This window comes from Duganella zoogloeoides, from assembly GCF_034479515.1.
GTDB lineage: Bacteria > Pseudomonadota > Gammaproteobacteria > Burkholderiales > Burkholderiaceae_D > Rugamonas > Rugamonas zoogloeoides.
Window position 1 is genome coordinate 1 of record NZ_CP140152.1, and the last position, 57,671, is coordinate 57,671.

General features: G+C 60.4%; 40 protein-coding genes, 4 tRNA genes and 6 rRNA genes (1 of these 50 running past the window's edge). 40 read left to right on the forward strand and 10 right to left on the reverse strand.

Features of this window, described 5'->3' with window-relative positions:
• Nucleotides 1-363: 363 nt before the first annotated feature.
• The 5 genes from SR858_RS00005 to rrf (SR858_RS00025) all read left to right on the forward strand — a co-directional run bounded on the left by SR858_RS00005 (nt 364) and on the right by rrf (SR858_RS00025) (nt 5,507).
• Nucleotides 364-1,892, forward strand: a 16S ribosomal RNA gene (locus SR858_RS00005).
• A 64-nt stretch (nt 1,893-1,956) separates the two neighbouring features.
• Nucleotides 1,957-2,033, forward strand: a tRNA-Ile gene (locus tag SR858_RS00010).
• A 35-nt stretch (nt 2,034-2,068) separates the two neighbouring features.
• Nucleotides 2,069-2,144: transfer RNA gene (locus SR858_RS00015), tRNA-Ala, on the forward strand.
• 230 nt (nt 2,145-2,374) lie between these two features.
• Nucleotides 2,375-5,247: ribosomal RNA gene (locus tag SR858_RS00020) — 23S ribosomal RNA — on the forward strand.
• Between the two features lie 147 nt (nt 5,248-5,394).
• A 5S ribosomal RNA gene (rrf, locus tag SR858_RS00025) occupies nt 5,395-5,507 on the forward strand.
• Together the 16S, 23S and 5S rRNA genes with 2 tRNA genes alongside form the textbook arrangement of a ribosomal RNA operon.
• A gap of 53 nt (nt 5,508-5,560) precedes the next feature.
• Here the strand turns inward: rrf (SR858_RS00025) and rtcR are convergent.
• Nucleotides 5,561-7,111 (reverse strand): RNA repair transcriptional activator RtcR, encoded by a 1,551-nt coding sequence (rtcR, locus tag SR858_RS00030; protein ID WP_019924964.1) that lies wholly within the window; start codon nt 7,109-7,111, stop codon nt 5,561-5,563.
• 32 nt (nt 7,112-7,143) lie between these two features.
• Between rtcR and SR858_RS00035 the strand changes: the two genes are divergently transcribed.
• The 3 genes from SR858_RS00035 to rtcA are packed head-to-tail and all read left to right on the forward strand — an operon-like array spanning nt 7,144 to nt 9,588.
• On the forward strand, nt 7,144-7,344 hold the full coding sequence (locus tag SR858_RS00035; protein WP_154820170.1) for a hypothetical protein: 201 nt from the start codon (nt 7,144-7,146) through the stop codon (nt 7,342-7,344).
• Nucleotides 7,301-8,536: an RtcB family protein gene (locus SR858_RS00040; RefSeq protein WP_026637865.1), complete on the forward strand. Its 1,236-nt coding sequence runs from the start codon at nt 7,301-7,303 to the stop codon at nt 8,534-8,536. The genes SR858_RS00035 and SR858_RS00040 overlap by 44 nt, the downstream gene beginning before the upstream one ends.
• Before the next feature lie 2 nt (nt 8,537-8,538).
• Entirely contained in the window at nt 8,539-9,588 is a 1,050-nt protein-coding gene (rtcA, locus tag SR858_RS00045; protein ID WP_019924962.1) for an RNA 3'-terminal phosphate cyclase, read from the forward strand.
• Nucleotides 9,589-9,643: 55 nt separating this feature from the next.
• Here the strand turns inward: rtcA and SR858_RS00050 are convergent, their stop codons facing one another.
• Entirely contained in the window at nt 9,644-10,165 is a 522-nt protein-coding gene (locus SR858_RS00050) for an outer membrane beta-barrel protein (RefSeq protein WP_019924961.1), read from the reverse strand.
• An 80-nt stretch (nt 10,166-10,245) separates the two neighbouring features.
• The gene (locus SR858_RS00055; RefSeq protein WP_026637864.1) at nt 10,246-11,142 is read right to left on the reverse strand and encodes an AraC family transcriptional regulator; all 897 of its coding nucleotides are present in this window, start codon (nt 11,140-11,142) and stop codon (nt 10,246-10,248) included.
• Between the two features lie 186 nt (nt 11,143-11,328).
• On the opposite strand from SR858_RS00055, the gene SR858_RS00060 reads away from it, so the two are divergent.
• Nucleotides 11,329-11,607 carry an SDR family NAD(P)-dependent oxidoreductase gene (locus tag SR858_RS00060; protein ID WP_019924959.1) on the forward strand — a complete coding sequence of 93 codons (279 nt, stop codon included), beginning with the start codon at nt 11,329-11,331 and terminating at the stop codon, nt 11,605-11,607.
• A gap of 2 nt (nt 11,608-11,609) precedes the next feature.
• Here SR858_RS00060 and SR858_RS00065 read toward each other — a convergent pair whose 3' ends face one another.
• The gene (locus SR858_RS00065; protein WP_026637863.1) at nt 11,610-12,218 is read right to left on the reverse strand and encodes a TetR/AcrR family transcriptional regulator; all 609 of its coding nucleotides are present in this window, start codon (nt 12,216-12,218) and stop codon (nt 11,610-11,612) included.
• 72 nt (nt 12,219-12,290) lie between these two features.
• Between SR858_RS00065 and SR858_RS00070 the strand changes: the two genes are divergently transcribed.
• The 6 genes from SR858_RS00070 (at nt 12,291) to rrf (SR858_RS00095) (ending at nt 18,963) form a co-directional block, all read left to right on the forward strand.
• Complete coding sequence (locus SR858_RS00070) at nt 12,291-13,493, forward strand: YbfB/YjiJ family MFS transporter (RefSeq protein WP_019924956.1); 1,203 nt, start codon at nt 12,291-12,293, stop codon at nt 13,491-13,493.
• A 358-nt stretch (nt 13,494-13,851) separates the two neighbouring features.
• Nucleotides 13,852-15,380: ribosomal RNA gene (locus SR858_RS00075) — 16S ribosomal RNA — on the forward strand.
• A gap of 63 nt (nt 15,381-15,443) precedes the next feature.
• Nucleotides 15,444-15,520, forward strand: a tRNA-Ile gene (locus tag SR858_RS00080).
• A gap of 11 nt (nt 15,521-15,531) precedes the next feature.
• Nucleotides 15,532-15,607 (forward strand) — tRNA-Ala (locus SR858_RS00085).
• A 220-nt stretch (nt 15,608-15,827) separates the two neighbouring features.
• Nucleotides 15,828-18,700: ribosomal RNA gene (locus SR858_RS00090) — 23S ribosomal RNA — on the forward strand.
• Between the two features lie 150 nt (nt 18,701-18,850).
• Nucleotides 18,851-18,963, forward strand: a 5S ribosomal RNA gene (gene rrf, locus SR858_RS00095).
• 126 nt (nt 18,964-19,089) lie between these two features.
• Here the strand turns inward: rrf (SR858_RS00095) and SR858_RS00100 are convergent.
• A complete protein-coding gene (locus SR858_RS00100; protein ID WP_026637593.1) occupies nt 19,090-19,635 on the reverse strand; it encodes an acyloxyacyl hydrolase in 546 nt (181 codons plus the stop codon).
• Nucleotides 19,636-19,766: 131 nt separating this feature from the next.
• On the opposite strand from SR858_RS00100, the gene SR858_RS00105 reads away from it, so the two are divergent.
• The gene (locus SR858_RS00105; RefSeq protein WP_084670123.1) at nt 19,767-20,654 is read left to right on the forward strand and encodes an NAD(P)-dependent oxidoreductase; all 888 of its coding nucleotides are present in this window, start codon (nt 19,767-19,769) and stop codon (nt 20,652-20,654) included.
• Nucleotides 20,655-20,805: 151 nt separating this feature from the next.
• Here the strand turns inward: SR858_RS00105 and SR858_RS00110 are convergent, their stop codons facing one another.
• Nucleotides 20,806-22,002, reverse strand: coding sequence for a M20 aminoacylase family protein (locus tag SR858_RS00110; RefSeq protein ID WP_019923561.1), 1,197 nt, complete (start codon nt 22,000-22,002; stop codon nt 20,806-20,808).
• Nucleotides 22,003-22,163: 161 nt separating this feature from the next.
• On the opposite strand from SR858_RS00110, the gene SR858_RS00115 reads away from it, so the two are divergent.
• The 4 genes from SR858_RS00115 to SR858_RS00130 all read left to right on the forward strand — a co-directional run bounded on the left by SR858_RS00115 (nt 22,164) and on the right by SR858_RS00130 (nt 28,967).
• The gene (locus SR858_RS00115) at nt 22,164-24,242 is read left to right on the forward strand and encodes a molybdopterin-containing oxidoreductase family protein (protein ID WP_019923562.1); all 2,079 of its coding nucleotides are present in this window, start codon (nt 22,164-22,166) and stop codon (nt 24,240-24,242) included.
• A gap of 9 nt (nt 24,243-24,251) precedes the next feature.
• Entirely contained in the window at nt 24,252-25,379 is a 1,128-nt protein-coding gene (locus tag SR858_RS00120; RefSeq protein WP_019923563.1) for an aminopeptidase, read from the forward strand.
• 211 nt (nt 25,380-25,590) lie between these two features.
• Nucleotides 25,591-27,294, forward strand: a complete 1,704-nt coding sequence (locus tag SR858_RS00125; protein ID WP_019923564.1) for a long-chain-fatty-acid--CoA ligase — start codon at nt 25,591-25,593, stop codon at nt 27,292-27,294.
• Between the two features lie 2 nt (nt 27,295-27,296).
• Entirely contained in the window at nt 27,297-28,967 is a 1,671-nt protein-coding gene (locus SR858_RS00130; RefSeq protein ID WP_019923565.1) for a long-chain-fatty-acid--CoA ligase, read from the forward strand.
• A gap of 36 nt (nt 28,968-29,003) precedes the next feature.
• Here the strand turns inward: SR858_RS00130 and SR858_RS00135 are convergent, their stop codons facing one another.
• Nucleotides 29,004-30,629, reverse strand: a complete 1,626-nt coding sequence (locus SR858_RS00135) for an alkaline phosphatase D family protein (protein WP_019923566.1) — start codon at nt 30,627-30,629, stop codon at nt 29,004-29,006.
• Between the two features lie 147 nt (nt 30,630-30,776).
• The gene (locus tag SR858_RS00140) at nt 30,777-31,232 is read right to left on the reverse strand and encodes an acyl-CoA thioesterase (RefSeq protein WP_019923567.1); all 456 of its coding nucleotides are present in this window, start codon (nt 31,230-31,232) and stop codon (nt 30,777-30,779) included.
• Nucleotides 31,233-31,315: 83 nt separating this feature from the next.
• On the opposite strand from SR858_RS00140, the gene SR858_RS00145 reads away from it, so the two are divergent.
• Entirely contained in the window at nt 31,316-33,145 is a 1,830-nt protein-coding gene (locus SR858_RS00145; protein WP_019923568.1) for an ABCB family ABC transporter ATP-binding protein/permease, read from the forward strand.
• Between the two features lie 54 nt (nt 33,146-33,199).
• On the opposite strand, the gene SR858_RS00150 is transcribed toward SR858_RS00145, so the two are convergent.
• Entirely contained in the window at nt 33,200-34,456 is a 1,257-nt protein-coding gene (locus SR858_RS00150) for a dicarboxylate/amino acid:cation symporter (RefSeq protein WP_040378054.1), read from the reverse strand.
• Between the two features lie 261 nt (nt 34,457-34,717).
• Here SR858_RS00150 and SR858_RS00155 point away from each other — a divergent pair, with 261 nt between their 5' ends.
• The 9 genes from SR858_RS00155 (at nt 34,718) to SR858_RS00195 (ending at nt 43,855) form a co-directional block, all read left to right on the forward strand.
• Nucleotides 34,718-35,443, forward strand: a complete 726-nt coding sequence (locus tag SR858_RS00155) for an amino acid ABC transporter ATP-binding protein (RefSeq protein WP_019923570.1) — start codon at nt 34,718-34,720, stop codon at nt 35,441-35,443.
• Nucleotides 35,444-35,489: 46 nt separating this feature from the next.
• Nucleotides 35,490-36,410 carry an amino acid ABC transporter substrate-binding protein gene (locus SR858_RS00160; protein ID WP_019923571.1) on the forward strand — a complete coding sequence of 307 codons (921 nt, stop codon included), beginning with the start codon at nt 35,490-35,492 and terminating at the stop codon, nt 36,408-36,410.
• A gap of 20 nt (nt 36,411-36,430) precedes the next feature.
• Entirely contained in the window at nt 36,431-37,162 is a 732-nt protein-coding gene (locus SR858_RS00165) for an amino acid ABC transporter permease (protein ID WP_019923572.1), read from the forward strand.
• Nucleotides 37,162-37,917, forward strand: a complete 756-nt coding sequence (locus SR858_RS00170; RefSeq protein WP_019923573.1) for an amino acid ABC transporter permease — start codon at nt 37,162-37,164, stop codon at nt 37,915-37,917. Before SR858_RS00165 ends, SR858_RS00170 begins: the two co-directional genes overlap by 1 nt.
• 48 nt (nt 37,918-37,965) lie before the next feature.
• A complete protein-coding gene (locus SR858_RS00175; protein ID WP_019923574.1) occupies nt 37,966-39,411 on the forward strand; it encodes an amidohydrolase family protein in 1,446 nt (481 codons plus the stop codon).
• Nucleotides 39,412-39,572: 161 nt separating this feature from the next.
• Complete coding sequence (gene pyrC / locus SR858_RS00180; RefSeq protein ID WP_019923575.1) at nt 39,573-40,625, forward strand: dihydroorotase; 1,053 nt, start codon at nt 39,573-39,575, stop codon at nt 40,623-40,625.
• Nucleotides 40,626-40,628: 3 nt separating this feature from the next.
• Nucleotides 40,629-41,417 (forward strand): DUF3025 domain-containing protein, encoded by a 789-nt coding sequence (locus SR858_RS00185; protein WP_019923576.1) that lies wholly within the window; start codon nt 40,629-40,631, stop codon nt 41,415-41,417.
• Between the two features lie 156 nt (nt 41,418-41,573).
• A complete protein-coding gene (locus SR858_RS00190; protein ID WP_019923577.1) occupies nt 41,574-42,569 on the forward strand; it encodes a Gfo/Idh/MocA family protein in 996 nt (331 codons plus the stop codon).
• A gap of 68 nt (nt 42,570-42,637) precedes the next feature.
• Nucleotides 42,638-43,855, forward strand: a complete 1,218-nt coding sequence (locus SR858_RS00195; protein WP_019923578.1) for an MFS transporter — start codon at nt 42,638-42,640, stop codon at nt 43,853-43,855.
• Nucleotides 43,856-44,122: 267 nt separating this feature from the next.
• On the opposite strand, the gene recG is transcribed toward SR858_RS00195, so the two are convergent.
• Nucleotides 44,123-46,189, reverse strand: coding sequence for an ATP-dependent DNA helicase RecG (gene recG, locus SR858_RS00200; protein ID WP_019923580.1), 2,067 nt, complete (start codon nt 46,187-46,189; stop codon nt 44,123-44,125).
• Between the two features lie 134 nt (nt 46,190-46,323).
• Here recG and queA point away from each other — a divergent pair, with 134 nt between their 5' ends.
• The 10 genes from queA to SR858_RS00250 all read left to right on the forward strand — a co-directional run.
• Entirely contained in the window at nt 46,324-47,349 is a 1,026-nt protein-coding gene (gene queA, locus SR858_RS00205) for a tRNA preQ1(34) S-adenosylmethionine ribosyltransferase-isomerase QueA (protein ID WP_019923581.1), read from the forward strand.
• 14 nt (nt 47,350-47,363) lie between these two features.
• Nucleotides 47,364-48,503, forward strand: coding sequence for a tRNA guanosine(34) transglycosylase Tgt (gene tgt / locus SR858_RS00210; protein ID WP_019923582.1), 1,140 nt, complete (start codon nt 47,364-47,366; stop codon nt 48,501-48,503).
• Nucleotides 48,504-48,630: 127 nt separating this feature from the next.
• Nucleotides 48,631-48,966 carry a preprotein translocase subunit YajC gene (yajC, locus tag SR858_RS00215; protein ID WP_019923583.1) on the forward strand — a complete coding sequence of 112 codons (336 nt, stop codon included), beginning with the start codon at nt 48,631-48,633 and terminating at the stop codon, nt 48,964-48,966.
• A gap of 81 nt (nt 48,967-49,047) precedes the next feature.
• A complete protein-coding gene (gene secD / locus SR858_RS00220) occupies nt 49,048-50,910 on the forward strand; it encodes a protein translocase subunit SecD (protein WP_019923584.1) in 1,863 nt (620 codons plus the stop codon).
• Nucleotides 50,911-50,925: 15 nt separating this feature from the next.
• Nucleotides 50,926-51,948: a protein translocase subunit SecF gene (gene secF, locus SR858_RS00225; protein WP_019923585.1), complete on the forward strand. Its 1,023-nt coding sequence runs from the start codon at nt 50,926-50,928 to the stop codon at nt 51,946-51,948.
• A 194-nt stretch (nt 51,949-52,142) separates the two neighbouring features.
• Entirely contained in the window at nt 52,143-52,835 is a 693-nt protein-coding gene (locus SR858_RS00230; RefSeq protein WP_019923586.1) for a gluconate 2-dehydrogenase subunit 3 family protein, read from the forward strand.
• A 9-nt stretch (nt 52,836-52,844) separates the two neighbouring features.
• Nucleotides 52,845-54,623, forward strand: a complete 1,779-nt coding sequence (locus tag SR858_RS00235) for a GMC family oxidoreductase (protein WP_019923587.1) — start codon at nt 52,845-52,847, stop codon at nt 54,621-54,623.
• Nucleotides 54,624-54,631: 8 nt separating this feature from the next.
• Nucleotides 54,632-56,008 carry a cytochrome c gene (locus SR858_RS00240; RefSeq protein WP_019923588.1) on the forward strand — a complete coding sequence of 459 codons (1,377 nt, stop codon included), beginning with the start codon at nt 54,632-54,634 and terminating at the stop codon, nt 56,006-56,008.
• Nucleotides 56,009-56,185: 177 nt separating this feature from the next.
• Nucleotides 56,186-57,574: an ethanolamine permease gene (gene eat, locus SR858_RS00245; RefSeq protein WP_019923589.1), complete on the forward strand. Its 1,389-nt coding sequence runs from the start codon at nt 56,186-56,188 to the stop codon at nt 57,572-57,574.
• A 46-nt stretch (nt 57,575-57,620) separates the two neighbouring features.
• Nucleotides 57,621-57,671 carry the start of an ethanolamine ammonia-lyase subunit EutB gene (locus SR858_RS00250; protein WP_019923590.1) on the forward strand. Its footprint extends 1,341 nt past the window's final position, so the window shows 51 of its 1,392 coding nt (coding positions 1-51); it begins with the start codon at nt 57,621-57,623; its stop codon lies off the right edge, out of view.

Here is a 57,671-nt window from a genome sequence, read left to right on the forward strand (position 1 = left end):
ATAATTCGCCCCCTCGCAGAACAACACATGCAAATGTCGAGTGAAGCGAGAATAGAGAAGAAAAAGAAGTGCTTGACGAAATATTCGAAACGCTTCATAATCTTGCCTCTTCGCTGATGAACAAAACGCTTCTTCGGCAACGCAGTACCGCAACACCAGATACAGTTCTTTAAAAATTAACAGTCGATAAGTGTGGACGTTTGATGACAGTGCACACGGAGCTAGTCTCCGTGATACTTAACATATCAAATGTTCACAAGAAGTAATGAAATAGGCGCTATGAAAATAGTGGCCTGTCAGTATTTTGAGTGAGCGACCCCTTAGCAATAAGGGTGACACGAAAGTGTCAAATAAACAGAGATTAAACTGAAGAGTTTGATCCTGGCTCAGATTGAACGCTGGCGGCATGCCTTACACATGCAAGTCGAACGGCAGCGCGGGGCAACCTGGCGGCGAGTGGCGAACGGGTGAGTAATATATCGGAACGTACCCTGGAGTGGGGGATAACGTAGCGAAAGTTACGCTAATACCGCATACGATCTAAGGATGAAAGTGGGGGATCGCAAGACCTCATGCTCCTGGAGCGGCCGATATCTGATTAGCTAGTTGGTAGGGTAAAAGCCTACCAAGGCATCGATCAGTAGCTGGTCTGAGAGGACGACCAGCCACACTGGAACTGAGACACGGTCCAGACTCCTACGGGAGGCAGCAGTGGGGAATTTTGGACAATGGGCGCAAGCCTGATCCAGCAATGCCGCGTGAGTGAAGAAGGCCTTCGGGTTGTAAAGCTCTTTTGTCAGGGAAGAAACGGGTTTTTCTAATACAGAGATCTAATGACGGTACCTGAAGAATAAGCACCGGCTAACTACGTGCCAGCAGCCGCGGTAATACGTAGGGTGCAAGCGTTAATCGGAATTACTGGGCGTAAAGCGTGCGCAGGCGGTTTTGTAAGACTGTCGTGAAATCCCCGGGCTCAACCTGGGAATGGCGATGGTGACTGCAAGGCTAGAGTTTGGCAGAGGGGGGTAGAATTCCACGTGTAGCAGTGAAATGCGTAGATATGTGGAGGAACACCGATGGCGAAGGCAGCCCCCTGGGTCAAAACTGACGCTCATGCACGAAAGCGTGGGGAGCAAACAGGATTAGATACCCTGGTAGTCCACGCCCTAAACGATGTCTACTAGTTGTCGGGTTTTAATTAACTTGGTAACGCAGCTAACGCGTGAAGTAGACCGCCTGGGGAGTACGGTCGCAAGATTAAAACTCAAAGGAATTGACGGGGACCCGCACAAGCGGTGGATGATGTGGATTAATTCGATGCAACGCGAAAAACCTTACCTACCCTTGACATGGCAGAAACCTCCGAGAGATTGGAGGGTGCTCGAAAGAGAATCTGCACACAGGTGCTGCATGGCTGTCGTCAGCTCGTGTCGTGAGATGTTGGGTTAAGTCCCGCAACGAGCGCAACCCTTGTCATTAGTTGCTACGAAAGAGCACTCTAATGAGACTGCCGGTGACAAACCGGAGGAAGGTGGGGATGACGTCAAGTCCTCATGGCCCTTATGGGTAGGGCTTCACACGTCATACAATGGTACATACAGAGGGCCGCCAACCCGCGAGGGGGAGCTAATCCCAGAAAGTGTATCGTAGTCCGGATTGTAGTCTGCAACTCGACTGCATGAAGTTGGAATCGCTAGTAATCGCGGATCAGCATGTCGCGGTGAATACGTTCCCGGGTCTTGTACACACCGCCCGTCACACCATGGGAGCGGGTTTTACCAGAAGTAGGTAGCTTAACCGTAAGGAGGGCGCTTACCACGGTAGGATTCGTGACTGGGGTGAAGTCGTAACAAGGTAGCCGTATCGGAAGGTGCGGCTGGATCACCTCCTTTCTAGAGTAGCACTCATCATCAAGCGTTCACACTTATCGACTGTCAATCAAGAAGAACAGCATTTGGGGCTGTAGCTCAGCTGGTTAGAGCACCGTGTTGATAACGCGGGGGTCGTTGGTTCGAGTCCAACCAGCCCTACCAGCTTTTACTAGCTAGTAATACCGTTGTATATCTCAGGGGGATTAGCTCAGCTGGGAGAGCACCTGCTTTGCAAGCAGGGGGTCGTCGGTTCGATCCCGTCATCCTCCACCAAGAGTTCAAATGTAAGCGACGCAGACTGCGTATGTTTAGATTTGGTCTTTTAGAGACCAAGTGCTGTATGTTCTTTAACAATCTGGAAGAAGTAAGTAGATTTTTATGTGTCGTGTTACGGTAAAACGTAATGCGATGGGTAATGATTGTATGTATCAACAAACGCAACAACGTAGTACTTCTTATTCCTATAAACGCTCCTTGTTTAGTCGCAGGGGCTAACGTTATAGGGACAAGTGAATAAGTGCACATGGTGGATGCCTTGGCGATTACAGGCGATGAAGGACGTAGTAGCTTGCGATAAGCTGCGGGGAGCTAGCAAACAAGCTTTGATCCGCAGATTTCCGAATGGGGAAACCCACCCTTTTAGGGTATTGCATACTGAATACATAGGTATGCAAGGCGAACGCGGCGAACTGAAACATCTAAGTAGCTGCAGGAAAATAAATCAACCGAGATTCCCAAAGTAGTGGCGAGCGAAATGGGAAGAGCCTGTACGTGATAGTCGATTGAATAGTGGAACGCTCTGGAAATGGCGGCCATAGCGGGTGATAGCCCCGTACACGAAATTCAAACGGTGGTACTAAGCGTACGACAAGTAGGGCGGGACACGAGAAATCCTGTCTGAATATGGGGGGACCATCCTCCAAGGCTAAATACTCGTAATCGACCGATAGTGAACCAGTACCGTGAGGGAAAGGCGAAAAGAACCCCGGGAGGGGAGTGAAATAGATCCTGAAACCGTGTGCATACAAACAGTAGGAGCGGACTTGTTCTGTGACTGCGTACCTTTTGTATAATGGGTCAGCGACTTACATTCAGTGGCAAGGTTAACCATATAGGGAAGCCGTAGAGAAATCGAGTCCGAACAGGGCGATAGTCGCTGGGTGTAGACCCGAAACCAAGTGATCTACTCATGGCCAGGATGAAGGTGCGGTAACACGCACTGGAGGTCCGAACCCACTAATGTTGAAAAATTAGGGGATGAGCTGTGGGTAGGGGTGAAAGGCTAAACAAACTTGGAAATAGCTGGTTCTCTCCGAAAACTATTTAGGTAGTGCCTCAAGTATCACCATCGGGGGTAGAGCACTGTTATGGCTAGGGGGTCATCGCGACTTACCAAACCATTGCAAACTCCGAATACCGATGAGTGCGAGCTTGGGAGACAGACGTCGGGTGCTAACGTCCGGCGTCAAGAGGGAAACAACCCAGACCGCCAGCTAAGGTCCCAAAGATTGGCTAAGTGGAAAACGAAGTGGGAAGGCTAAAACAGTCAGGATGTTGGCTTAGAAGCAGCCATCATTTAAAGAAAGCGTAATAGCTCACTGATCGAGTCGTCCTGCGCGGAAGATGTAACGGGGCTAAGCCAGTCACCGAAGCTGCGGATATGCGTAAGCATATGGTAGGAGAGCGTTCTGTAAGCCTGCGAAGGTGTCTTGTAAAGGATGCTGGAGGTATCAGAAGTGCGAATGCTGACATGAGTAGCGATAATGGGGGTGAAAAGCCCCCACGCCGTAAGCCCAAGGTTTCCTGTTCAACGTTCATCGGAGCAGGGTGAGTCGGCCCCTAAGGCGAGGCAGAGATGCGTAGCTGATGGGAAGCAGGTTAATATTCCTGCACCGTCGTATGATGCGATGGGGGGACGGATCGCGGAAGGTTGTCTGCCTGTTGGAATAGGCAGTTTCTGGTTCATAGAAGGCGCTTAGGCAAATCCGGGCGCGTAATTCAAGGGACTGGGACGAAGAACTTCGGTTCTGTAGCAATCGGAAGTGGTTCCAAGAAAAGCCTCTAAGCTTCAGTCATACGAGACCGTACCGCAAACCGACACAGGTGGGCGAGATGAGTATTCTAAGGCGCTTGAGAGAACTCGGGAGAAGGAACTCGGCAAATTGGTACCGTAACTTCGGGAAAAGGTACGCCCCGGTAGCTTGGTCACTTTACTGTGATAGGGCGAAAGGGTTGCAATAAACTGGTGGCTGCGACTGTTTAATAAAAACACAGCACTCTGCAAACACGAAAGTGGACGTATAGGGTGTGACGCCTGCCCGGTGCTGGAAGATTAAATGATGGGGTGCAAGCTCTTGATTGAAGTCCCAGTAAACGGCGGCCGTAACTATAACGGTCCTAAGGTAGCGAAATTCCTTGTCGGGTAAGTTCCGACCTGCACGAATGGCGTAACGATGGCCACACTGTCTCCTCCCGAGACTCAGCGAAGTTGAAGTGTTTGTGATGATGCAATCTACCCGCGGCTAGACGGAAAGACCCCATGAACCTTTACTGTAGCTTTGCATTGGACTTTGAATCAATCTGTGTAGGATAGGTGGGAGGCTTTGAAGCGGGAACGCCAGTTTTCGTGGAGCCAACCTTGAAATACCACCCTGGTTCATTTGAGGTTCTAACCTTGGCCCGTTATCCGGGTCGGGGACAGTGCATGGTAGGCAGTTTGACTGGGGCGGTCTCCTCCTAAAGTGTAACGGAGGAGTTCGAAGGTACGCTAGTTACGGTCGGACATCGTGACGATAGTGCAATGGCATAAGCGTGCTTAACTGCGAGACTGACAAGTCGAGCAGGTACGAAAGTAGGACATAGTGATCCGGTGGTTCTGTATGGAAGGGCCATCGCTCAACGGATAAAAGGTACTCTGGGGATAACAGGCTGATTCCTCCCAAGAGTTCATATCGACGGGGGAGTTTGGCACCTCGATGTCGGCTCATCACATCCTGGGGCTGTAGCCGGTCCCAAGGGTATGGCTGTTCGCCATTTAAAGTGGTACGTGAGCTGGGTTTAAAACGTCGTGAGACAGTTTGGTCCCTATCTGCCGTGGGCGTTGGAAATTTGAAGGGGGCTGCTCCTAGTACGAGAGGACCGGAGTGGACGAACCTCTGGTGTACCGGTTGTCACGCCAGTGGCATTGCCGGGTAGCTAAGTTCGGAAGAGATAACCGCTGAAAGCATCTAAGCGGGAAACTTGCCTTGAGATGAGATTTCCCAGAGCCTTGAGCTCTTTGAAGGGTCGTTCGAGACCAGGACGTTGATAGGCTGGGTGTGGAAGTGCAGTAATGCATTAAGCTAACCAGTACTAATTGCCCGTACGGCTTGTCCCTATAACCTTAGCAGGTTGTAGTGAATAAGAAGTGCGTTGGAACGTTCGTTGATACAGAACTTCATTACCCAGGTGAGCATGACTCACCAACTACTTACCAATTCCAGATTCTGGGCAACGTCACCGACGCGGCCCGTACAGTTCAATGCCTGATGACCATAGCAAATCGGTCCCACCCCTTCCCATCCCGAACAGGACCGTGAAACGATTTTGCGCCGATGATAGTGCTGCAACCAGTGTGAAAGTAGGTTATCGTCAGGCTAGTTATAGAGAAAAACCCCCTTCCGGTGATCCGGTTGGGGGTTTTTTGCATTTCAGAGCTCATCCCAATGCAGGTCAAACCTGGCTAGGTATTTCTTCAGGCGATCGGCATCGTTAGGCTTGGCCTTGGCATCGCGTGATACCGCGTATAACTTGCGGCCGGCATCCGACAGCGATTTCGATTGCCGGCAGACGGCGATCACCGCTTCCAGCTGCATGCTGTCGAACAAATCCAGTCCGGTCAACAACTCTGGCTGCACGCTGTGTCGCCATAGCCGTTTCAGGCGCGCGATTTCATCCATCACTTGTGCGTCGGTGATACGGCCGGCATCTGACAGCGTGGCCAGCCTAGTGACCGAAGCTGCCAGGTCGCGGAAGTTACCATTCCATACTGCCTCGCCGGACATGGCAAACCGCATGTAGCGGGTGCGCGCTTCCTTGTTGAAGCTGACTTTCTCGCCGCTTTCCATGGCAAACAGCGCCAACTGGAAATCAACATTGGGTTCGATATCCTCGGGCCGCTCGGCCAACTGTGGCAGCGAATAGGTCCACAAGTTGATACGCGCATATAAATCTTCGCGGAAGCGGCCGGCCAGCACCTCGGCGCCCAGGTCGCGGTTGGTGCCGGCGATCAACTGGAAGTCGCTGGCCACTTCCTCGTCACTGCCCACCGGCAGAAAGCGCTTCTCTTCCAGAGCCTTGAGCAGCATGGCTTGCTCGTTCAGGCCCAGCTCTCCTATTTCATCGAGGAACAGCAAGCCCTGGTGAGCGCTGCGCAGCAACCCCGGCCGATTGCTGGCGGCTCCCGTAAAAGCCCCCTTGATATGGCCGAACAAGGTAGACGCCGCGCCGTCGCCGTGCACGGTGGCGCAGTTCAGCTCGACAAACTTGCCGTCAAGCTGATGGCGATTCTTTTTCAGTTCGAATACGCGCCGCGCCAGAAACGATTTGCCGGCGCCGGTCGGGCCCATCAACAGCATCGGGGCGCGCGACTTCACTGCCACTTTTTCGATTTCCTCGATCATGGTGTTGAAGCGGGCATTACGGGTAGGAATGCCGGATTTCAAGAACGCCACGCCTTCGGCCTGTTCGCTGGAAAAGCGCTGGGCGATCTGGTCGTAGCGCGAGAGATCGAGATCGATCAGCTGGTAACCGGCCTGGTCGCCGCCGCGCCGAGGCGGCGATGTCTGCAGCAGCCGGCCGGGCAGGTAGCGCGCCTCCGTCAGCAGGAACAAGCAGATTTGCACCACGTGGGTACCGGTGGTGATATGGATCCAGTAGTCCTCGTGCTCGGTGTCGAACGGATAGTTCTTGGCGAAATCGAACAGCGCCCCATACACATCCTCGAAATCCCAAGCGTCGCGCATCGGTATCTCGTGGATGGCGACCAAGGTTTCGGGCGATACGGTGGCGATGTCGCGTGTTACGCGTTCGCTCAAGTCCCTGAATTTGCCATTGTAGAGCAATTCGAAACGATCGATCACCAGGTCGTCGTGCTGGGTGAGCGAGACGCTGGGCCGCCATTTTTCCCAGCGCTCGGTGCGTTGGCCGCCATCTAACTGGCTGCCGACAAAGCCGATCACTACTTTGCGTTTGATTTTCATGGATAAAATCTTATAAATCAGGATAAATAATTATGCCTGATGATTTCGGCAAAACGGCAGTAAAAGACGTCGAAAAGAAAAATTATCGTATTGATTCAATGGTTTATAAAAATATTTCCGCATCTTCAAGAAGCTGGCATGGCGTTTGCAATAAAAGGCTTACCCAAGATAAAAATGAAAGAGAAGAAAATGGAAAAGCTCAATTACGATACCCTCGACACCAGCAACGGTAGCCCGATCAAGATGTGGACCCAGGGCGTACCAGTGGAAGAATCGGCCAAGCAGCAGCTGGCCAACACCGCCCGCATGCCGTTCATCTACAAGCACATCGCGGTGATGCCGGACGTCCACCTGGGCAAAGGTTCGACCATCGGCAGCGTAATTCCGACGTTGGGCGCCATCATTCCGGCGGCGGTCGGCGTCGATATCGGTTGCGGCATGATGGCAGCGAAGACCACGCTCAACGCCAACGATCTGCCGGACAACCTGGGACCGCTGCGCAGCGCCATCGAGCGCGCCATTCCCCACGGTATGTCGCCCAAGACCCGCAGCCATCGCGGCCGCGACGAGGGCAGCTGGAACACGCCGCCGGCGCCGGTCGATGCGGCCTGGACGCAACTCAAGGACGAGTTCGATGTGATTTGCCAGAAAACGCCCAAGCTGAGCAAGACCAACAACTACCGGCACCTGGGCACGCTCGGCGGCGGCAACCACTTCATCGAAGTGTGCCTCGATGAAACCGGCGCCGTGTGGTTCATGCTGCACTCGGGCTCGCGCGGCGTGGGTAATGCCATCGGCAGCCACTTCATCGAGCTTGCCAAGAAAGATATGCGCACCCACTTCATCAACCTGCCCGACGACGACCTGGCGTACCTGGAAGAAGGCACCACTCACTACCAGGATTATGTCGAGGCGGTGGGCTGGGCCCAGCGCTTCGCCCGCACCAACCGCGAGGTGATGATGCACAACCTGATTGCGGCGGTGCGCACCATCATCACCAAGCCATTCGAGACCCACGTGGAGGCGGTCAACTGCCACCACAATTATGTGCAGCGCGAGCGGCACTTCGGCAAGGATGTGCTGATCACCCGCAAGGGCGCGGTGTCGGCGCGGCCGGGCGAACTGGGCATCATTCCGGGCTCGATGGGCGCCAAGAGTTTTATCGTGCGCGGTAAAGGCAACGAAGAAAGTTTTAACAGCTGCAGCCACGGCGCCGGCCGCACCATGAGCCGCAACGAGGCCAAGCGCCGCTTCAATGCTGACGACCACGCGCGCGCAACGTCCGGCGTGGAATGTCGCAAGGATGCCAGCGTGGTGGACGAGATTCCGATGGCCTACAAAGATATCGATGCGGTCATGCACGCGCAGCGCGACCTGGTGGAAGTGGTGCACACCCTCAAGCAGGTCGTGTGCGTGAAAGGATAAAGATGAGCATGAATATGGGCATGATAGAACTGGACGGAGCGGCAGGCGAGGGCGGCGGCCAGATATTGCGCACGGCGCTGAGCCTGTCGATGATTACCGGCCAGCCGTTTCGGATCATCAATATCCGTGCGGGGCGGTCGCGGCCTGGATTGCTGCGCCAGCACCTGGTGGCGGTGCTGGCAGCGGCGCGCATATGCGGCGCCGACGTGGGCGACGTGGCGGTCGGCGCGCAAACACTGGCGTTCGTGCCGGGCGCCATCCGCGCCGGCGATTACGCGTTTGCGATCGGCACCGCCGGCAGTTCCACGCTGGTGATGCAGACCGTTTTGCCTGCGTTGTTGTTTGCCGGTCAGCTGTCGCGGGTAACGGTTACTGGCGGCACCCATAATTCAATGGCGCCGCCGTCGCACTTTCTCGAGCGCGCCTATGGCCGGGTGCTGGCGTCGATGGGCGCCGAGGTGGATTTCGCTTTGCGGCGCTTCGGCTTTTACCCGGCCGGTGGCGGCGAACTGGTTGCGACCGTGCAGCCATGCGCCGGCTTGCGGGCGCTGGATTTGACCGAGCGGGGAACGCGCCTGCACGGCTATGCGGAAAGTTTTGTGGCGGGCGTGCCCGAGTCGGTGGCCAGGCGCGAACTGGAATGCATCGGCCAAGGCATGGGCTGGAGCGAAGCGCAATTGCTGTGCCATCGCCTGCCGCTGGAAGTGGGGCCAGGCAACGTGCTGTTGCTGACGCTTGAACACGAGCATGTGACGGAAGTGTTTGCCGGCTTCGGCGAAAAAATGGTGCGCGCCGAAACCGTGGCGAAACAGACGCTGGAGCGTGCCCGCCGCTACATCGCCTCGGGCGCGGCAGTGAGCGAGTGCCTGGCGGACCAGCTCATGTTGCCCATGGCGCTGGCCGGTGCCGGTAGCTTCACTACCGACGCGCTGTCATTGCACGCACTGACCAATGCCCAGGTGATCGCCCGCTTCCTGCCGGTGCGCTTCGAATTCGAAGCGATGGGCGAGCGGCGCCGGGTGCGGGTGGTGCCTTGCAATCAGAGCGCCTGACAGAACCTTCAGGGCGAGGTGCTGCAACGAAGCGATGGCGGTTTTGTCTGCGCTGCTAAAACTGGAAGCGGCCGCCGAACGAATACATCTTGATCTCGGTCTTGGTCAGGTAACTGCCTTCGAGGTTGATCGACCATTGACGGTTGAAGTGGTAGCTTATGCCGACGCCCACCAGGCCGTCAGTCTCTTCCTTGTCCTTCATCCCCGAGCGATTGCCTTTCAAGCTGGTGCGACCGATGCCGGCGCGGCCAAACAGGCTGAAGCTTTCGTTGAGTGGCATGGTGCCTTGCGCGGCGATGCCAACAGTCTGATCGGGATAGAGGCCGCGTTCGCTAAAGACACCTGAATTGGAAATAAAGCTCAGGCTGCGGGCATAGACATCGAAGCCGAAATTGCGCGTGTACTGATAACCGACCTTGCCGCCGAATGAAAGGTCATCGCCGTTCGCCGCATATTTCGATGACGTCGATGCGCCGCCGGTGTCCAGCGCCAGGAAGACGCCCGGTTCGAATGAGGCGGCAATAGTGATGGCGGGCGCGGCTGCCAGCGCGGCCAGGATGAGAATAAAACGTCGCATGCTGTTCCTCTATAGTTGCCAGGGGTGGCATTGCGTAATTTGCAATGCTGCCAAGCAACCATACTAATCTCGTATTACTTTTAAAGCAATTGCGCCGGTTCAATCACCGGTGGTGCGAGGTAGCGGCGCAACACATCAGCCTCCTCGCCGGGACTGCGGCCGAAAAAGCGCTTGAACTCGCGGCTGAACTGGGACGGGCTTTCGTAACCGACCTGGGCGCAGGCTGCCTGCGCGGTCATGTCGTTGCGCGCCATCAGTAGCCGTGCCTGGTGTAGCCGCGCCGATTTCACATACTGGATCGGCGAGCAGTGCGTGACCGATTTGAAATGCACGTGGAAGGCGGGCACGCTCATATTGGCTTCGGCCGCCAGCATGCCAACGTCGATGCTGGCGGCGTAGTCGGCGTGGATGCGGCGCAGCGCCTTGGCGATGCGGCCGAACTGGCCCTGGCTGGTGAGCGCCGCGCGCATTGCCGCGCCTTGCTCGCCCATCAGCACGCGGAAACAGATCTCGCGCACGATGGCCGGTCCCAGCACGCGCGCTTCCAGCGGCGAGTTGAGCGTTTCAAGCAGGCGCAGCACGGTATCGCGCAGGCGCGCATCCATGCGCGTGGTCATCATGCCCTTGGGCGCGGCCGGCACTTCGTTATCGGTCTGATCGATGGCGAACATCAGGTCGGCCAGGGTGGTGCGGTCCACCTGTATCGTCAGGCCCAGGAAGGGTTCCTCCGGCGTGGCTTCCGTCGCGCTGGAAAAAGGCATCGGAATGGCCACCACCAGGTACTGGTTGGCGTCGAACTGCAGCACATCGGTGCCGAAGAAGGCGCGCTTGCGGCCCTGCAGCGCAATGGCGATACACGGCTCCGACATCACCGGCGTCTTGGCCACGCTCTGGGTGGCGCGCGTCAGGCGTACGGCGGCCACGTCGGTGTCGGTATAGCCATCGTGCCGGGCCAGCTGGCGATGCAGTTCGATCAGGCGGTCCACGTCATTTCCTTTAATGCTCTCATGAATAGGAATGATCCATCAAAAGACGCAGGGCCGCCATGGGCTGGCGATTGAAGTATAGGATTAGGCAAGAATCGCATAGTCATGTGCATTTGCAGCATCGATACGCAGCCGTAAGATGCATGCTCGTGTCATTGCCCGGGAAAGGACCGCATCATGAACCCATCGTTACAGCGTAAAGTCATCCTGATCGCCGGCGCCAGCCGGGGCAGCGGACCAGCCACGGCGCGCCAGCTGGCGCAGCAGGGCCACCACGTGGTGCTGGGCGCGCGCCGCTCGAACCGCTTGCAGGGTCTGGTCAATGAGATCCGCAAGGCGGGTGGCTCGGCCGAATGGTATGCGCTCGATGTCAATCAGCCGACCGAAATGGCAGCGTTCCTGGCGTTTGCCGAAGACGTGCACAAGCGCGTCGATGCCGTCATTCATAACGCCTGAGGTTAATCAGCTTTAAAGAGTAGTTGTATCAGGCTGTCGGCCGTGGCCTGGAGTTGTTCAGGGCCGTGGTAGATGCGCTCCATCACCACATTTCCCCGAGTAAAAGTGACCAGCAGGCGGGCAGCGTCTTGCGGCGACAGGCGCAGCCGCGCCACCGCATCGGGCGCGGCCAGCCGTTCTTCCAGCACCAGGCCCAATCCTTCCAGCATGCCACGCAAGGCATTGCGCACCGGCTCGTCCATGGCGGTTTCGTCGGTGGCGATCTTGGTGGTCAGGCAGCCGCGCGTGCGTGGCGCCGCGTCTTCGCCGCGTCCTGGCGCCAGTTCCGACATCGACTTGATCACGTAGGCAAAGTAGGCGCGCAGTGCCGCCACCGGATCGGACAGTTGCATGTGCTCGCGCACCGTCTCCAGATAGCGGCGTTGGTAGCGCGCAAACGCCAGCAGGAAGATAGCCTGCTTGTCGCCATAGGCGTTATAGAGCGAGCCGCGCAGCACGCCGGTGGCCTGCGCCAGCTCCTGCATCGACGTCGCGCCATAGCCGCGCTGCCAGAACACGTGCATCGCACGCTCCAGCGCGTCCTCTTCATTGAATTGTTTTATGCCAGCCATGGGCCGATTATCGGCATTCTTGACACTGCTGTCAAGTTTGACTATGCTGTCAAACATCATGAGGAGCTGTGAATGGATATCGTTGAAGACCGGGCCGCCACCGCGCGTGCCATATTTGCCGGCCTGTGCGCCAGCCTGGTAGGCATCGGGCTGGCGCGCTTTGCGTACACGCCATTGATCCCGCCGATGATCGAGGCGCATTGGTTTGTTGCCAGCGACGTGGTGTACCTGGGGGCGGCCAACCTGGTCGGATACCTGGTGGGTGCATTGCTGGGACGGCCGCTGTCGCGCCGCTATGGCGCCAGGTCCGCCTTGCGGGCGATGATGGTGCTGACGTCGCTGGCATTCTTTGCCTGCGCATTTCCATTGTCGGTGGGATGGTTCTTCGTCTGGCGCCTGCTGTCGGGCGTGTCGGGCGGTGTGATCATGGTGCTGGCCGCATCGAGCGTGTTACCGCATGTGCCGGCCGCGCGCAAGGGCATGGCCAGCGGCGCCATCTTCCTCGGCATCGGCGTGGGGATTGCCATGTCGGGCACGCTGGTGCCGTTGTTGCTTGATGTCGGCATGCGCGCTACCTGGCTCGGGCTCGGCGTGTTGTCGCTGCTGCTGACCATTGCAAGTTGGGCGTGCTGGCCGCATGCGGTACACACCCATCCGCCGGCAGGGCAGGCCGCCGTCACCATGGCAGCGGGCGCACGGTCCGAACTCATGCTGCTGTATGTGCAATACGCGCTGATGGCCGTGGGCCTGGTGCCGTTGATGATGTTCCTGGTCGATTATGTGGCGCGTGGTCTTGGGTGGGGTTCGCACGAGGCGGCGTTGTTCTGGATCGTCTATGGCGTGGGCGCCATGATCGGCCCGATGGCCTATGGCTGGATGTCCGATCGCCTGGGCGCCTCGGCCACCAGCCACCTGATGACCTGGCTGCAAATCGGCGCGGTAGTGCTGATGATGTTTTCGACACACCACCTGGTGCTGATGCTGGCGACGCTGGTGATCGGTTCCTATCCGCCCGGCGTGCCGCCGATTACCCTGGCGCGGCTGCACCGCATTTTGTCGGGCGACGCCCATGGACAAAACATCGTCTGGAGCAAGGCTACCACGGTGTTCGCGCTGACGCAGGCATTGGCCGGTTACGGTTACTCGTATTTGTTCGCACAAAGCGGCGGCGATCACCGGATATTGATGGGCGTGGGCGCGGCTGCGCTGGCCATGATTATTCTGTCGGACGGCGCCAGAAAAGTGCTTGCCAAGCCCCTGCGAGCCAGCCTATAATTCGCCCCCTCGCAGAACACAGCATGCAAATGCTGAACGAAGCGAAGGTAAGAAAGTACGGAAAAGAAGGTTGACGAAACAAGCTAAACGCTTCATACTCTTTCTTCTTCGCGGCAGACAAAACGATCGCAGCGAAACGCAATACCGCAACACCAAATACAGTTCTTTAAAAATTAACAGTCGATAAGTGTGGACGTTTGATGACAGTGCACACGGAGCTAGTCTCCGTGATACTTAACATATCAAATGTTCACAAGAAGTAATGAAATAGGCGCTATGAAAATAGTGGCCTGTCAGTATTTTGAGTGAGCGACCCGTCGAAAGACGGTGCCGAGAAATCGGCAAATAAACAGAGATTAAACTGAAGAGTTTGATCCTGGCTCAGATTGAACGCTGGCGGCATGCCTTACACATGCAAGTCGAACGGCAGCGCGGGGCAACCTGGCGGCGAGTGGCGAACGGGTGAGTAATATATCGGAACGTACCCTGGAGTGGGGGATAACGTAGCGAAAGTTACGCTAATACCGCATACGATCTAAGGATGAAAGTGGGGGATCGCAAGACCTCATGCTCCTGGAGCGGCCGATATCTGATTAGCTAGTTGGTAGGGTAAAAGCCTACCAAGGCATCGATCAGTAGCTGGTCTGAGAGGACGACCAGCCACACTGGAACTGAGACACGGTCCAGACTCCTACGGGAGGCAGCAGTGGGGAATTTTGGACAATGGGCGCAAGCCTGATCCAGCAATGCCGCGTGAGTGAAGAAGGCCTTCGGGTTGTAAAGCTCTTTTGTCAGGGAAGAAACGGACTTTTCTAATACAGAGGTCTAATGACGGTACCTGAAGAATAAGCACCGGCTAACTACGTGCCAGCAGCCGCGGTAATACGTAGGGTGCAAGCGTTAATCGGAATTACTGGGCGTAAAGCGTGCGCAGGCGGTTTTGTAAGACTGTCGTGAAATCCCCGGGCTCAACCTGGGAATGGCGATGGTGACTGCAAGGCTAGAGTTTGGCAGAGGGGGGTAGAATTCCACGTGTAGCAGTGAAATGCGTAGATATGTGGAGGAACACCGATGGCGAAGGCAGCCCCCTGGGTCAAAACTGACGCTCATGCACGAAAGCGTGGGGAGCAAACAGGATTAGATACCCTGGTAGTCCACGCCCTAAACGATGTCTACTAGTTGTCGGGTTTTAATTAACTTGGTAACGCAGCTAACGCGTGAAGTAGACCGCCTGGGGAGTACGGTCGCAAGATTAAAACTCAAAGGAATTGACGGGGACCCGCACAAGCGGTGGATGATGTGGATTAATTCGATGCAACGCGAAAAACCTTACCTACCCTTGACATGGCAGAAACCTCCGAGAGATTGGAGGGTGCTCGAAAGAGAATCTGCACACAGGTGCTGCATGGCTGTCGTCAGCTCGTGTCGTGAGATGTTGGGTTAAGTCCCGCAACGAGCGCAACCCTTGTCATTAGTTGCTACGAAAGAGCACTCTAATGAGACTGCCGGTGACAAACCGGAGGAAGGTGGGGATGACGTCAAGTCCTCATGGCCCTTATGGGTAGGGCTTCACACGTCATACAATGGTACATACAGAGGGCCGCCAACCCGCGAGGGGGAGCTAATCCCAGAAAGTGTATCGTAGTCCGGATTGTAGTCTGCAACTCGACTGCATGAAGTTGGAATCGCTAGTAATCGCGGATCAGCATGTCGCGGTGAATACGTTCCCGGGTCTTGTACACACCGCCCGTCACACCATGGGAGCGGGTTTTACCAGAAGTAGGTAGCTTAACCGTAAGGAGGGCGCTTACCACGGTAGGATTCGTGACTGGGGTGAAGTCGTAACAAGGTAGCCGTATCGGAAGGTGCGGCTGGATCACCTCCTTTCTAGAGTAGCACTCATCATCAAGCGTTCACACTTATCGACTGTCAATTAGAAGAACAGCATTTGGGGCTGTAGCTCAGCTGGTTAGAGCACCGTGTTGATAACGCGGGGGTCGTTGGTTCGAGTCCAACCAGCCCTACCAGTCTTACCCATGGGGGATTAGCTCAGCTGGGAGAGCACCTGCTTTGCAAGCAGGGGGTCGTCGGTTCGATCCCGTCATCCTCCACCAAGAGTTCAAATGTAAGCCGCTAGGTTTAGATTTGGTCTTTTAGAGACCAAGTGCTGTATGTTCTTTAACAATCTGGAAGAAGTAAGTAGATTTTTATGTGTCGTGTTACGGTAAAACGTGATGCGATGGGTAATGATTGTATGTATCAACAAACGCAACAACGTAGTACTTCTTATTCCTATAAACGCTCCTTGTTTAGTCGCAGGGGCTAACGTTATAGGGACAAGTGAATAAGTGCACATGGTGGATGCCTTGGCGATTACAGGCGATGAAGGACGTAGTAGCTTGCGATAAGCTGCGGGGAGCTAGCAAACAAGCTTTGATCCGCAGATTTCCGAATGGGGAAACCCACCCTTTTAGGGTATTGCAACCTGAATACATAGGGTTGCAAAGCGAACGCGGCGAACTGAAACATCTAAGTAGCTGCAGGAAAATAAATCAACCGAGATTCCCAAAGTAGTGGCGAGCGAAATGGGAAGAGCCTGTACGTGATAGTCGATTGAATAGTGGAATGCTCTGGAAATGGCAGCCATAGCGGGTGATAGCCCCGTACACGAAATTCAAACGGTGGTACTAAGCGTACGACAAGTAGGGCGGGACACGAGAAATCCTGTCTGAATATGGGGGGACCATCCTCCAAGGCTAAATACTCGTAATCGACCGATAGTGAACCAGTACCGTGAGGGAAAGGCGAAAAGAACCCCGGGAGGGGAGTGAAATAGATCCTGAAACCGTGTGCATACAAACAGTAGGAGCGGACTTGTTCCGTGACTGCGTACCTTTTGTATAATGGGTCAGCGACTTACATTCAGTGGCAAGGTTAACCATATAGGGAAGCCGTAGAGAAATCGAGTCCGAACAGGGCGATAGTCGCTGGGTGTAGACCCGAAACCAAGTGATCTACTCATGGCCAGGATGAAGGTGCGGTAACACGCACTGGAGGTCCGAACCCACTAATGTTGAAAAATTAGGGGATGAGCTGTGGGTAGGGGTGAAAGGCTAAACAAACTTGGAAATAGCTGGTTCTCTCCGAAAACTATTTAGGTAGTGCCTCAAGTATCACCATCGGGGGTAGAGCACTGTTATGGCTAGGGGGTCATCGCGACTTACCAAACCATTGCAAACTCCGAATACCGATGAGTGCGAGCTTGGGAGACAGACGTCGGGTGCTAACGTCCGGCGTCAAGAGGGAAACAACCCAGACCGCCAGCTAAGGTCCCAAAGATTGGCTAAGTGGAAAACGAAGTGGGAAGGCTAAAACAGTCAGGATGTTGGCTTAGAAGCAGCCATCATTTAAAGAAAGCGTAATAGCTCACTGATCGAGTCGTCCTGCGCGGAAGATGTAACGGGGCTAAGCCAGTCACCGAAGCTGCGGATATCCGCAAGGATATGGTAGGAGAGCGTTCTGTAAGCCTGCGAAGGTGTCTTGTAAAGGATGCTGGAGGTATCAGAAGTGCGAATGCTGACATGAGTAGCGATAATGGGGGTGAAAAGCCCCCACGCCGTAAGCCCAAGGTTTCCTGTTCAACGTTCATCGGAGCAGGGTGAGTCGGCCCCTAAGGCGAGGCAGAGATGCGTAGCTGATGGGAAGCAGGTTAATATTCCTGCACCGTCGTATGATGCGATGGGGGGACGGATCGCGGAAGGTTGTCTGCCTGTTGGAATAGGCAGTTTCTGGTTCATAGAAGGCGCTTAGGCAAATCCGGGCGCGGAATTCAAGGGACTGGGACGAAGAGCTTCGGCTCTGTAGCAATCGGAAGTGGTTCCAAGAAAAGCCTCTAAGCTTCAGTCATACGAGACCGTACCGCAAACCGACACAGGTGGGCGAGATGAGTATTCTAAGGCGCTTGAGAGAACTCGGGAGAAGGAACTCGGCAAATTGGTACCGTAACTTCGGGAAAAGGTACGCCCCGGTAGCTTGGTCACTTTACTGTGATAGGGCGAAAGGGTTGCAATAAACTGGTGGCTGCGACTGTTTAATAAAAACACAGCACTCTGCAAACACGAAAGTGGACGTATAGGGTGTGACGCCTGCCCGGTGCTGGAAGATTAAATGATGGGGTGCAAGCTCTTGATTGAAGTCCCAGTAAACGGCGGCCGTAACTATAACGGTCCTAAGGTAGCGAAATTCCTTGTCGGGTAAGTTCCGACCTGCACGAATGGCGTAACGATGGCCACACTGTCTCCTCCCGAGACTCAGCGAAGTTGAAGTGTTTGTGATGATGCAATCTACCCGCGGCTAGACGGAAAGACCCCATGAACCTTTACTGTAGCTTTGCATTGGACTTTGAATCAATCTGTGTAGGATAGGTGGGAGGCTTTGAAGCGGGAACGCCAGTTTTCGTGGAGCCAACCTTGAAATACCACCCTGGTTCATTTGAGGTTCTAACCTTGGCCCGTTATCCGGGTCGGGGACAGTGCATGGTAGGCAGTTTGACTGGGGCGGTCTCCTCCTAAAGTGTAACGGAGGAGTTCGAAGGTACGCTAGTTACGGTCGGACATCGTGACGATAGTGCAATGGCATAAGCGTGCTTAACTGCGAGACTGACAAGTCGAGCAGGTACGAAAGTAGGACATAGTGATCCGGTGGTTCTGTATGGAAGGGCCATCGCTCAACGGATAAAAGGTACTCTGGGGATAACAGGCTGATTCCTCCCAAGAGTTCATATCGACGGGGGAGTTTGGCACCTCGATGTCGGCTCATCACATCCTGGGGCTGTAGCCGGTCCCAAGGGTATGGCTGTTCGCCATTTAAAGTGGTACGTGAGCTGGGTTTAAAACGTCGTGAGACAGTTTGGTCCCTATCTGCCGTGGGCGTTGGAAATTTGAAGGGGGCTGCTCCTAGTACGAGAGGACCGGAGTGGACGAACCTCTGGTGTACCGGTTGTCACGCCAGTGGCATTGCCGGGTAGCTAAGTTCGGAAGAGATAACCGCTGAAAGCATCTAAGCGGGAAACTTGCCTTGAGATGAGATTTCCCAGAGCCTTGAGCTCTTTGAAGGGTCGTTCGAGACCAGGACGTTGATAGGCTGGGTGTGGAAGTGCAGTAATGCATTAAGCTAACCAGTACTAATTGCCCGTACGGCTTGTCCCTATAACCTTAGCAGGTTGTAGCGAATAAGAAGTGCGTTGGAACGTTCGTTGATACACAACTTCATTACCCAGGTGAGCATGACTCACCAACTACTTACCAATTCCAGATTCTGAGTAACGTTCACAAAAACGCGACTCGTACAGTTCAATGCCTGATGACCATAGCAAATCGGTCCCACCCCTTCCCATCCCGAACAGGACCGTGAAACGATTTTGCGCCGATGATAGTGCTGCAACCAGTGTGAAAGTAGGTTATCGTCAGGCTAGTTATACAGAAAAACCCCCTTCCGGTGATCCGGTTGGGGGTTTTTTGCATTTGGGCGTCTATAAAACAGGTATAAAAAAGCGCTTCCGGAGAAGCGCTGATGTGGAAACCGGTGGCGAACCTGCTTAGAAGTGATACGCCGCTTTCAGTTCCAGGAAGTTCGCGCCGCCATTCGGGCGCTTGATGCTGGCGTTGGAGAAGTGCTGCAGTTTGAGCGCGACTTCCCAGTTATTCTGCATCACGTAGCCGATACCGATGTGGTCACCGAACTGGAAGGCAGTCGACAATTCCCGGCTGTCGTTTTTGTACAGGCTGGACAAGAGGTGAACGCCGATACCGGCTTCGTAGTAAATCCCCTTCTTGTTGTCATTCTGGAAGCGGAATACCGGGGTGAAACCGACGTCCCACAGGCCTTTTTCCCAGCCTGGGACGTTGCGGTACTGGTTCTGGCGCCAGTAACCGACGCTGCCTTCCCAGTAGCCGCTCAGGTGCGTACCGTTCGACTGGAACCACCGCTTTTCCCAGTCATTGGCCGCGCTCAGGCGCACCATGCGCTGCTTCGGCCCGGCGCCGTAATCGACCGACACCGAGTCGATCAGTTTGTCTTGGGCCATTGCAACCTGGCTCACCATCAGGGCGGCCACTGCCGCCATCATTGTCTTCGCGAACATAGTATCCTTGAGTTTATTTCCGACTTTTCAGTGCTGTATGCGTGTTTGATACGGCTGGCAAGATTGTACCGGTGTTCCGGATTTTCTTCCGGCGCACCGGTGTTTTGATTACCCTCAGAGCAGGATTGTCTATGCGCATCACTTTTCTCGGTATTGGCTTGATGGGAGATCCCATGGTCCGGCGCCTGCTTGCGGCCGGCCACGCGGTCACGGTCTGGAATCGCACCTTCGCCAAGGCACAGGCGCTGGCCGACGCGGGCGCACTGCCGGTGGCGAAGCTTGATGACGCGTTGCGCGATGCCAGCATCGTCATCTCGATGCTGGAGAACGGCCCGATCGTGGCCCAAGTCATGCAGGATGCCTTGCCGTCATTGGCGCCGCAGGCATTATGGGTGGACATGAGCTCGACGCAGCAAGCGGAGGCGCAGGCGTTTCACGCGTTGCTGCGAGGGCAGGGACACCGCTTTGTCGACGCGCCGGTGTCCGGCGGCGTGGGCGGCGCGGCGGCTGGCACGCTGGCGATCATGGCGGGTGGCAGCGTGGACGATTTCGAGCAACTGCTTCCCATCTTCTCGGCCATGGGGCGGCCCACATTAGTGGGACCGGCCGGCAGCGGCCAGGTGGCCAAGCTGTGCAACCAACTGATTGTCGGCGCGACCATCAACATCGTGGCCGAAGCCATGTTGCTGGCCCAGGCGGCCGGGGCCGATCCTGCCGCGATGCGGACAGCGATACGCGGCGGCTTCGCCGAGAGCAAAATCCTCGATGTTCATGGTCAGCGCATGTTGGAGCGTAACTTTGTCGCTGGCGGCAAGGTGGCTACGCAGGTCAAGGACCAGCGCAACATTCTCGCTGCGGCAGCCGCTGCCGGGGTGGTGTTGCCGGTCACCGCGCTGGTGACGGAGCGGTTCGAGGCGCTGGCTGAGCAGTTGCCGCAGGCGGATCATTCTGCCGCGCTGCTAGGGCTGGAGGGGTTGAATCCGGGACTGCGAGTTGGCAGTGGGGCGGATAGGATTTGAGGTTGTTCTGCCCGACCGTTCTATGGACCGCATCGGCGGACCGTCCCGCCTGCGCGGGAATGACGACTCAAAAGCGGGCGGTTGACGGTCCATCCGTCATTGCGCATGGGCGGACCGCTGCGCAGGTGGGCGGTCGGCCAATGCCGTCAATCTAACCCGCCAGCGGCAAACTCTTCTCCACCATCCGCACCCAGAAACTTGATCCAATCGGCAACAGGTTGTCGTTGAAGTCATAGCTGCCGTTATGCAGCACGCATGGACCGAGGCCGTGGCCGCCATCGCGGTGGTCGCCTTCGCCGTTGCCGATGAACATATAGCAGCCGGGCTTGGCCTGCAGGAAGTACGCGAAGTCTTCCGCGCCCATGGTTGGCTCCACCTGGTCGTCCACCCGGTCGGTGCCCAGTACTTCCTTCATCACCTCCACCGCGAAACGGGTTTCGGCCGGGTGGTTGACCAGCGGCGGGTAGTTGCGGCGGAAGCGGAATTCCGCCTCGGCGCCGAAAGCCGCCGCCGTGTGGCGGGCGATTTCTTCCATGCGCTGTTCGATCAGGTCGAGCACCGGCCAGGTGAAGGTGCGCACCGTGCCGACCATCTTGGCGTCGTCGGGAATCACGTTGGTGGCGCTGCCGGCATGGATTTGCGTGATCGACAGCACGGCCGTGTCGAGCGGGCTTTTCTGGCGGCTGATGATGGTCTGCCAGCTTTGCGCGATCTGTACCGCCACCATCACCGGGTCGATGCCCTTGTGCGGTTGCGCCGCGTGTGCGCCCTTGCCCTTGATGGTCAGATAGAACTCGTTACTGGACGCCATCATCGGGCCCTCGGCCACGCTCATGTGGCCGGCCGGAATGCCGGGCCAGTTGTGCATGCCGTAGATCGCATCCATCGGGCATTGCTCGAACAGGCCGTCCTCGATCATGCGCTTGGCGCCAGCGCCGCCTTCTTCGGCTGGCTGGAAAACGAGATATACCGTGCCATCGAAGTTGCGGTGCTCGGCCAGGTGTTTGGCGGCGCCCAGCAGCATGGCGGTGTGGCCATCGTGGCCGCAGGCGTGCATTTTCCCCGGGTGGCGCGAGGCGTGGTCAAAAGTGTTGATTTCTTGCATGGGCAGCGCGTCCATGTCGGCGCGCAGGCCGATCGAGCGCTCGGACGTGCCATTCTTGATGATGCCGACCACGCCGGTCACGCCCAGGCCACGGATGACGGGAATGCCCCACTGCGTGAGCTTGTCGGCAACCACGTCGGACGTGCGCTGCTCTTCGTAGCAGAGTTCTGGATGGGCATGCAGATCGCGGCGGATCTGCTGTATTTCGGATTGAAACGCAATGATGGGATCAACTAGTTTCATCTGCTTCTCCATATGGGATTTCGCTTGCCTTGTGAGTAGCGAGAAGGACCATTGTAGCCCGTGTGCGTCAACTTTATCCAGAGCGGACTCAAGCCGGCATGAGCAAGACCCTAATCGTTTACCATATTGTTTTTACGCCTCCCGCTATTTTGGATCCAGACATGACAAGCACACAAGTTCGCGCGGCCTGCCCGCTCGACTGCCCCGACACCTGCGCCCTGCTGGTGACCGTGGAAGACGGCGTGGCCACCGCCGTCAAGGGCGACCCCGACCACCCGACCACGGCCGGCGTGCTATGCACCAAGGTGTCGCGCTATACCGAGCGTACCTACCACGACGAGCGCCTGCTGCATCCGCTGCGCCGCGTGGGCGCCAAGGGCGAGGGCAAGTTCGAGCGTATCAGCTGGGACGAGGCGCTGCGCACCATTGCCGACCGACTGGCGCCGATCGCCGCGCGCGATCCGGAAGCGATCCTGCCGTACAGCTACTGCGGCACCATGGGCCTGGTCCAGGGCGAGTCGATGTCCTCGCGCTTTTTCAACCAGCTGGGCGCCTCGCTGCTGGACCGCACCGTGTGCGCCACGGCTGGCGCCACCGGCTACCGGTACACCATCGGCGCCTCTATGGGTACCGACATGGAGCAGTTTCAAAATGCCAAGCTGATCATCATCTGGGGCGGCAACCCGATTGCGTCCAACCTGCATTTCTGGACCCGCGCCCAGGAAGCCAAGCGCCATGGCGCCAAGCTGATCGCCATCGACCCGTACCGCTCGCTCACGGCCGAGAAATGCCACCAGCATATCGCCCTGCTGCCCGGCACCGACGCCGCGCTGGCGCTGGGCCTGATGCACGTGCTGATCGCCGAAGACCTGCTCGACCACGACTACATCGCCGACTACACGCTGGGCTTTGACCAGCTCAAGGCACGCGCGGCGGAATGGACACCCGAGCGCACCGCTGCCACTTGCGGCATCACCGCCGCCGAAGTGGTGGACCTGGCGCGCCTGTACGGCCAGACCGCCAAGGCCGGCTTGCCGGTGGCGATCCGCACCAACTACGGTGTACAGCGCGTGCGTGGCGGCGGCATGGCAGTGCGCAATATCGCCTGCCTGCCGGCACTGGTCGGCGCCTGGCGCCACGCGGCCGGTGGCGTGCAACTGTCGTCGAGCGGCTCGTTCCCGACCAACAAGCCGGCGCTGCAACGGCCGGACTTGCTGAAAAAAATGCCGCGCACCATCAACATGACCACTATCGGCGACGATTTATTGCGCCCAAGTTCGCCCGCGTTCGGCCCGCAGGTGGAGGCCGTCATCGTGTACAACTCCAACCCGGTGGCGATCGCGCCCGACTCGTCGAAAGTGGCGGCCGGCTTCGCCCGCGAAGACTTGTTTACGGTCGTGATCGAGCAGTTCCAGACCGATACGGCCGACTACGCCGACATCGTGCTGCCCGCTACCACCCAGCTCGAACACATCGACGCCCACACGTCGTACGGCCACCTGTACATGATGGCCAACAACGCCGCCATTGCGCCGCTGGGCGAGTCCAAGCCCAACACGGAAATCTTCCGGCTGCTGGCGCGCGCGATGGGCTTTACCGATCCGTGCTTTGCCGAGACCGACGACCAGCTGGCCGCGCAAGCGTTCAAGACCAGCGATGCCCGCGCCATGCACTTCGACTGGGAATCGCTGAAACAAAAGGGCTGGCAAAAGCTCAACATGCCCGAGGCGCCGTTTGCCCACGGTGGCTTTCCCACGCCATCGGGCAAGTGCGAGTTTTACTCGGCGCAGATGGCGGCGGATGGCCTCGACCCGTTGCCGACTTACCTCGAACCGTATGAATCTGTTGCAAGCAACCCTCAACTTGCACAGCGCTACCCACTGGCGATGATTTCTCCGCCGGCGCGCAATTTCCTCAATTCGACGTTCGTCAACGTCAAGAGCTTACGTGCTGCCGAAGGCGAGCCGCACCTCGACATCCACCCGCTTGACGCCGCTGAGCGCGGCGTCGCCCATGGGGAAATGGTGAGGATTTTCAATGATCGCGGCACCTTCGTGGCCAAGGCGCGCGTGACCGATAAAGCCAGGCAGGGCCTGGTGGTCGGATTGTCAGTGTGGTGGAAAAAGCTTGCCAGCGACGGCAAGAATGCCAACGAAGTCACCAGCCAACGCCTCACCGACATGGGCCGCGCACCGACGTTTTACGATACACTCGTACAGGTTGAAAGAGTTAGTGCTTGAAGGTAATGTATGCGCCAATTTGCCCGCCGCGTTCTTCGTACCAAGTATTGGCTGGTAGCGGCGTGCACGCTGGCGCTGCTGGCCGGTTGCGCGCAGGTCAAGTACTACATGCAGGCGGCGCAAGGACAATATTCGCTGTGGTCGGACGCCCGTCCGATCGATGACTGGCTCGGCGACCCCGCCACCGATCCGCAACTGAAAGCCCGGCTCGAAAAAGCGCTGCTGATCCGCCGCTTTGCGGTGCAGGAGCTGGGTCTGCCCGATAACGCTTCCTATAAAAACTACGCCGCGCTGTCGCGCCCGTTTGTGCTGTGGAACGTGGTGGCCACACCCGAGCTGTCGCTGCGGCCGATCCAGTGGTGCTTCCCGATTGCCGGCTGCGTCAGTTATCGTGGCTACTACAGCAAGGACGACGCCATGACCTACGCCGATGAACTGCGCGGCGAAGGCAACGACGTGCAAGTGGGCGGCGTGCCGGCGTACTCCACGCTCGGCTGGTTCAGCGATCCGCTGCTGTCCACCTTCATCAATTACTCGGATGCCGAACTGGCGCGCATGGTGTTCCACGAACTGGCGCACCAGGTGGTGTACGTACCTGGCGATACCCAGTTCAACGAAAGCTTTGCCACGGCGGTGGAAGAGGCCGGCGTGCAGCGCTGGCTGGAGCTGTACGGCAACGACGACATGCGCCTGGCCTACACGCGCTACAACGGCCGCCGCGCCGAATTTCTGGAGCTGCTGGTGCGCCACCGGCAAATGCTGGCCGATAACTACGCCAGCAAAACCAGCGTGCGCCACCGCCGCGCCGAGAAGGCGCGCATCTTTGCCCACCTTCAATCGGATTACCTGAAGCTCAAGGAAGGCTGGGGCGGCTATGCCGGTTACGACCGCTGGTTTGCCGAGCCGCTGACCAATGCGCACCTGAGCGCGGTCGGTACCTATCACGATTACCTGCCGGCATTCAGAAGCCTGCTCAAGCAAGAAAGAACGTTCGTGCGATTTTATGGTGCGGTGCAAAAAATGGCTGCGCTTGATTTTGCTCAACGCCAGCAGCGCCTGGATCAACTCGCGCGCACTGCAACAGCGGACAGCGTCCCCGCAGAGGACGGACAAAAAGCCGCGCCGGGCATGTTGTGATACGGCTCCCCTGCTGCTATGCAGCATGATTTGCTCGTCTTAACGCGTTAGAAGGCGCGTTCTAATTATGTTTAAATGCGCTTGCGTCCGCGTCAACTGACCGATAGCATCGCGTTATCAGCAGGCTCGGACAGTGCGCACAGACGACACGCCACCCCTGACCCGGCACCATGCGCCGGCCCACAACGATAACGAGACAAGAGGCACAGGCATGGAAAAAATCTGGTTGAAGTCCTATCCTCCCGGCATGCCGGCAGAGATAGATACTGCACAGTACGGTTCCCTGGTGCAGATGCTGGAAGAGTCCTTCCGCAAGTACGCGGACCGCCATGCCTATGTCTGCATGGACAAGTATCTGACCTATGCCGAGCTCGATAATTATTCGAAGCGCCTGGGCGCCTGGCTGCAAAGCCGGGGCATGAAGCAGGGCGCGCGCGTGGGCATCATGATGCCCAACGTGCTGCAATACCCGATCGCGATTGCCGCCATCCTGCGCGCCGGCTATACCGTGGTCAACATCAACCCGCTGTACACGCCGCGCGAGCTCGAGCACCAGCTCAACGACGCCGGCTGCAGCGCCATCGTGATCCTGGAAAATTTCGCCCACACGCTCGAGCAGGTGCTGCCGCGCACCCAGGTCAAGCATGTGGTGGTGGCCACCATGGGCGAAATGCTGGGCTTTGCCAAGGGGCTGCTGGTCAACTTCGTGGTGCGTAACGTCAAGCACCTGGTGCCGGCGTACTCGCTGCCCAACGCGGTGCGCTTCAAGGCTGCGCTGTCGCACGGCGCCGGCATGAAACTCACGCCGGTCGATATCAAGCCTGCCGATCCCGCCTTCCTGCAATACACGGGCGGCACCACCGGCGTGGCCAAGGGCGCCGTGCTCACGCACCAGAACATTATCGCCAACATGCTGCAGATGGAGACATGGGCGGCGCCGGCCGTGGGCATGGTCGATGCCCAGCCGGTGATGGTGGCGGCGCTGCCGCTGTACCACATCTTCGCACTGACCGTGTGCGCCATGTGGGGCATGCGCAGCGGCATGCTCAACCTCTTGATCCCGAACCCGCGCGATATCGGCGGTTTCATCAAGGAGCTGGGCAAGTACCGCTTCAATATGCTGCCGGCGGTGAATACCTTGTTTAACGGCTTGCTCAACCATCCCGACTTCGGCCACCTCGATTTCTCCAGCCTCAAGCTCAGCTTTGGTGGCGGCATGGCGGTGCAGCAGGTGGTGGCCGAGCGCTGGTTCAAGGCCACCGGCTCGCCGATCATCGAGGGTTACGGCCTGTCCGAAACCGCGCCGGTCGCTACCTGCAACCGCGGCGATGCTGTGGCGTTCAGCGGCACCATCGGCCTGCCAATTCCATCGACCGACATTGCCATCCTTGACGATGATGGCCACGAGGTGCCGCTGGGCCAACGTGGCGAAATCGCCATCCGTGGCCCGCAAGTGATGGCCGGCTACTGGAACCGTCCGGACGAGACCGCCAAGGTGATGACCGCCGACGGCTACTTCAAATCGGGCGACATCGGCATCATGAACGAAGGCGGCTACGTGAAAATCGTCGACCGCAAGAAAGACATGATCCTGGTGTCCGGCTTCAATGTGTATCCGAACGAACTAGAAGAAGTGGTTGCCGCCCACCCGGGCGTGCTCGAGTGCGCCTGCGTGGGCGTGCCGGACGAGCATTCGGGGGAAGCCGTCAAAATGTTCGTGGTGCGCAAGGACCCGAACCTCACCGCCGAGACCCTGATGGCGTACTGCAAGCAAAACCTGACCGGCTACAAGAAGCCGAAATATATCGAATTCCGGGACGAATTGCCTAAAACCAATGTGGGCAAGATCTTGCGGCGTATGCTGCGGGACGAAGATACCCAACAACAGAAAAAAACGAACGAGAAGGCTGCATAACGATGGAAAAAATCTGGCTCAAGTCCTACCCCGAGGGCGTCCCGGCGGAAATCGACAGCACGCAATTCCGCTCGATCACGCACTTGCTGGAAGAAGCATTCCGCAAGTACGCCGACCGCAATGCCTATGTGTGCATGGACAAGTTCCTCACCTACCGCGAGCTGGACCAGCTGTCGCAGCAGATGGGCGCCTGGCTGCAAAGCCTGGGCCTGTCGCCGGGCGCGCGGGTGGCGATCATGATGCCGAACGTGTTGCAGTACCCGGTGGCGATGGCGGCGATCCTGCGCGCCGGCTACACGGTGGTCAACGTCAATCCGCTGTACACGCCGCGCGAGTTGCAGCACCAGCTGATCGACTCCGGTTCCGAAGCCATCATCGTGCTGGAAAACTTTGCCACCACCTTGCAGCAGGTGGTCGCCAATACCAAGGTCAAGCACGTGGTGGTGGCCACCATGGGCGACATGCTGGGTTTAGTAAAAGGCACGATCGTCAACCTGGTGGTGCGCAAGGTGAAAAAGCTGGTGCCGGCGTTCTCGCTGCCCGGCTCGATCTCGTACAAGAAAATGATGGCGGCTGCCGCCGGCATGACCTTAAAGCCGGTCAAGCAGGGCCACGACGACATCGCCTTCCTGCAATACACGGGCGGTACCACGGGCGTGTCCAAAGGCGCGGTGCTGCTGCACCGTAACATCATCGCCAACGTGCTGCAAAACGAGGCGTGGCTGCAATTCAAGCACAGCAACGAGCAACTGGTGTTCGTGGCGGCACTGCCGCTGTACCACATCTATTCGCTGACGGTGAGTGCCTTCATGGGTATGCGCATGGGCGGACTGACGTTGCTCATTCCTAATCCGCGCGATATCCCTGGCTTCGTGAAGGAACTGGCCAAGTACCGCGTGGCAGTGCTGCCAGCGGTGAACACCCTGTACAACGCGCTGCTCAATAACCCGGAGTTTTCCAAGCTCGATTTCTCCAGCTATTCGGTGTGCAACGGCGGCGGCATGGCGGTGCAGAAGGCCGTGGCCGACAAGTGGCTCAAGGTAACCGGCACGCCGATCATCGAAGGCTACGGCTTGTCCGAGACGTCACCGGTGGCCACCGCCAACCGCGTCGATATCAAGGAATTCACCGGCACCATCGGCCTGCCGATTCCATCAACCGAAGTGTTGATCATCGACGACGACGGCCGCGCAGTACCGCTGGGCCAGACCGGCGAGATCGCCATCCGTGGCCCGCAGGTAATGGCCGGCTACTGGAACCGCGCCGATGAAACCGCCAAGACCATGACCGCCGACGGCTTCTTCAAGACCGGCGACATCGGCATCATGGACGAGCGCGGCTACACCCGTATCGTTGATCGCAAGAAGGACATGATCATCGTCTCGGGCTTCAATGTGTACCCGAACGAAGTGGAGGGCGTGGTGGCCGGCCACCCGGGCGTGCTGGAAGTGGCGTGCATCGGTGTGCCGGACAAGAATTCGGGCGAAGCCGTCAAACTGTTCGTGGTGCGCAAGGATCCGAACCTGACGGCCGGGCAGTTGCTGGACTTCTGCAAGCACGAACTGACGGCGTATAAAAAGCCGAAGTTCATCGAGTTCCGCGATGAGCTGCCGAAGACGAATGTGGGCAAGATCTTGCGGCGCCAGCTGCGCGACGAGAAAACCCCGGCATAAGCCACCCGGATCCCCGCCCAGGCGGGGATTTTACCGTCAAGCCTTTACCACCCCGGCGCGGCCATTGCGCACTACAAAACTGGCCGCCGTCGCGATTGCGCTCCCCGCATCCTGCACGTCGGCCAGCGCCTGGAAGTGCGCCGTGGTGGTTTCCGGCGTGACGTCCAGCAGCATGAAGCCGCGCTGGTCGCTCTTGCCATACTTGATTCCCGGATTGATCGCCACGTATTCCTCGGTGCGCTTTTGCGGCCGTGATGGGGACGTGATCGACGTGCCGCAAAATTCGCTGGCCAGCACCTGGTTGTTCCTGGTCGCGGCGCGGGTGGGATAGCGGCTGATCTCGGCCGCAAAAAAACTGTGCACGTCGCCCGACAGCACCACCGGGTTGCTGGCGCCGCTGGTCGCGAGCGACTCGAGCAGGCGCTGGCGCGCCAGCGGGTAACCGTCCCAGCCATCGGTCCAGATTCGCACGTCGGCATCCTGTCTGAACGGCAGCTGGCTGTTCTGCGCCATCAGCGTCTGCTGGGCCAGGATGTTCCAGCGCGCTGGCGACGACGTCAGGCCATCATCGAGCCAGCGCTGCTGGACGTCGCCCAGCATGGTGCGCCTGGGATCGTTCAACGCCGCGCAGTCGCGCCGGATCACCGAGGTGGAACCGCCGCGCCCCTTGGGCGGGCACGCATGCCAGGCGCGGTACTGGCGGTCGTCGAGCACATGGAAGCGCGCCAGCCGCCCCCAGTCGTAGCGCTGGTAGATGCGCATGTTGGCAAAGTCGCCCGGTCTCGGTACCGACAGGCGCAGCGGCATATGCTCGTAGAACGCCTGGTACGCAGCCGCCCGGCGCAGCACGAATTCGGGGTTGAGCCGCTCGTCGCGGTCGGCCGCGTAGTCGTTGGCCACTTCGTGGTCGTCCCAGGTGACGATCCATGGCGCCACCTGGTGCGCGGCCTGCAGGTGGGCGTCGCTCTTGTACTGGGCGTAGCGGTTGCGGTAGTCGGCCAGCGTGAACGATTCCGAGACGCGCACCGCGCGCTTGGGGTGCTGGAGCTGGTACGGTCCCCACTCGTAGATGTAATCGCCGAGGAAGGCCACCAGGTCGGGCGCGGCGGCGGCGATATGGCGGTGGGCGGCGTAGGTGCCGAACTCCCAATGCTGGCACGAGGCCACGGCCAGTTTCAGGCGCTCGGGCATGCTGGCCGCTGCCGGCGCGGTGCGGGTGCGGCCCACGGGGCTCACTGCATCGCCGAGGATGAAGCGGTAGAAATACCAGCGGCCCGGCGCCAGGTTTTTAACGTCCACGTGCACGCTGTGCGCGAGGGCCGGCGTGGCGGTGGCGCTGCCCTTCGCCACGATGCGCCCGAAATGCTCGTCGTCGGCCACCTCCCAGCGCACCGGCAGGGCCACGGCCGGCATCGCGGCGGCGTTCAGGGGATCGTAGAGGATGCGGGTCCAGATGACCACCGCGTCGGGCAGCGGCGAGCCGGACGCCACGCCCAGGCTGAATGGATAGGCGCCCTGGCCGGCGCTGGCGGGCATGGCCAGGCGCGCGCCTGCGCCGCTTTCGCTGGCATTGCCACTGCGCGTGTCGTGGCACGCCGCCAGCGTGGCCAGCGCGGCCAGGTGGCTGGCGGTGGCTAAAAAGATACGGCGCTGGTTATCCATGGTGTTGAGACTCCACGACAATGCCAGGGCGAGTGATTGAACTGCTACCCAGGCGGACCATCCAGCGGCCACTATGGCGGTACCCGAGGCACGTCATCCGGCTGCTACCCATGGCGGCGCGCCAGGCGGGTATCCGGCCGCCCCCAATCATGCGGGCTGCGCGTGGATCAGTGTTTCAATGGGCGGCACCTTGCGCGGCTTGCGGTCGGAGTCGGTCGCCACGTAGGTCAGCACGGCCTCGGTGACCTTGACGGTGTCCGCCTGCAGGCGGTTGCGCTCCGCGTACACCTCGACGTTGACGGTGATGGACGTATTGCCAACCTTGACGATATCGGCATAGAACGACAGCAGGTCGCCGACGAACACGGGGTTCTTGAACACGAAGGAGTTGACCGCGATGGTCGCCACGCGGCCATTGGCGCGGCGCGTGGCCGGCAGCGAACCGGCGATATCGACCTGCGCCATGATCCAGCCGCCGAACACGTCGCCGTAGACATTGGCGTCGGACGGCGAGGGCATCATGCGCAGTTCCGGCATTTTCCCAGCGGGCAGGCCCCGGTTGATGGTGGTGATGGCAAGCGGGGTTTTTTCTGGGGTGGTCATCGTGAAATCTCGGCAAAGGCTACAATGACCAAGATTGAACCATAAAAAGCCCCCCGCTGCCCACCCCGCCCAATCTTGCCCCTATGCGCCGTTATCCGAATTCGCCAGCCGACGCCAGCGTCCAGCCAGCTCCCCGTTCCCGCACCGACCTCGCCACCCTGAAAACCCTGCTGCCCTACCTGTGGGTGTACAAGTGGCGCGTGCTGCTGGCACTGGGCTGCCTGGTGGGCGCCAAGCTTGCCAACGTGGGCGTGCCGATCGTGATGAAGCGCCTGATCGACTCGCTCACCATCACGCCGCAGCATCCGCAGGCACTCTTGGTACTGCCGGTGGCGGCGCTGGTGGTGTATGGCTTGCTGCGCTTGTCCACCACGGTATTTACCGAGTTGCGCGAGTTCCTGTTCGCGCGGGTGACCCAGCGCGCCGTGCGTACCATTGCGCTGCAAGTGTTCCGTCACCTGCACGCGCTGTCGCTGCGCTTCCACCTGAATCGCCAGACCGGCGGCATGACGCGCGATATCGAACGCGGCACGCGCGCGGTCGGTTCGCTCATTTCCTACACGCTGTTCAACATCCTGCCCACGCTGGTCGAGATCACGCTGGTGCTGGGCTACCTGGTGCTGCACTACGATATCTGGTTCAGTGTGATTACGTTTGTTGCGCTGGTGTCGTACATCGTGTTTACCGTGACGGTGACCAACTGGCGCACGCACTTCCGCCGCACCATGAACGAACTCGATTCCAAGGCCAATACCAAGGCCATTGATTCGCTGATCAACTACGAGACCGTCAAGTACTTCGGCAACGAAGACTACGAAGCGAAACGCTACGACGACGGCTTGCAGCATTACGAGTCGGCGGCGGTCAAGTCGCAAACCTCGCTGTCGGTCCTGAACACCGGGCAGTCCCTGATCATCGCGGTGGCGGTCACGCTGATCCTCTGGCGCGCCACCGAGGGCGTAATCGCCGGCACCATGACCCTGGGCGACCTGGTGCTGGTGAACTCGTTCATGATCCAGCTGTACATCCCGCTCAACTTCCTCGGCGTGATCTACCGCGAGATCAAGCAAAGCCTGGCCGACATGGAAAAGCTGTTTTCGCTGCTGGACCAGAATCGCGAAATCGCCGATGCCAAGGACGCGCAGCCACTGGCGACCACCGGTGCGGAAGTACGCTTCAACCACGTCGATTTCAGCTACGAGGCCAAGCGCCAGATCCTGTTCGATGTCGATTTCACGATCGCCCCCGGTACCACCACGGCCGTGGTGGGCCATAGCGGCTCGGGCAAATCGACCTTGTCGCGCCTGCTGTTCCGCTTCTACGAAGTCAATACGGGCAGCATCTCGATCGACGGCCAGGATCTGCGGTCGCTCACGCAGGATTCGGTGCGCCACGCGATCGGCATCGTGCCGCAGGATACGGTGCTGTTCAACGACACCATCGAGTACAACATCGCCTACGGCAAGCCGGGCGCCACGCGCGAAGACATCGTGGCGGCCGCACGCGCAGCGTCGATCCATGATTTTGTCGAAAGCCTGCCGGACGGCTATGCCACCATGGTCGGTGAGCGCGGACTGAAACTGTCGGGCGGGGAAAAGCAGCGCGTGGCGATTGCCCGCACCCTGCTCAAGAACCCGGCCATCCTGATCTTCGACGAAGCCACGTCGGCGCTCGATTCGAAAGCCGAGCAGGCGATCCAGGCGCAGTTGAAAGAGATCGCCAAGAGCCGCACCACGCTGGTCATCGCGCACCGCCTGTCCACGGTGGCCGATGCGCAGCAGATCCTGGTGCTCGATCATGGCCGCATCGTCGAGCGCGGCACCCACCAGGCGCTGCTGGCTGCCGATGGCCTGTACGCGCAGATGTGGCAGCGCCAGCAGGCCAGGCAGGACGAAGACGTCGCAGCACAATAAAAAAAAGCCCGTTCAGTCGCCTGAACGGGCTTTTCTACTTCAGGGCGCCATCAATCAGGCAGCATCCTTGATCATCTCTTCGTCGCCGGGATGGGCCAATTCTCCCTCCCACTTGGCGACCACCGCAGCGGCCACACCGTTACCGACCACGTTGGTGGCCGACCGCGCCATGTCGAGGAAGTGGTCGATACCGAGCAGCAGCAGCAGGCCCGCTTCCGGGATATTGAACTGGCTCAGGGTGGCGGCGATCACTACCAGCGATGCGCGCGGCACACCGGCGATCCCCTTCGAGGTTACCATCAGCACGGCCATCATGGTGATCTGCTCGGCCAGGGTCATCTCGATGCCGTAGGCCTGGGCGATGAACACGGTGGCGAAGGTGCAGTACATCATCGAGCCGTCGAGGTTGAACGAGTAGCCGATCGGCAGCACGAACGAGGCGATGCGGTTGCGCACGCCGAAACGCTCGAGGCCTTCCAGCGTCTTCGGATACGCCGCTTCGCTCGACGCGGTGGAGAAGGCCAGCAGCGCTGGGCCGCGCAGCTCGCCCATCAGGGCAAATACACGTTTTTTCAGGAACAGGAAGCCGGCAAACATCAGCAAGCCCCACAGGATCATGATGCCCAGGTAGAACTCGGCCATGAACACGCCGTACGTGGACAGCACGCCGAGGCCGCTCTTGGCGATGGTGCCGGCAACGGCGGCAAACACCGCGACCGGCGCGAACGCCATCACGTAGCCGGTGACCTTGAGCATGATGTGGGCCAGGCCGTCGAGCGCGTCGATCAGGATGCGGGCTTTTTCGCCGATGGCAGCCGCGGCGATACCGAAGAACAGCGAGAACACGACGATCTGCAGGATCTCGTTCTTGGCCATGCCATCGACGATGGACGCCGGCACCAGGTGGGTGACGAAGTCTTTCAGCGACAGCGACGACGCCACGATGCCGGTGTTGGAAGCGGCAGTGGACATATGGCCGAGCAGCGCGTCACCAGGGCGGAAGATGTTGACCAGCACCAGGCCCAGGCTCAGCGACATGACCGAGGCCAGGAAGAACCAGCCCATGGTTTTCAGGCCGATACGGCCCACTTCGCTTGCATCACCCATGCGGGCGATGCCGACCACAAGGGTGGCGAATACCAGCGGGGCGATGATCATCTTGATCAGGCGCAGGAACACGGTGGTCAACAAGGACATCGAATCAACGAAACCGGTGGGCGTAGCCACGTTGGCGTTGACGAAATAGCCGGTAATAATGCCTAGCACCAGGGCAAGCAGGATGTAGGTGGTCAATCGGCTTTTTTTCTGCATGTTCTAGCTTCCCTGTGATAGTGTCTCTTTGGACGTTGCTTGCCGCAGAGAGGTTCTGCGCCAGCGCAATCTGGTTCAAAATAAAGTCATTTCCTCGGTGTGCGGAGGTATGATCCCGTCAAGTTCAACCTTGTGAGTTGATGAAACATTGAGCAATGTATTGAGCAAGTGACGCAGTATCCTTGGGGCCAAGGTCACTGTCAAGCTTGCGTGGACACCGTTCCACATCGATTCTTTCCGCGCTCCCGGGGCGACAAAAATATGATAGCGATCAGCAATCTCAGCAAATGGTATGGCCAGTTCCAGGTCCTCACCGATTGCACCACCAACGTCGCCAAGGGCGATGTCATGGTGATCTGCGGCCCGTCCGGCTCGGGTAAATCAACCTTGATCAAGACCGTCAACGGCCTCGAGCCATTTCAAGAAGGCAACATCACGGTCGATGGCATTGCGGTGGGCGACCCGCGCACCGATCTGCCCAAACTGCGCGCGCGGATCGGCATGGTGTTCCAGAATTTCGAATTGTTCCCGCACCTGTCGGTGCGGCAGAACCTGAACCTGGGCCAGGTCAAGGTACTGGGCCGCAGCGAGGAAGAGGCTACCGCGCGCGGCTTGCTGTACCTGGACCGGGTAGGGCTGTTGTCGCAGCAGGACAAGTTTCCCAACCAGCTGTCGGGCGGCCAGCAGCAACGCGTGGCAATTGCCCGCGCCTTGTCGATGGATCCGATCGCCATGCTGTTCGATGAGCCCACCTCGGCGCTCGATCCCGAGATGATCAACGAGGTGCTCGACGTGATGGTGGGACTGGCGCAGGAAGGCATGACCATGATGGTCGTCACCCACGAGATGGGCTTTGCGCGCAAGGTGGCCAACCGCGTGGTGTTCATGGACCAGGGCAAGATCCTCGAGGATTGCGGCAAAGACGAGTTTTTTGGCGCGCCGCGTTCCGAGCGCGCCCGCGAATTTTTAGCGCGTATTATTCACTAGAAGGGCGGCAGCGCCGCCGGCATTGTTTTCACCCCAGGGAGGAATCATGTCTTATCTTCGCATCGTCGCCATTGTCACCACCTTGGCCGCCTTGGCGGTCTCTGCCACTGCCAGCGCCCAAGACCTGGGCGGCACGCTGGCCAAGATCAAGCGCACCAACACCATCACGCTGGGCGTGCGCGACGGCTCGATTCCGTTTTCCTTCCTCGACGACCGCCAGCGCTACCAGGGTTATTCGATCGACCTGTGCATGAAGATCGTGGCGGCCGTGCAGAAACACCTGAATATGAGCGGCCTGAAAGTCGTCACCAACCCGGTCACCGCCGCCAATCGCATTCCGCTCATGGCCAACGGCACCATCGACCTCGAGTGCGGCTCCACCACCAACAACGCCGAGCGGCAAAAGCAGGTGGCGTTCGCGCCCACCATGTTCGTGATCGCCAACCGGCTGCTGACCAAAAAATCGTCCAATATCAATTCGCTGGCCGACATGAAGGGGAAAACGCTGGTGGCCACGGCCGGCACCACCACCCACAAGCAGATGACCATGCTCAACGCCGAACGCAAGCTCGGCATGAAGATCCTGGTCGGCAAGGATCATCCCGAATCGTTCCTGATGCTCGAAACCGGCCGTGCCGTGGCCGAGGCCAACGACGACATCCTGCTGGCCGGCCAGTTGGCCACCGCGCGCAACCCGGACCAGTACGTGATCGGCGCCGAGGCGCTGTCGGTCGAACCGTACGGCATCATGCTCAGAAGGGGCGATCCCAAGTTCAAGGCCGTGGTCGATGGCGCGCTGACCGACCTGTACCGCTCCGACGAATTCCCGGAAATTTACGCCAGGTGGTTCACCAGCGCGATCCCGCCGCGCGGCATCAACCTCAATTTCCCGATGTCGGCGCAACTGAAAGCGGCCATCGCCAAGCCGACCGACTCGCCCGATCCGGCCGCTTACGCGGTGAAGTAACCGCCACCCCCGGCGCCGCCATGGACTACCACTGGCACTGGGCCATCTTTGGCGAACTCTCGCCGGACGGCGTGCGCCCGTACTGGCAAACCCTGGCGGACGGCCTGGGCTGGACCCTGGCCACGGCGCTGGCCGGCTGGGTGATGGCGCTAGCGCTCGGCTTTGCCATCGGCGCGCTGCGCACGCTGCCGTCGCCGTGGTGGCGCCGGCTCGGCACCGCGTACGTGGAGCTGTTTCGCAACATCCCGCTGCTGGTGCAGATGTTTTTATGGTACTTCGTCGTGCCCGAGGTGTTGCCGGTTGCGCTAGGTGAGCGCGTGAAGGCCATGCCCAATGCGCCGTTCGTCACCGCGGTCGTGTGCCTGGGCTTTTTCACGTCGGCGCGGGTGGCGGTGCAGGTCACGGCCGGTATCGAGGCGCTGGCCGGCGGCCAGCGCCTGGCCGCGCTGGCGCTAGGCCTCGACCTGCGGCAAACCTACCGCCACGTGCTGCTGCCGCTGGCGCTGCGCATCATCATGCCGCCGCTGACCAGCGAATTCCTCAACATCATCAAGAACAGCTCGGTGGCGCTCACCATCGGCCTCGTCGAGCTGACCGCCAGCGCGCGCGCCTTGCAGGAGTTTTCGTTCCAGGTGTTCGAAGCGTTTGCCGCCGCCACCGTGATCTACGTACTGCTCAATCTGCTGGTGACGGCTGCCATGCACCGGCTCGAGCACCGGCTGGCGCTACCTGGCACGCTGGGAGGCCGCTGATGTTTGCCGATTTCGACATCGATGTGATCGCCCGGTCGTGGCTGTACCTGTTCCAGGTGGGCATGGCGTTCACCTTGCAGTTGACGGTGCTGGCCATGCTGGGTGGCGTCGTGCTGGGCACATTGCTGGCGCTGGCGCGCCTGTCGGGGTTTGCGCCGCTGGCGCTGGCGGCCGGCGCGTACGTCAACCTGGTGCGCGCGGTGCCGCTGGTGCTGGTGATTTTCTGGTTTTATTTCCTGGTGCCGTACGTGGCGGCCTGGCTGATCGGAGCGCAGGAGCCGGTCAAGGTGGGCACGTTCTGGTCGGCATTGATCACGTTCACGCTGTTCCAGGCAGCGTATTACTGCGAGATCATGCGCGGCGGCATCCGGGCGATCCCGCGCGGCCAGGTGCTGGCAGCGCAAGCGCTGGGCCTGCGCTACTGGCAGGTGATGGGCCGCGTGGTGCTGCCGCAAGCGCTGCGCAACATGCTGCCGGTGCTGCTCACGCAAACCATCGTGCTGTTCCAGGATGTATCGCTGGTATATGTCCTGTCGGTGCCCGACTTCGTGGGCGCCGCCAGCAAGATCGCCCAGCGCGACGGCCGGCTGGTGGAAATGTACACATTCGTCGCAGCCGTCTACTTCATCCTATGCTGCACCCTGTCATGGCTTTCGCGCCACCTGCTTCGGGGTCAGTGCTTCGGGGTCAGTGCCGACATTCGGACACGGGCTCAAGCATATAGTGATGAGTTCGTGTCCAAATGTCGGCACTGACCCTGAAGTGCTAGTATCCGCGGTTTGTTGACATTGACGGAAACATCCATGCCTACCTTGACCAAACTTGCCAGCGCCATGCTGGCCCTCGGGATGCTCGCCAGCACCCATGCCGCCGACAAGATCGCCGCCGACCTGGTGCTTACGCAAGCGACCCTGATCGACGTTGCCGGCGGCCAGACCGTGCGTGGCAAATCGGTAGTGCTCAAGGGGGATCGCATTATCGCCGTCGTCGATGACCGCGACCTGCCCAACTATGCCGCACGCCGCACCATGCGCTTGCCGGGCAAGTACCTGATGCCGGGCCTGTGGGATACCCACGTGCACTTCGGCGGCGGGCCGGCGCTGATCGACGAGAACAAGAACCTGCTGCCCGTGTACCTGGCTTACGGCATCACCACCGTGCGCGATTGCTCTGGCGACCTGCCCGATACCGTGCTGTCGTGGCGCGACCAGATCAACCATGGCAAGCTCGAAGGCCCCACCATTTTCACGTCGGGCGCCAAGCTCGAAGGCTACAAGCCGCTATGGAAGGGCACCATCGAAGTGGGCACGCCGGAAGAAGTAGGCAAGGCGCTCGACCGCCTGCAGGCGCAGAAAGTCGATTTCGTGAAGATCACCGAGAACACGCTCAAGCCCGAGCTGTACATCGAAGCGCTGCGCCAGGCCAAAGAGCGCGGCATGCGCACCTCGGGTCACATCCCGGTGCAAAAGACGCTGGCGCAAATGTTCGATGCCGGCCTGGGCACGGTGGAGCACCAGTCGTACCTGCTGCGCGCGGCCACCCCGCGCGAAGCCGAGCTGACCGCGCAAGTAGCCGCCGGCGCCTTGACCGGCAAGGAGGCGATGAAACTGAGCCTGGCCAGCTACGACGAGCCGACCGCGCGCGCATCGTTCCGCTACATGGCGTCGAAGGGGACGGCGGTGGTGCCGACATTGTCAGTATCGCGCGTGGTGGCCTACCTCGACATGGAAGACCACAGCCATGACGAGGCGCTGCAATACATCGGTCCCGGCCTGCGCGCTACCTACGACTGGCGCGTGCAGCGCGCGGCGCAGGACAATCCCGAGCAGATCGCGCTGCGCAAGGCCACGTTCGAAAAGTCGGCCGCGCTGCTGCCGATCCTGGCGCAGGAAGGCGTGAGCATCATCGCCGGCACCGATGCCGGCTTCTTGAACTCCTACGACTATCCAGGCCAGGCGCTGCACGACGAGATCGGCCTGTACGTCAAATACGGGCTGACGCCGGTGCAGGCACTGCAATCGGCAGTCATCGCCGGCCCGCGCTTCCTGGGCAAGCTGGACCGTTACGGCAGCCTGGAAGCAGGCAAGACCGCCGACCTGCTGGTGCTGGACGCCAACCCGCTGCAGGACATCAACGCCACGCGCCAGATCCGCACCGTGGTCAGCCGCGGCAAAGTCTATGAACGCACCACGCTGGACCGGTTGCTGGCTCAGGCAAAAGCCAACGCCAAGGTCGGCGCCGCGCATTAATTCAGAGGCAGTTCCGACATTTGAACACGGCCCAGCGCTATTTTGCCGAGATCGTGTCCGAATGTCGGCACTGACCCCGAAGGCTGGGGTTGTCGGGGTAAAATATCGCCATTCCGCCGTTTTAGCCATCTGGTAGCCCGAAAACCGCCTGAAAGCCCGCCATGTCCGACTTCGAAACCCTCCCCGACAGCATCACCATCACCCGTCCCGACGACTGGCACCTGCACCTGCGCGATGGCGCCACGCTGGCCAGCGTGCTGCCGCACAGCGCGCGCCAGTTCGGCCGCGCCATCGTGATGCCGAACCTGAAGCCGCCGGTGACCACCGCTGCCGCTGCCGTCGCCTACCGCGACCGCATCCTGGCCGCGCTGCCGGCGGGGATGGCATTCGATCCGCTGATGACGCTGTATCTGACCAACAACACGCCACCCGATGAAATCGTGCGTGCCCAGGAGAGCGGCGTGGTCCACGCAGTCAAGCTGTACCCGGCCGGCGCCACCACCAATTCCGACGCCGGCGTGACCGATATCGCCAACTGCTACAAGACGCTGGAAAAAATGCAGGAAGTGGGCATGCCGTTCCTGGTGCACGGCGAAGTGACCGATCACGACATCGACCTGTTCGACCGCGAAGCCGTCTTCATCGAGCGCGTGATGCGCCCGCTGCGCCGCGATTTCCCGGCCTTGAAAATCGTCTTCGAACACATCACCACCAAGGACGCGGCGCAGTACGTGGCCGAGGCGGAGGGCCCGATTGCGGCCACCATCACCGCCCACCACCTGCTCTACAACCGCAACGAGATTTTCAAGGGCGGCATCCGTCCCCATTATTACTGCCTGCCGGTGCTCAAGCGCGAAGAGCACCGCCTGGCGCTGGTCACGGCCGCCACCAGCGGCGACGAACGCTTCTTCCTCGGCACCGATTCGGCGCCGCACGCGCAAGGCGCCAAGGAAGCCGCTTGCGGCTGCGCCGGCTGCTACACCGCGCTGCACGCTATGGAGCTCTACACCGAAGCCTTCGCCCGCGCCGGCGCCCTCGACAAGCTGGAAGCCTTCTCCAGCTTCAACGGCCCGGACTTCTACGACCTGCCGCGCAACACCGGCACCATCACCCTGAAGCGCGAGCAGTGGACGCTGCCCGACCTGCTGCCGATGGCCGACGCGCAAGTGGTGCCGCTCAACGCCGGTGAAACCATCAACTGGAAAATGGTGTAAAGAGTGCTGTCGGTGATCGACTGGTCGCGGCCCTGGTACGACGCGATTCGTGACGCAGTGGGCCGGCTGGACAGCGTTCACCACTTCCGCGACAGCTTTACCGCGCAGGCAGCGGCACTGGGCCTGCGCAACCATGCCGGCCTGCCGCTGTCGTTCGTGCCGCAGGAGGCGCTGCCCGATGGCACCGCGTACGAGGAATTCATCGGCGCCACCGGCGGCGTGCCCACGCGCGATAACCTGCACGATTTTTTCAACGGCCTGGTGTGGCTGAGCTTCCCGCGCATCAAGGTACAGTTGAACGCCTTGCAGGCGGCGCAGATCGCCCGCGACGGCGTCGGTAAATCGCGCGGCCCCGCGCGCGATGGCGCCACCATTTTTGATGAAAACGCGGCACTGCTGGTGGTGCGCGATAGCGCTGCCGGCCATGCGTTGACGGCCGCGCTGCGCGAGCACCGCTGGCGCGAAGCGTTCCTCGAGCGGCGCGCCAGCTTCGGTCACGACGCCCAGGTCTGGCTGTTCGGCCACGCGCTGATGGAAAAGCTGGTTGCCCCGCGCAAGGCAATCACCGCCCACACGCGCGTGGTGGTGGCCGGCGACGAATTTTTTACGCTGGACCACGCCGCTCGACGTGCCTGGATCGATGCCAACGTGGCCCGGCAACTGGCGGCGGAAACCATCACCACCGCAGGCTTCACACCGATGCAGGCGCTGGGCGTGCCGGGCTGGTGGCCCGACCAGGACGAGGCGTTCTACGCCGACCAGGCGGTGTTCCGGCCCAAGCGCCAGGCCTGACGCTTTGTCGCACCGGCCACCGCCGTCAGCGCCAGGCGCAACTGTCAGTGCTCGCCAGCGACGAGCGTCCAGCGTGACCCCGCATGCGCGCTCCGCAGTACAATGTCATTCCGATATCGACCACCATCGCCGCCAACGCGGCAGAAAGAGCACGCCATGACGCAGGACATCCGCTGGGGCATACTGGGCACCGGAAAAATCGCCAAGGCCTTCGCCACCGCTTTGCAGGACACGCCCGGCGCATATCTCGCCGCCGTTGCTTCGCGCAGTGTAGATAGCGCTACCAAATTCGGCGCCGAGTATGGCGCACAGCGCTGCCACGGCAGCTACCAGGCCCTGGCCGACGATTCCGACGTCGACGTGGTGTACATCGCCACGCCGCACCCGATGCACCACGAGAACGCGCTGATGTGCCTGAACGCGGGCAAGGGCGTGCTGGTGGAAAAATCGTTCACCATGAACCGCCCTCAGGCCGAGGACATCATCAACCTGGCCCGCGCCAAAAACCTGTTCGTGATGGAAGCGATGTGGACCCGTTTCATGCCGGCCGTGATCGAGGCCAAGCGCATCGTCGACAGCGGCGAGATTGGCACCCCGGCCAATATCACTGCCGATTTCGGCTTCACGTCCGACGCCGGTCCCGAGCACCGGCTGTTCAACCCCGAGCTGGGTGGCGGCGCGCTGCTCGACCTGGGCATTTATCCGCTGTCGATCGCCTCGTTCTTCCTCGGTGGCGTCACCAGCGTCAAGGCGCAGGCACAGATGACCGATACCGGCGTGGACATGCAGACGGCGTTCACCCTGATGCATGACGGCGGCGGCCTGTCGTCGTGCGTGTGCAGCCTGCGTTCGCGCACGCCGACCGAGCTGACGATTTCCGGCACCAAGGGTTTCGTACGCCTGTCGGACCGCTTCCACAATACCGAGGCGTTCAACGTGACCCTGGTCGATGGCGCCAGCCGCACCGAGCGCACCGTCAACGTGCCGCGTAGCGGCAACGGCTACACCCACGAGGCGCAGGAAGTAGGCCGCTGCCTGCGCGCCGGCCTGATCGAAAGCCCGGTGATGCCGCACGCTGAAACCCTCAACCTCATGGGTACGCTCGACGCCATCCGTGAACAGATCGGCCTGCGCTACCCCGCCGACCGATAACCTCCCAAGCGCGGGCGGCGCATAGCCGTTACAATCGCCTGATGTCGTTTTGATCACCAGGATGCCCCATGTTCCTCGCCACCCGCGCGCCTTCCCTGAAAACCGTGCTGCTTGCCACCGGCGTCGTGCTGACGCTGGCCATGGGCGTGCGCCACGGTTTCGGCTTCTGGATGCAGCCGATCTCGCAAGCCAACGGCTGGACCCGCGAAACCTATTCGCTGGCGATGGCGCTGCAAAACCTGTTGTGGGGCGTGTTCGGCCCGTTCGCCGGCATGGCGGCCGACCGCTTCGGCGCCATGCGCGTGGTGCTGGTGGGCGCGCTGGCCTACATGGCCGGCCTGGTGTGGATGGCGCTGGTCACCGATCCCACTTTATTCGTGATCGGCTCGGGCGTGTTCATCGGCCTGGGGCTGGCGTGCACCGCGTTCGGTGCGGTCAGCGGCATCATCGGCCGCACCGCGCCGGTCGATAAACGCTCGTGGGCGTTTGGCATCTCCGGTGCGGCCAGCTCGTTCGGCCAGTTCGTGCTGATGCCGGTCGAACAGCAGCTCATTTCCGCAGTAGGCTGGCAGCACGCATTCTTCGTGCTGGCGGCGGTGGTCGTGGCGCTGATGGTGCCGATGGCGTTCTTCCTGCGCGAGCCAGCCACAGTCCACGACGACGGTCCGCGCCAGAGCATCGGCGAGGCATTCGGCGAGGCCACGCGCAACCGCTCGTTCCTGCTGCTGGTGGCCGGCTATTTCGTGTGCGGCTTCCAGCTGGTGTTCATCGGCGTCCATCTGCCGGCGTACCTGAAGGACCAGGGCGTGATCGATCCGAGCGTGGCGGTGATGGCGCTGGCGCTGATCGGCCTGTTCAACATCGTCGGTTCCTACCACGCGGGCAAGCTCGGTGGGCGGCTGCCCAAGCGCTACCTGCTCTCCGGGATCTATTTTTTGCGGGCGCTCGTGATCACCGCGTTCGTGCTGCTGCCCTTGTCGCCGCTGACCGTGTACCTGTTTGCGGCCGCCATGGGCGTGCTGTGGCTGTCCACGGTGCCGCTCACCAACGGCATCATCGCCGGCATCTTCGGCGTCAAGCACATGTCGATGCTGGCGGGGATGGTGTTCTTCTCGCACCAGGTGGGCAGCTTCCTCGGCGTCTGGCTCGGCGGCTACCTCTATACGCTGCTGGGCAGCTACGACCTGGTGTGGGGGATTTCGATCGTGCTCGGCGTGGTGGCCGGCCTGGTCAACCTGCCGATCAACGAACGCCCGCTGGTGCGCGGCGGCTTGGCGGCGGCGTGACATGAACATCTGGCTGTGGCGCGGCGTGATTGCGGCGGTGCTGGCGCTGGTGTTCGTGGCGTATTTGCAGCCGGGGTTCGTGGTGGATCTGGCGAATCGAGTCTACATGTGCTTCTAGCACCCTGGATCTTCGATCCGTCATCCTCGCGCACGCGGGGATCCATGGAACGCTTGCTTCGCGCCACCGCTTTTATAGTCAACACGGCTCGACGGGGTTATGGATTCCCGCCTGCGCGGGAATGACGGAGCGGCGGCGAGCGATGCCAGTTAAACCTTGAGGAACTCTTCGCGCCCACCGAGCCAGCGCGACAAATGCGCCTCCACCGTCGCCGCCTTTTCCGGCGTACCGGCATGCAGCAGATCGTGCGCCACGTCGCGGGCCTGGTCCACCAGCCAGCCGTCCGTTTCCAGGTCGGCAAAGCGCAGCATGGCCTGGCCCGACTGGCGTGCGCCCAGAAATTCGCCCGGTCCCCGTATCTCCAGGTCGCGCCGGGCGATCTCGAAGCCGTCGGTGGTTTCGCGCATCGTCATCAGGCGCTGCTTGGCGATGCCGCCCAGCGGGCTCTGGTAGAGCAGCAGGCACACGCTGGCGGCCGAGCCCCGTCCCACGCGGCCGCGCAGCTGGTGCAGCTGCGACAGGCCGAACCGCTCGGCGTGTTCGATCACCATCAGCGACGCATTGGGCACGTCCACGCCTACCTCGATCACGGTGGTGGCCACCAGCACCTGCATCTCGTTGGCAGTGAACGCATCCATGATGGCCTGCTTTTCCGCCGGCTTCAAACGGCCGTGCACCAGTCCCACGTTGAGGTCGGGCAGGGCTTCGGCCAGCAGCGCGTGGGTGTCGGTGGCCGTTTGCAGTTGCAGCGCTTCCGATTCCTCGATCAGCGGACACACCCAGTACACCTGCCGGCCTTCGAGCGCTGCCGCGTGCACGCGCTCAATTACTTCGTCGCGGCGGTTCTGGTCGATGGTGCGGGTGACGATCGGTGTGCGTCCGGGCGGCAGCTCGTCGATGACCGATACTTCGAGGTCGGCGTAATACGTCATGGCCAGCGTGCGCGGGATCGGTGTGGCCGACATCATCAGCTGGTGCGGAATCGCGCCCTCGTTGCCCTTGTTGCGCAAGGTAAGGCGCTGGCCCACGCCGAAGCGGTGCTGTTCATCGACGATCACCAGGCCCAGGTTGGCAAACACCACGGCTTCCTGGATCAGCGCATGCGTGCCCACCACCAGGCGCGCCTCGCCCGATTCGATCATGTCGTAGGCGGCCTGCTTGTCCTTTTTCTTCAGGCTGCCGGTCAGCCACGCGACTTTGACGCCCAGCGGCTCCATCCACGCGGCGATCTTGCGGAAGTGCTGCTCTGCCAGGATTTCGGTGGGGGCCATCAACGCCGCCTGGAAGCCGCTGTCGATGGCCTGGGCGGCGGCCAGCGCCGACACCACGGTCTTGCCGCTGCCCACGTCCCCTTGCAGCAGGCGCTGCATCGGATACGGCTGGCGCAGGTCGGCGCGGATTTCGGCCAGCACGCGCTGCTGCGCACCGGTCAGCTGGAACGGCAGCGCGGCCTGGAACTGGGCCGATAACTGGCCGGCCACCTTCAACACCGCCGCGCCTTTCGAGCGGCGTGCGTGCTGCGCGCGTTTGAGGGACAGCTGCTGCGCCAGCAGCTCGTCGAATTTCACGCGCGTCCACGCCGGGTGCGAACGGTCGGCCAGCGCGTGTTCATCGACCTGCTGCGGCGGATAGTGCAGCAGTTTCACGGCCGGTTCGAAATCTGAGAGCTGCATCGCCGCGCGCAGGTCGGCGGGCAGGGTGTCGGTCCAGTCCACGCGCTTCATGGCGTCGCCGATGGCCCGGCGCAGGATATTCTGCGACAGCCCTTCGCCGGACGGGTACACGGGCGTGAGCGATGTAGGCAGCGGCGCGCCCTGGTTGACGATCTTGTAGGCCGGGTGGACCATCTCGGCGCCGAAGAAGCCGTGCTTGAGTTCTCCGCGCGCGCGCACCCGCGTGCCCTCGGCCAGCTGCTTGACCTGGCTGCCGTAAAAATTCATGAATCGCAGTTGCAGCTCGCCGGTGCCGTCCGCGATATGCACCAGCAGCTGGCGGCGCGGCTTGAATGTGATCTCGTTCTTGACCACCACGCCCTCGACCTGCGACGTGTCGCCGCCATGCAGGCGCGCCTCCTCGATGGTGATGACTTGCGTCTCGTCCTCGTAGCGCATGGGCAGGTGCAGCACCAGGTCCATGTCGGTATGCAGGCCGAGCTTGGCCAGCTTCACCTGCGGGCTGACGGTCTTCTTGACGGGTTTAGATGGGGCGACGGGCATATTGGAGCATTTTTCGAACACTAGCGTAAAATAGAGGGTTGGCCGTAACAAACCCGAAGCAGCAACGCCGGTATTGTAAGGCTAGCCATCCGTAGAAGCACACCCGATTCTTCAACCGTTTTCACAAGTTCGCCATGTATTCGCTTTCCGATTTCGATTTTAACTTGCCCCAGGAGCGCATCGCGCAATTTCCGCTGCCCGACCGCAGCGCTTCGCGCCTGCTGCACCTGGACGGCGCGCAGATCATCGACCGCCAGTTCGCCGACATCGTGGGCCTCTTGCAGGCCGGCGACCTGCTGGTGATGAACGACACGCGCGTGCTCAAGGCGCGCTTTTTCGGCACCAAGGAAAGCGGCGGCAAGGTCGAAGCGCTGGTCGAGCGCGTGCTCGACAACCGCACCGTGCTGGCGCAGGTACGCGCTTCGCGCTCGCCGTTGGCGGGCACCAAGATGCGCCTGGCCGACGCCTTCGATGTGACCGTGGGCGAGCGCGCCGGCGAATTTTTCACGCTGCATTTCGACGCCGACGTCTTCGACCTGATCGAAGCGCACGGCCGCCTGCCGCTGCCGCCGTACATCGAGCACGATGCCGATTCGTTCGACGAAACCCGTTACCAGACCGTGTTCAACAAGGTGCCGGGCGCGGTGGCTGCGCCCACGGCCGGCCTGCACTTCGACCAGGCGCTGCTCGATACCTTGAAGGCGAAAGGCGTGAACTTCGCCTTCGTCACGCTACACGTGGGCGCCGGCACCTTCCAGCCGGTGCGCAATGAAGTCCTGTCCGAACACCAGATGCACACCGAGTGGTACACCATGCCGCAAGAGACGGTGGACGCAGTGCGCGCCACGCGCGCAGCCGGCCGCGACGTGGTGGCAGTGGGGACGACCAGCCTGCGCGCGCTGGAATCGGCCTCGCAAAGCGGCCAGCTGGAAGCGGGCAGCGCCGACACCGCGCTGTTCATCACGCCCGGCTACCAGTTCAAGACCGTCACGCGCCTGATCACCAATTTTCACCTGCCCAAGTCCACCCTGCTGATGCTGGTGTCGGCCTTTGCAGGTTTTGAAGAGATCCGCACCGCCTACGCGCATGCGATCGCCAACGAATACCGCTTCTTCAGCTATGGCGACGCCATGTTGCTGACGACGCAAGCACGAGCATAATTAAGGAATACGCAATGTTGGAATTCAAGCTACACAAAACCGATACCACCGGTCTCACCCACGCCCGTCGCGGTGAAGTCAAACTCAACCACGGCGTGGTGCAGACCCCGATCTTCATGCCGGTCGGTACTTACGGCTCGGTGAAAGCCATGTCGCCGCTGGAGCTGAAGGAAATCAACGCCCAGATCATCCTCGGCAACACCTTCCACCTGTGGCTGCGTCCCGGCAACGACGTGATGGCCAAGTTTGGCGGCCTGCACGACTTCATGGGCTGGGACAAGCCGATCCTGACCGACTCGGGCGGCTTCCAGGTGTTTTCGCTCGGTGCCATGCGCAAGATCACGGAAGAGGGCGTGCACTTCAATTCGCCGATCAACGGCGACAAGCTGTTCCTCTCGCCCGAAGTGTCGATGCAGATCCAGCGCGTGCTGAACTCCGACATCGTCATGCAGTTCGACGAATGCACGCCGTATGAGATCGACAAGCGCCCGGCCACCATCGAGGAAGCGGCCAAGTCGATGCGCATGTCGCTGCGCTGGGCCCAGCGCTCGCACGACGAATTCCACCGGGGCGAAAACCCGAACGCGCTGTTCGGCATCGTCCAGGGCGGCATGTTCGAGAACCTGCGCGATGAATCGCTCGCTGGCCTCGAAGCCATCGACTTCCCGGGCCTGGCCATCGGCGGCCTGTCGGTGGGCGAGCCGAAGGAAGACATGATGCGCATCCTGCAGCACGTCGGCCCGAAACTGCCGGCCAACAAGCCGCACTACCTGATGGGCGTGGGTACGCCGGAAGACCTGGTGGCCGGCGTGTCGCACGGCGTCGACATGTTCGACTGCGTAATGCCTACCCGTAATGCCCGCAACGGCTGGATCTTCACCCGCTATGGCGACATCAAGATCAAGAACGCGCGTTACAAGGAAGACAAGGAGCCGTTCGACAGCACCTGCTCCTGCTATGCCTGCAAGAATTTCTCGCGCGCCTATCACCACCACCTGAACCGTACCCAGGAAATCCTCGGTGCGCGCCTCAATACCATCCACAACCTGCATTATTACCTCGACATCATGCAGCAAATGCGCGATGCCCTCGATGCCGACCGTTTCCCGGCGTGGGTGCAGCAATTCCACGCCGACCGCGCGCGCGGGGTATAAATTTTTAGCTGACAGGCTTGTAAGTCTTGTAAAAGAAATTAAGCCACCAACATGACCGGAAGTCCTAGCGCCTTCCGGCCAGTGCTAGAATACAGCGCTGTTTTTTCAAACTATTATCGGAGTCACTGTGTTTATATCCAACGCTTACGCCCAATCCAACCCTCTCGAGTCGCTCGGCGGCGCCGGCGGCTTCCTGGGCCAATACGGCTTCCTGATTCTGATGTTCGTGGCAATGTACTTCCTGATGATCCGTCCCCAGATGAAGCGCGCCAAGGAACAAAAGACCATGATGGAAGCGCTGGCCAAGGGCGATGAAGTCGTGACCGCTGGTGGCGTTCTGGGCCGTATCTCGAAGATTTCGGACCTGTACCTGACCATCGAAATCTCGAACGGCGTGGAAATGACCGTGCAAAAAAGCTCGGTGACCATGGTCCTGCCGAAAGGCACGCTCAAGGCGCTGTAACCGGCCCCGGCCCCGGCCCGCTTTGTCGCACGACAGGCGGGCCGTATTGCATCCGACGCCTAACCCTGAACGTTGAACAATATGAATCGCTATCCCGTCTGGAAATACATACTCATTGCCGTCACCATCCTGCTGGGTGCGCTTTACTCCGCGCCCAACTACTTCGGCGAATCGCCGGCAGTGCAGGTGACGAGCGGTAAATCGACGCTCAAGCTGACGTCCGACATGGTCGCCAAGGTCGATGACGTGCTGACCCGCGAAAAAATCCCGCACAGCGAACTCTCCTTCGATGGCACCGGCACCTACGCTTCCGTGCGCGTGCGCTTCCCCGATCCCGACACCCAGTTCCGCGCCAAGGCCGTGCTGGAAAAAGGCCTGAACGCCGATCCCGAAGATCCGTCGTACCTGGTGGCGCTGAACCTGCAACCGGACACCCCTAAATGGATGCAAACCCTGCACGCGGCGCCGATGTACCTCGGCCTCGACCTGCGCGGCGGCGTCCACTTCCTGATGCAAGTCGATACCAAGGCCGTGCTGGCCAAGCGTTTGCAGGGGATGCAGGCTTCCGCCCGCAGCCAGTTGCGCGACAAGAATGTGCGCCACGCCGGTATCGAGCGCTCGGGCGACACCATCGTCATCAACTTCCGCGATAATGAAACCCGCCAGAAGGCCAAGGCCGTGCTGGGCGAGCAGATGCCGGACGTGACGTTTGCCGACGCCGGCAGCGACACCGACCTGAAAACCGTGATCAGCCTGAAAGCTGCCGCACTCAAGCAGACCACTGACGAGGCCGTCAAGCAGAACATCTCGACCCTGTCCAAGCGCGTCAATGAGCTGGGCGTGGCCGAACCGATCATCCAGCAGCAAGGTCCCGACCGCATCATCGTGCAACTGCCAGGCGTGCAGGACGTGGCGCGCGCGCGTTCCGTCATCGGCCGCACCGCCACCCTGGAAATCCGCATGGTCGACGAATCGATCACCCCGGGTACCGAGCTGACGTCGGCGGTTCCGCTGAACTCGGAACTGTTTACCGTCGGTAAAGGCGTACCGGTCGTGCTGACCAAGGACGTGGTGCTGACCGGTGACTACATCTCCAGTGCTACCGCCAGCTTCGACCAGAACCAGCAACCGGCCGTCGGCATCGACCTGAACGGCGATGGCGGCCGCCGCATGCGCGATGCCACCAGCACCCGCGTGGGCAAGAAAATGGCCATCGTGCTGTTCGAAAAGGGCAAGCCGGAAGTGTTGTCGGTCGCCACCATCCAGAGTGAACTGGGCAGCCGCTTCCAGATCACCGGCATGGGCAATGCCGAAAATTCGGCCGAACTGGCGCTGCTGCTGCGCTCGGGTGCGCTGGCCGCACCGATGGAAGTGATCGAAGAACGCACGATCGGACCGCAACTGGGCGCCGAGAACGTCACCAAGGGCATGCACTCGACCATGTACGGCTTCGCCGCCGTGGCCATCTTCATGATTGCCTACTACATGATGTTCGGCCTGTTCAGCGTGTTTGCGCTGGCGTGCAACCTGCTGTTGCTGGTGGCCTTGCTGTCGCTGATGGGCATTACCTTGACCCTGCCGGGTATGGCTGCTATCGCGCTGGCGCTCGGCATGGCGATCGACTCGAACGTGCTGATCAATGAACGGGTGCGCGAGGAATTGCGGGCCGGGGCATCGCCGCAGTCCGCAATCACGGCCGGTTTCGACCGCGCCTGGGCCACGATCATCGACTCCAACGTCACCACCCTGATCGTGGGCCTGGCGCTGCTGGTATTCGGTTCCGGCCCGATCCGCGGCTTTGCCGTGGTGCACACGCTGGGCATCCTGACGTCGATGTTCTCCGCGGTGTTCATCATGCGCGGTGTGGTCAACCTGTGGTACGGCCGCAAGAAGAAGCTGCAATCGATCGCCATCGGCACCATCTGGCGTCCGGACACCAAATAATTCGAGGCATAGCAAATGGAATTTTTCCGCATCAAGAAAGACATACCGTTCATGCGGCATGCCCTGGTGTTCAACGTCATCTCGGCGTTGACCTTCGTGGCAGCCGTGTTCTTCCTGTTCCATCGCGGCTTGCACCTGTCGGTGGAATTCACCGGCGGCACCGTGATGGAGCTGAAGTACCAGCAGCCGGCCAACCTCGAGGGGATACGCGAGTCGCTGCGCGGCATCGGCTACGAGCACCCGGAAGCGGCCGGCTTCGGCACTGCGCACGACGTGCTGCTGCGCCTGCCTGTGGTGAAGAACATCAGCGCCAAGGATGCTTCGCAACTGGTCTACGAGACCCTGTGCAAGGCTGAAAAAGGCGCGCTGACCCAGATCGACAACGTCAATGCCAAGGGCGAACACGTGGTCAAGCAGGCCTGCATGAGCGCCTCCGGCGCCGAGGCGGTCGAACTGCGCAAGGTGGAGTTCGTCGGCCCGCAGGTGGGCGAAGAACTGACCCAGAACGGCCTGAACGCGCTGGTGATGGTGGTGGTGGGCGTGATGATTTACCTGGCCATCCGCTTCGAGTGGAAATACGCCGTATCCGCAATCATCGCCAACCTGCACGACGTGGTCATCATTCTCGGCTTCTTCGCCTTCTTCCAGTGGGAGTTTTCGCTGACGGTGCTGGCCGGTATCCTGGCCGTGCTCGGTTACTCAGTCAACGAATCGGTCGTGATTTTCGACCGGATCCGCGAAAACTTCCGCAAGTCGCGCAAGGCCACCGTGCATGAAGTGATCGACAACGCGATCACGTCCACCATCTCGCGCACCATCATCACCCACGGCAGCACCCAGATGATGGTCCTGGCGATGCTGTTCTTCGGCGGCCCGACCTTGCACTACTTTGCCATGGCGCTGACCATCGGCATCTGCTTCGGTATTTATTCGTCGGTGTTCGTGGCGGCAGCAATTGCCATGTGGCTTGGCGTCAAGCGTGAAGACCTGATCAAGCCGGTCAAGGAAAAAGACGAGACCGACGGCGCGGTGGTGTAAGCGCTTAGCTGGATCTCCTGAAAAGCCGCGTTCTTCGGAGCGCGGCTTTTTTTTTGCCTATACCTGTCGTCAGTAGCAACGCGTAGTAAAAACCATATCGTGCGCAGGCCGGGCAAATGTAAGCGTAGGATGCCAATTCGCTATTTAGTTTATTTGTGTAATTTTGGTACTACAAGTCGAATAAAAGGGTTCTCATGAAAACCATCGGTATCTCCCCGCACCGCCGCAGCTTCCTGCGCAAGGCGGTCACCGCTGCGCCGGCCGTGGCGCTGGTCGCGGCGGCCGGCGTTGGCGTGGCGGCAAGCAGCAACACCCAGCCCGCCTACCGCCCCGCCTATTTCACCGCAGCCGAGTGGGCCACGCTGCAAGCGCTGGTCGATCGCCTGATCCCGGCCAACAGCGACGGCCCCGGCGCGCTCGAAGCGGGCGTGCACGAATTCATCGACCTGCAGATGAACACGCCGTATGCATACGGCAAGCTGTGGTTCATGCAGGCGCCGTTCGTGCCCGAGTCGCCGCCCGAGTTCGGCTACCAGTTCCACATGGCGCCGCGCGACCTGTACCGCAGCGCCCTCGCAGGCCTCGAGCACGCGGTCCAGGCCAAGCTGGGCAAGGCCTTCACCGCGCTCGACGCGGCGCAGAAAGACGCCGTGATCGGCGAACTGGAACAGGGTACGCTGGCCATCGGCGCCGTGCCGCCGAAGACCTTCTTCGGCCAGCTGCTGCAAAACACGCGCGAGGGCTATTTCAGCGACCCTGTCCACGGCGGCAACAAGGACATGGCGGCCTGGAAAATGATCAACTTCCCCGGCGCCCGCGCCGACTACATGGACTGGGTCGAGCAATACGGCAAGCACTATCCGCTGCCACCCGCCTCGATCGCTTAAGGAATCACCATGGCAGATATCACACTCAAAAAAGTCGAGGTCGTCATTGTCGGCTTCGGCTGGACCGGCGCCATCATGGCCAAGGAACTGACGGAAGCGGGCATGGAAGTGCTGGCGCTCGAACGCGGCGCGTTCCAGGACACGTACCCGGACGGCGCGTACCCGAAAACACTGGACGAACTGACCTACATCCAGCGCTCCAAGCTGTTCCAGGATTTGTCGAAAGGCTCGTTTACGTTCCGCCACGACATCGGAGGCACCGCCGTGCCATACCGCCAGATCGGTGCCTTCAAGCCGGGCACCGGCGTCGGTGGCGCCGGTTTGCACTGGTCGGGCCAGCACTGGCGCGTGCTGCCGGAAGAATTGAAGCTGCGTACGCATTACAACGAGCGCTACGGCAAAAAATTCATTCCCGAAGGCATGACCACCCAGGACTTCGGCGTGACGTTCGAGGAGCTCGAACCGCACTTCGATTTCGTCGAAAAAGTCTTCGGCACGTCGGGCGTGGCCTACCGTGTCGATGGCAAGGTGGTGGGAGAAGGCAACTTCTTCGAGCCGAGCCGCTCCGACCACTACGCGCTGCCCCCGCAAAAAGTACCCTATACCGCGCACCTGTTCCACAAGGCCGCTGCCGAGGTGGGCCTGCACCCGTTCGTGGCGCCGTCGTCGAATGCGTCGCAGCCGTATGTGAACCCGTATGGCTGCCAGATGGGACCGTGCAACTTCTGCGGCTTCTGTTCCGGCTTTGCCTGCTACAACTATTCCAAGGCGTCGCCGCAAGTAAACATCATGCCGGCGCTGCGCAAGGCCGCCAATTTCGAACTGCGCCCGCACTGCAATGTGCTGCGCATCAACCTCGACAGCAGCAAGAAAAAGGCCACCGGCGTCACGTACGTGAACAAGGATGGCAAGACCGTCGAGCAGCCGGCCGACCTGGTGATTGCCAGCACCTTTGCCTACAACAATGCCCACCTGTTCCTGGTGTCGGGTGTCGGTCAACCGTACGACCCGGTGAAAAATGAAGGCGTAGTGGGGCGCAATATCGCCTATCAAACCATGTCCACCGTGCAGATGTTTTTCGATCCGAACAAAAACACCAATCCGTTTATCGGCTCCGGCGGCAACGGCGTGGCGGTCGATGATTACAACGGCGACCATTTCGACCACGGTCCGCTCGGCTTCGTCGGCGGCTCGCCCGCCTGGTGCAACCCGGCCGGCGTCAAACCGATCGCCGGCATCCCGGTGCCGGATGGCACGCCGGCCTGGGGAGCGGGCTGGAAGCGCGCGGTCAAGGACAACTACACCAACACCGTGTCGTTCGACGTACACGGCGCCAACATGGTGTACCGCGACTGCTATGTCGATCTCGACCCGACTTACACCGACCAGTTCGGCCAGAAGCTGCTGCGCTTCACGTTCGACTGGCACGACAACGACATCAAGATGAGCCGCTACGTCACCGACAAGATGCTCGCTGTGGCCAAGGCCATGAATCCGAAATCGATCCACGTCTCGGTGAAAAACTTCGGCGACCACCTCGACCTGCGCAACTACCAGACCACGCACTGGGCCGGCGGCACGGCGATGGGCACCGATCCCAAGATCAGCGTGCTCAATCGCTACCTGCAAAGCTGGGACGTCTACAACGTGTTCGCGGTCGGCTCGAGCGTGTTCCCGATCGGGATCGGCTACAACCCGACCGGCCTGGCTGCCGCCCTGACGTACTGGTCGGCCAAGGCGATCCGTGAGCAGTACCTCAAAGATCCCCGTCCCCTTGTTGCTGTATGAGACCTTTCATGACCCATTACCTCACCAAATCACTGGCCCTGCTGGGCCTGGCGCTGGCGATGTCGGCTAGTTGGGCCGTCCCCGACGCCAAGCTGATCAAGCAGGGCGAATACCTGGCCCGTGCCGGCGACTGCTTCGCCTGCCACAGCGTGACCGGCGGCAAGCCGTTTGCCGGCGGCCTCGGCATGGAAACGCCGATCGGCAAGATCTATTCGTCCAACATCACGCCCGACAAAAAGGCCGGTATCGGCACCTGGAGTTTCGCGGACTTCGACAAGCTCATGCGCACCGGCGTGACCAAGGCCGGCTACACCGTCTATCCGGCCATGCCATACCCGTCGTACTCGCGCCTGAGCCAGGCCGACATGCAGGCGCTGTACGCGTACTTCATGCACGGCGTCAAAGCCGACCCGACCCCGAGCCGCGATTCCGACATCGTGTGGCCGCTGTCGATGCGCTTTCCGTTGACGATCTGGCGCTGGGTGTTCGCACCGAAACCGGAACCGTACCAGCCGCCAGCGACCAACACGGCCAACGCGCAGATCCTGCGCGGCGCCTACCTGGTCGAAGGCCTGGGCCACTGCGGCGCCTGCCATACGGCACGCGCGGTGACGATGCAGGAAAAAGCCTATACCAGCAACGGCAATACCGACTTCCTGGCCGGCGGCCAGGTGATCGATGGCTGGAACGTGCCGTCGCTGCGCAACGAGCACGGCGGTGGCCTGGCGCGCTGGAGCACGGCTGATATCGTCGATTTCCTCAAGACCGGACGCAACGGTCACACGGCATCGTTCGGCGCCATGAACGACGTGGTCGCGCACTCGACCCAGTATTTGAGCAACGACGATCTCACCAGCATGGCCGTGTATCTGAAATCGCTGCCGGCCAACAACCAGGCCAAGCCGTTCGTGGCCGACGCCAAGGTGGCCACGCAACTGTTCAACGGCCAGCCTGCCACGGCCGGCGCGCTGCTCTACCTGAACAAGTGCGCCGGCTGCCACCGCTCGGATGGCAAGGGCTACGGCACGGCGTTCCCTGCGCTGGCCGGCAACGCGGTATTGCAGGGCAAGGATGCGACGTCGGCGATCAACATCATCCTGTCGGGCGGCGCAGTGCCATCGACCCACACGGCGCCGTCGGCACTGACCATGGCGCCGTATGCCAAGGAGCTCAACGACCAGCAAGTGGCCGACGTGGTCAATTTCATCCAGACCAGCTGGGGCAACCAGGGCGGTACGGTGGTGGCCAAGGACGTGGCCAAGGTGCGCAAGATCGCCATTCCCGTCAAGCCGTTGACGGCAGCGGCGTTTGCGGCGGGACGCGAGGGCACGGTGCCGCAGCCGGTATCGCGGCCGAGCAGCGTTGACAAGCTGGACAACAAGTAAGGGGCAAATAAGCGGCAAGTAAATGTCCGCATAGAGGCAACGCTGCGTCACCGTTAGCGCGCAGCTTGCGCCGCGCTGGTGCGTTTTCCGCGAGGACTACGTCCGGCGCGACATGTCTGCCCCGGCACTGTCTGGCACGCCGCTTGCATCGCTTTCTGCTCTCTCACGGAGGCCACGATGACAAGTAAGCACACGGGCAGCGCGCCAGGGCTCAAGCAAACGCTCAGTACCTTCCAGCTCTGGGGCATCGCGGTCGGCCTGGTGATTTCCGGCGAGTATTTCGGCTGGAGTTATGGCTGGGCCTCGGCCGGCACGCTGGGCTTTACCGTGACCGCGTTGTTCATTGCGGCCATGTACACCACTTTCATTTTCAGCTTTACCGAGCTGACTACGTCGATCCCGCACGCGGGCGGCCCGTTCGCTTACAGCAAGCGCGCCTTCGGCCCCACCGGCGGCTACCTGGCAGGCGCCGCCACCCTGATCGAGTTCGTATTCGCGCCACCGGCCATCGCGCTGGCGATCGGCGCCTATCTCAATGTGCAATTCCCCCAGATCAATCCCAAGCTGGCAGCGGTCGGCGCCTACGTAGTGTTCATGTCGCTCAACATTGTCGGCGTACAGGTGGCTGCCACCTTCGAGCTGCTGATGGCCTTGCTGGCGGTGTTCGAGTTGCTGGTGTTCATGGGCGTGATGGCGCCGGGCTTTTCCATCACCAACTTCACCAAAGGTGGATGGTCGGGCCAGGACGTGTTCACCACCGCCGCGATACCGGGCATGTTTGCCGCGATTCCGTTCGCGATCTGGTTTTTCCTCGCCATCGAAGGCGTGGCCATGGCTGCCGAAGAAGCGAAAGACCCCAGGCGCTCGATTCCGATTGCCTACATCACCGGCATCATCACGCTGGTGCTGCTGGCGATCGGCGTGATGGCGTTTGCCGGCGGCGCCGGCGACTGGACCAAGTTGTCCAACATTAACGACCCGCTACCGCAAGCCATGAAAATGATCGTCGGTGAAAACAGCGGCTGGCTGCACATGTTGGTGTGGCTCGGGCTGTTCGGCCTGATCGCTTCGTTCCACGGCATCATCCTCGGCTATTCGCGCCAGATTTATGCACTGGCCCGAGAAGCGTATCTGCCGCCGGCGCTGGCCAAGATCCACCCGCGCTTCAAGACCCCGCACCGCGCTATCCTGGCCGGCGGCGCGGTCGGTATCGCGGCCATCTTCAGCGACGAGTTGATCAGGATCGGCGGCCAGACCCTGACCGCGAACATCGTCACCATGTCGGTGTTCGGCGCCATCACCATGTACATCCTCAGCATGCTGAGCCTGTTCAAATTGCGCCGCGACGAACCGGCCATGGTGCGGCCTTTCCGGGCGCCGTTCTATCCGGTGTTCCCGGCGATTGCGCTCACCGGCGCCGTGGTCTGCCTGGTGACGATGATTTACTACAACCCGCTGATCTTTGGCCTGTTCGTCGCCTTCCTGGCGGTGGGCTATGGCTTTTTCCTCGCTACCGCCGCCAGCCGGGTAAGTCACGCTCATCACGCGCGCTTCGACCTGCCGTGATCTGGAGTACCATCGGCACCACGACGACTTTCGGGAGACGGGCGCAATGAGCAGCTTTTCGCACACCGTGGGCAACCGGACGTACCAGTTCCGCGAC

Bases quoted from the DNA above. Each gene is read 5' to 3' on its own strand.
- rtcR (WP_019924964.1), bottom strand. From the start codon at position 7,111: ATGAAAATCAAACGCAAAGTAGTGATCGGCTTTGTCGGCAGCCAGTTA.
- SR858_RS00035 (WP_154820170.1), top strand. From the start codon at position 7,144: ATGCCTGATGATTTCGGCAAAACGGCAGTAAAAGACGTCGAAAAGAAA.
- SR858_RS00040 (WP_026637865.1), top strand. From the start codon at position 7,301: ATGGAAAAGCTCAATTACGATACCCTCGACACCAGCAACGGTAGCCCG.
- rtcA (WP_019924962.1), top strand. From the start codon at position 8,539: ATGAGCATGAATATGGGCATGATAGAACTGGACGGAGCGGCAGGCGAG.
- SR858_RS00050 (WP_019924961.1), bottom strand. From the start codon at position 10,165: ATGCGACGTTTTATTCTCATCCTGGCCGCGCTGGCAGCCGCGCCCGCC.
- SR858_RS00060 (WP_019924959.1), top strand. From the start codon at position 11,329: ATGAACCCATCGTTACAGCGTAAAGTCATCCTGATCGCCGGCGCCAGC.
- SR858_RS00065 (WP_026637863.1), bottom strand. From the start codon at position 12,218: ATGGCTGGCATAAAACAATTCAATGAAGAGGACGCGCTGGAGCGTGCG.
- SR858_RS00070 (WP_019924956.1), top strand. From the start codon at position 12,291: ATGGATATCGTTGAAGACCGGGCCGCCACCGCGCGTGCCATATTTGCC.
- SR858_RS00100 (WP_026637593.1), bottom strand. From the start codon at position 19,635: ATGTTCGCGAAGACAATGATGGCGGCAGTGGCCGCCCTGATGGTGAGC.
- SR858_RS00105 (WP_084670123.1), top strand. From the start codon at position 19,767: ATGCGCATCACTTTTCTCGGTATTGGCTTGATGGGAGATCCCATGGTC.
- SR858_RS00110 (WP_019923561.1), bottom strand. From the start codon at position 22,002: ATGAAACTAGTTGATCCCATCATTGCGTTTCAATCCGAAATACAGCAG.
- SR858_RS00115 (WP_019923562.1), top strand. From the start codon at position 22,164: ATGACAAGCACACAAGTTCGCGCGGCCTGCCCGCTCGACTGCCCCGAC.
- SR858_RS00120 (WP_019923563.1), top strand. From the start codon at position 24,252: ATGCGCCAATTTGCCCGCCGCGTTCTTCGTACCAAGTATTGGCTGGTA.
- SR858_RS00125 (WP_019923564.1), top strand. From the start codon at position 25,591: ATGGAAAAAATCTGGTTGAAGTCCTATCCTCCCGGCATGCCGGCAGAG.
- SR858_RS00130 (WP_019923565.1), top strand. From the start codon at position 27,297: ATGGAAAAAATCTGGCTCAAGTCCTACCCCGAGGGCGTCCCGGCGGAA.
- SR858_RS00135 (WP_019923566.1), bottom strand. From the start codon at position 30,629: ATGGATAACCAGCGCCGTATCTTTTTAGCCACCGCCAGCCACCTGGCC.
- SR858_RS00140 (WP_019923567.1), bottom strand. From the start codon at position 31,232: ATGACCACCCCAGAAAAAACCCCGCTTGCCATCACCACCATCAACCGG.
- SR858_RS00145 (WP_019923568.1), top strand. From the start codon at position 31,316: ATGCGCCGTTATCCGAATTCGCCAGCCGACGCCAGCGTCCAGCCAGCT.
- SR858_RS00150 (WP_040378054.1), bottom strand. From the start codon at position 34,456: ATGCAGAAAAAAAGCCGATTGACCACCTACATCCTGCTTGCCCTGGTG.
- SR858_RS00155 (WP_019923570.1), top strand. From the start codon at position 34,718: ATGATAGCGATCAGCAATCTCAGCAAATGGTATGGCCAGTTCCAGGTC.
- SR858_RS00160 (WP_019923571.1), top strand. From the start codon at position 35,490: ATGTCTTATCTTCGCATCGTCGCCATTGTCACCACCTTGGCCGCCTTG.
- SR858_RS00165 (WP_019923572.1), top strand. From the start codon at position 36,431: ATGGACTACCACTGGCACTGGGCCATCTTTGGCGAACTCTCGCCGGAC.
- SR858_RS00170 (WP_019923573.1), top strand. From the start codon at position 37,162: ATGTTTGCCGATTTCGACATCGATGTGATCGCCCGGTCGTGGCTGTAC.
- SR858_RS00175 (WP_019923574.1), top strand. From the start codon at position 37,966: ATGCCTACCTTGACCAAACTTGCCAGCGCCATGCTGGCCCTCGGGATG.
- pyrC (WP_019923575.1), top strand. From the start codon at position 39,573: ATGTCCGACTTCGAAACCCTCCCCGACAGCATCACCATCACCCGTCCC.
- SR858_RS00190 (WP_019923577.1), top strand. From the start codon at position 41,574: ATGACGCAGGACATCCGCTGGGGCATACTGGGCACCGGAAAAATCGCC.
- SR858_RS00195 (WP_019923578.1), top strand. From the start codon at position 42,638: ATGTTCCTCGCCACCCGCGCGCCTTCCCTGAAAACCGTGCTGCTTGCC.
- recG (WP_019923580.1), bottom strand. From the start codon at position 46,189: ATGCCCGTCGCCCCATCTAAACCCGTCAAGAAGACCGTCAGCCCGCAG.
- queA (WP_019923581.1), top strand. From the start codon at position 46,324: ATGTATTCGCTTTCCGATTTCGATTTTAACTTGCCCCAGGAGCGCATC.
- tgt (WP_019923582.1), top strand. From the start codon at position 47,364: ATGTTGGAATTCAAGCTACACAAAACCGATACCACCGGTCTCACCCAC.
- secD (WP_019923584.1), top strand. From the start codon at position 49,048: ATGAATCGCTATCCCGTCTGGAAATACATACTCATTGCCGTCACCATC.
- secF (WP_019923585.1), top strand. From the start codon at position 50,926: ATGGAATTTTTCCGCATCAAGAAAGACATACCGTTCATGCGGCATGCC.
- SR858_RS00230 (WP_019923586.1), top strand. From the start codon at position 52,143: ATGAAAACCATCGGTATCTCCCCGCACCGCCGCAGCTTCCTGCGCAAG.
- SR858_RS00235 (WP_019923587.1), top strand. From the start codon at position 52,845: ATGGCAGATATCACACTCAAAAAAGTCGAGGTCGTCATTGTCGGCTTC.
- SR858_RS00240 (WP_019923588.1), top strand. From the start codon at position 54,632: ATGACCCATTACCTCACCAAATCACTGGCCCTGCTGGGCCTGGCGCTG.
- eat (WP_019923589.1), top strand. From the start codon at position 56,186: ATGACAAGTAAGCACACGGGCAGCGCGCCAGGGCTCAAGCAAACGCTC.